Here is a 57671-nt window from a genome sequence, read left to right on the forward strand (position 1 = left end):
CCCACACCGCCTTTGCCCATGGTCATGATGAGCCCGTGCCCGTCGTCGGCAAATCCGCCTACGAGGTCGTGTACGTTTGGCAGGTCGACGTTCGGGGCGCGTTCAGGGCCTTCGGTGGTTGCTGCGGGCGTTGCATCATCATCGAGCAGCGTGCGCAGCGCATTCAGTCCGACCAGGTTGTGGCCTTTCAGCGGCACGATGTCGCGCGGAAGGTCGGAGAGGGCGTCGGGCATGGCGTCGAACGCGGCGTCGGCACGCTGCTGCATGGCAGCCGCCAGGGGATCGCTCGGGTCCTGCGCCTGAAAGACGCCGTTCACCACCAGCTGCTGGTTGGCAATGCCCAGGTCGCGCAGCTCGCTGCTTGAGCGGGCCGCCTCTTTGAGGGCCGAGCGCTCCGGACGCGCTACGAGCACCAGCGTGGTGCGGTCGCCGTCGTTGAGGGCATCCACCGCCTCGGTGTAGCGATCCTGCTGCGCCTCCAACCCGGACACCGGACCCAGGCACGACGCGCCTTCGGGATTATCCTCGATGAAGTTGCTCCACGCCGCTGGAAGCTCCAAGAGGCGCAGCGTGTGGCCGGTGGGCGCGGTGTCGAACACGATATGATCGTACGGAGCCGTGGCTTCCGAATCCGCCAGAAACTGCGTGAACTTGTCAAACGCGGCAATCTCGGTGGTACAGGCCCCGGAGAGCTGCTCCTCGACCTGCGCGACCGTTTCGTCGGGCAGCACACCCATCATGGGTTCGATGACGCGCTCGCGGTAGGCCGTGGCAGCCGCTTCCGGATCGATGTTGATGGCCGACAGATTCGGCACGGTGTCTACAGAGGCCACGTCGGGACCTACCGGCGCTTCGAGCACCTGCTCCAGGTTCGATGCCGGGTCGGTGCTAATGAGCAGCACATTGTGTCCGGCATCAGCCAGATGCACGGCAGAGGCACAGGCCAGCGACGTTTTGCCTACGCCGCCTTTGCCGGTAAAGAAGAGATGACGCGTAGGGGTGTTTAGGTAGGATAGCATATCAGCACAGGGGAGTAGGTTCAGGGAGATGCGACGCGTAACGGGGCGTCTGTAGAGGAGCGATCATGCAGGCGTAAGGCCAACAAGTTGGGTCAGCGCTTCCTTAGAAGGGTAATCACCCTTGTGGACGATCTCGCCGTCCAGAATGAGGAGTGGAAGCACGTCTTGTCCTTCGCTCATGAGGGCGTCGTACACGATCTGTGTATCCATGAACGCTTCGGGGGTGGTGCTCGGGTTGTAGCGCGTGACCTCTACGCCGTGGCGCCGCAGCCAGCGCAGGGCGCCGGAGAAGTTCACAAGCGTATCGTCGGTTTCGGGTCCGCACACGCCGGTAGAGCAGCACATGGGGGGATCGTATACGTTGAGTTCAGGCATATCGGGTTGCTCTTGGATTCGGGGAGTGGATGGTGATTTTGTGCCTTGCACAGTGATGCTGAAGAGTCCGCTTTCGGCAAACGCTGCGCGGTCGGTCTCCGAGAGATTATCGGGGAGGGCTTTGTCCGGAATATCAATGCGACGCCGCGTATGCATGGCTACGTCGTCGAACCCGGCGTTGGTGATGTGGGCGAGATAATCGGCTTCGTCGAGCGCCCCGGCTACGCATCCCGCATACAGTTCTGCCGAACGCTGAATGGGATCCGGGAGCGTCCCCTCCGATACGATATCAGACACGGTAAAGTGGCCGCCGGGCTTTAGGATGCGGTGGATCTCCGCGAAGGCACGCGCTTTGTCGGGCACCAGATTCAGCACGCAGTTGGAGAGCACCACATCGGCGGTTCCAGCCTCCAGCGGAATGTCCTCGATATCGCCTTCGAGGAACGATACGTTGTCGAATCCGAGCTGCTCGGCGTTTGCCGTGGCTTTGGCGACCATCTCAGGGGCAAAATCCACGCCGATGACGCGTCCCGTGTCGCCCACAATGCGGCGCGCCACGAACGCATCGAGTCCGGCCCCCGAGCCCAGATCCACGACGCTCTGCCCGGGTTGCAGCCCCGCGTGTTCGGTCGGTACGCCGCAGCCGAGCTGGAGATCGGCCTCGGCCACGTAGCCGTCAACGGTGTCGTAGGCATCGCCGATCATGTCGGTTATATCGCTATCGGAATCGCAGCACGATGTGCCGCATCCGCTGATGGTACCCTCGGCAAGCGACCCGTATTTAGCGCGCACGGCTTCACGGATCTCGTCGTTGGAGGTATTCATGGCTTGAGCGCATTTAATTTCGTTAATCGACGATATACGATATTAAAATATATAGTCTTTGGTTTCTCATCGCAAGTACATTCATAAACCATTCACCGCAATTATACGATGAATGGGGTGCAGGCTGTTCGACGTGTGTTTTACAGATTGCCAGTCAGGTACATAATCAGAATGACGACGATCACCAGCCCGAGGAGGCCGCCCACTCCGGCAATCCCACCGCTTCCGCGCCGGTAGCCAAGACCGCCTCCAATTACTACGAGAACCAGAAAAACGACGAGAATCAACACGAGCGGACTCATAGCCGTCTGCGTTTAGTGGATAGGTATGCGAAAGAAAACCGCTCCCCCGATTGCGAGGCCGGGGGAGCCATTCGTTAGAAGGTGTAGTCCGCCTTCTCGGCAAGCTCGTCCAACTGTTTCTGGACCGCTTCTCGCTTCTCTCCTGTTTGCTTCTGAAGGTACCCTTCGAGGCGTTCGCGTTTGCCCTCGAACTGATCCATCTCATCTCCGGTCAGGTCGCCCCATTTTTCCTGAACGTATCCCTTAAACTGCTTCCAGGTCCCTTCTGCCTGCTGCATCTGGGCGCTGTTTTTTCCTTTTGAGCGAGCCATGATATAATTCGTTGGTTGGTGCGTAGGTCATGTGGTGCGATCAGAGGAAAGAACCCGCGTAAGTGAGCTATCCCCTCGTTCTGCGATTCTTCCGACAGGGCGCAAATCTGAATAGTTGTCGTTCGGATGCAACCATATGTCGGCCCTCCCAATGTGCATCAAACAGCGCGTAGATGCCTCCCATGTATAGAGCGCTTGGCGGTAAGGGAATGGTATGATGTAGGGGTATGCAATGGAGGAGACGTGCTTAGTTAGGGACGGTCTCTCCCCGCAAATAGGGCGACAGATGGGACAGCTTCCTCTCACCCCACAAACGCCCCATCGTCGGTCGGGGTGAGGTGGCCCAGCGTGGCCAGGGTGTCGAGGAGGTCGCGGACATTGGCGCGGGGGGCGCGGTGGAAGTGCCGCGCCACTTGCTCGGGCGTGAGCGGGTCGCCGGTCTGTTCGACGACCTGACGCACCAGCTGCGCCCGCTCGGCCAGTGTGCCGGGCCACGGCAGCGGCTCGACGGGGGCGCCATCGCCGCTGAGCTCGATCTCCAGATCCAGCGCGGCCTGCGTGCTGGCGTCGGGGTCCTGGTAGGCGGGGCGCAGGTAGCGGATGTGCCCTTGCTCTTCTTCAGCACGCCGCTCGGCGTTCAGGTCCACCAGGCGCTGCAGGATCGCATCCTCCGACAGGTCGGCGGGCCAACCGTAGGCCTCGGCGACGGCGGCGTCGAGATCGTCGTGCAGTTCTTTGAGGAGGCCCACCAGCCCTTGTTCGTGGATCTGCCGCTCGTCCTCAGTCAGCGTGTCGCCGGCGCGCTCCTTTTCGAGCACGTTGTAGAGCCCGGTCATGGTGAGGCCGTCGTGCGCCGCCAGCCGCTCTTTGCGATGCCGATCCAACTGCTCGCCCAGTTCGCGGATGCGCGCTTTCTGCGCCTCGCTCGCCGCCGGAAAGGGGAAGGGATCGAAGCACTGGGTTTTTACATACACAGGATCGTTTCCAACTCCCAATCTTCCGCCAGCAGCCAACGACCAAAGAACATGGATACGACTGGATAGGACCCCAAGGTGGAAAGCGTCGCTGAGTGTGATTGCAACCAGCTTCTTATCTGGCAAAATCGCTGAGTCGAGGAACTGGAAGAAACGATGCTTAGCCACCTCAGGTGTGGCGATATATCTCTCTATATCTTCGAAAGCTGGTCGCAGTGTGCTAATAGGCTCGCCGAATATCCACCAGTTTTCTCGACGGGACTTTCTTCTATTCTGTTCGCGTTCAGGTTTCACATGCTCCTTGACATGCTGATATACAGCCGGAAAACGGTTCCGCACCTCCTCAGCCTCCAAACCATATAGATCAATTACCATCACATCACGGGACTCTTGTGCCAAGTCTCGGCCATTACGATAAGGTCTAATGTGGTTCTCCAAGCCATCAACCGCTCCCAGCCCAAGTGCATGCGCTTCTTCTTTTTCAACAATGAATCCTGATCCGGCAAGCATTACCCCAACACCGCTGATGTCTTCATTCGCCTCCAACGGCTCCGCCCCCGCGACATCCGCCCCAATCGTCAAGTCCGGCAGGATATTGCCGATGCGTTCATCCAGCTCCACATCCCAGTGAATGCCGGTGGACTGCTCCTCGCGCGTTACGGTTTGCAGCGTGCCTTTCTGGTCGGTTACCGCGCCCACGGTCATCGCAATGCGCACGTCCGACCCATCGGCGGAGGCGACCCACGGATGATCGGGGATCGCAAAGACCAGGCTCACCGGCGGACTGGCCTTGATCTCTTTCTCCATCACCTTCCGGTTAAAGGTCTGCCGGATGCTGTTGGTGGTAATCAGCCCGAAGCGCTCCGCACTCGCATCCCACCCATCCAGCTTGCCACGTACGGCTCTGGCGGCCTTGTACCACCAGAACATCACGAAATCGGCGCTTTGGCGTACTTTGCGATAATACGCATCGCGTAGCGCTTCGGTGTAGCCATCGCCCAGCGCCTCCCGCACATCTTTAGCGCCGATAAACGGCGGATTGCCCACAATAAAATCGACTTCAGGCCAGGGGGCGGGGCGCGGGTTGGTGTAGTCGTAGACCGGCTCCTGCGCGTCGGGATCGGGCACCATCTCGCCGGTGGTGGGGTCTTCCTTGTAGGTGCGGCGGTCCCACCGCGTCACGGGCGTGCCGTCGTCGGTGATGCGGGGCTCCTTTTCGTCGTAGGCGAGCACCGCATCCTGATGGCGGATGTTGTTGTAGCTTTTCAGGATGGGCGCGTCGAGGCGCTCGGCATCGCCATAGGTGCGAAAGTGCCACTGCAGATAGCCAATCCAGAGCACCACATCGGCAATGGCGGCAGCGCGGGGGTTCACCTCCAGCCCCAGGAGCTGCTCGGGCGAAACGCGGTAGCCGCCCGTCATGTCGAGCGATTGCTGTCCGGCATAGTCGTGCAGCACGTCGAGCACCTCAGCTTCGAGGCGTTTCAGATGCTCCAGCGTCACGTACAGAAAGTTGCCCGATCCGCAGGCGGGGTCCAGGATGCGCACCGAGCAGAGGCGGCGGTGAAACTGCACGATCTGATCGCGGGCCTTGGCTTCTTTGCCGTCGGCCTCCATGGCTACAGCAGCGGTTTGCGCAGCCTCGAACTCCGATCGCAGCGGCGCAATGACGGTGGGCACGACCAGCCGCTCCACGTAAGCCCGCGGCGTAAAGTGCGCGCCCAGCTTATGACGCTCGCGGGGATCGAGGGCACGTTCGAGGAGGGTGCCGAAGATGGCAGGCTCGACTTCGGACCAGTCGGCGAGGGCAGCGTCAATCAGGAGTTCGAGCTGGGCCTCCGAGACGGGCAGGGCCTCCGCATCCGCAAACAGTTGGCCGTTAAAGCGCCGGATGGTGGACTGGAAGCTGGGTTCGAATCCGCCCTCGTCCATGGTCATCCACAGATGCTCCAGCGCCTGCGGGAAGGTGTCGAGGTGGCCGCGGTACTGGTTCATCATGTCGTGGAAGCGGCGTTCGGGCAAGAGCCCCACGTCTTCAGCGAACATGGTAAAGAGGCAGCGCATCAAGAAGCCCGACACGCGGTCGGCGGCGTAGCCATCGGCTTCGAGCGAGGCAGCGACCTGTGCCAGGTTCTGTGCGAGGTTCACGGTGACTTCGGTGGCGCGGCGCGTGGGGTCGAGCGTGAGCGGCTCGGTAAAGATGCGCCGCAGCCGCTCCTGAATATCGGGGTCGGCCAGATCCTGCAGGTGGATGCGGTAGCGCTGCTGATCGGGAAACGGGACGTAGTTTTTGCCCTGCCGGGCGAAGTCGGAGTAGACGTCGATGCAGTGGCCCACGTCCACCGTCAGCAGAAACGGCGGCCAGCCGTCGCGGTCGGGCAGGCCCTTGGCATAGCGGAACGCCTGATTTTTGGCGCGGGTCATGGCGCGCTCCCAGTGGCGGGTGCCGCGGCGGGCGGTGCCCAGCTTGCGGATGGGCTCGCGCACGCCCAGTTGCTCGGCCTCGGTGGGCGTGGGAGCATCGCTGCCCTGCTTGGCTTCGAGTACAAAGCAGCCGCGCTTGTACAGGTCGATGAAGCCGTGCGAGCGGGTGCGGTCGTGGGCGTACTGCACGCGTCGCTCAAAGACATAGTCGTTGGTGCGCGTGGTGTCGGAGGCCGGGTCGGGGCGGGGCACCTCCAGCACATCGCACAGCTCGCTCAGGAAGAGCTGGTAGTTGGCCCGCTCGGAGCCGCCGGAGGCCAACCAGCGCTCGATGAATTGGGAGATGTCCATAGAGTAAACAAGCGACAGGCAACGAAAGAGTAGACAATTCTCCTATTCGATCGGGACGCAGGAGTTCGCCCGTGGGGATGCGTATCGGGAGACGGGGTGTGTGGTGAAACGTTCGTTTAAGTATCTACCCACCACGCCCATAATATAAAGCGTTGCAGACAGATGAATCCATTCCTATTCTGTCCCTACTGTTCTGTCAAAGGTCAAAGCTTGGGTTGCAACGCACCCTGTTTTAATGTTGTCATCTTGAGCGGAGCAACTGCGTCTAGCAGGTGCGGAGTCTGACACGAGCGCAGCGACTGACGAACGCAGTGAGTAACAATCTCCCTCGAAATGAGCAGGGCCGCTCGATCGTACAGCGTCTGCTGAGCCCCGAACAGCCCTGGAAGCGTCACAGCACGCTGTGACGTTACGAGACCTTTCACCTGAACCTACGCCTTCCTTGCGGTTAGGAGACGTACCATGACAGGTTTTGAGGGAGGTGGGGCGTAGAGTTTGACATGATCCTCCCGCCATAACATTCAGGTGTCACAGAGAACTACGGTACATGCACGGTGAGCCGTGCGCCTACGCCAACAACCATTGTATTAAACTCCGTTTCGACGCCCACCCGGCTGATGAGCGTAACGTGCAGCTGACTGTTCTCACCCCGGCTGATAACGGGCGTACGCACAAAGAGGCGTCCGCCTGCGGTGCGCTGCTGAAACGATTCGGCATTGGCATCGCCTACGTACTCGCCGAGCTGTAGGCGCAGCCGCTGCCAGTAGGCGCCCAGGCTCACGCCCCACCCGTGGTCGGCAGAAGGGTGCAGCAGACGGCGCTGCGCGATGAACTCGTAGTTTTTCGTGATCAGCGGAGTGTGGCTCGCTGTGAAGAAATAAGGACCGGCCACGCGCACCGTCGCATTCAGGTCGCCCAGCACGCCCCCTATGCCCAGCGAAAGCCGGTCGGACACGTCGGCCGCGAGCCCCACGCCTCCGCTCCACAGCCCGAGCGGATTGAACGCATCGGGGGTGCCCTCGTCTGACGCCTCGGCCCCGAAGACTTGCTGCACCACGTGCCGCTCGTAGCGACTGGAGGTCACGTAATGCGTGTTCAGGATCTCAACGTTATCAACGATCTCGCGCAAGGGCGGACGGGGGGACGCGCGACGCTCATCGGGGTTGACGGACGCGGTGCGCATCATAAGCTGCTCGCTGGTGGGCTCCGAGAGCGCGCAGCCGCCAAGCACGAGGCCGAGTCCCAGACAGAGGAGAGCGCTGCGTATCCCCCTGAATGGTTTCTGGATCAACAGTAACATACAGCGAGCGGGCATTGCAGATCGGACGTATGCAAATATCAAGACGCTGCCAATATAGCGCCGCGCCGCCTTCCACGCAACTTACCGTCCCGCCTCCGAAATAGGACGAGCTCGACTACAAACACCCGCCGATTGATTCGCAGCGGATTGTGCCGATGATGTTTGGCAATCCTATTCGTTAGGGATTAGGTAATCCAAAGCGTCTGTTTTATCTTCGTGTATTCTGTAATTTGGAGAGCATGCTCGTTCTATGAAGTAGAATTGATGGGATAACTGCTCGCCCAAATAGGTGTGATGGTCGGGCAACTCAGCTTTCGCTTCTGAAAACCGATCATCTTGATTTATGTCTGTGAGCCAGTCGATCAGGTTGAAAGCAGCCTGCTGCTCGCGGTCCAGGTCGCAAGTATGCTCGCTAGGCTGCAGTGCACGATCTTCCGAAAAGAGGTAGATGACAAGGGGCGCTGTTTCTGCTTCTTGAGTAGCATTCAGAAACTGGTGTGCCCAGGCTATACCAGAGCCCGATCCTGAATGGTCAGCAAACACGGGAATCCGCTCAAACGAAGAACCAGGCAGAGCCATTCTGAAATACTTTGTTTCGTATTGAGACGGCAGCGCAAATCTTCCGTACGGGTCCGTTTCTGTCTTTGGCTCTCCCGCCTCAAACCAGACCTGGGCACCGGCAACCGGCTCAAACGATTGTGCATCCAGCACTATCCCCTCCGCAGGAGGATTTTGATACACCTCGGTCCGGATCATGCACCCTGCTACGAACAGTGCTAAAATCAGGAAGGAGGATAGCTTAACGATTCGCGTATTCAAATGGGTGCTCCTCTCTGATCTATGATAAGTGGTAGGTATGTGTTTAGCGACTTGCTCCCAGATCGCCGGGGAGGCAAGCGGTCCCCGGCTATGGGTTTGACTCACGTCGTTCCGTTCCTTAGCCCGGGATCAGGAGCGAAGCGGATATCCCGGGCGGCCATCTATCACGGGCTACGCGCAAGATAAAGGGCCGGATCCGGGTTTTTGCGCATCAGCAGGGGCCTTGACGCGAGGAGAGGAGGAGCCGATGAGGCCAACCAAGCGGATTCTCACGTTTCACCCACCACCACCGGCACGGTCGTAAACGAGTACGTCTCCAGCCCTTCGCCCTCTTGCTCGTACTCTACGGTGAACTGCATGGCGGTGGGGACTGGCGGAACGTCGTTGAGAACAAAAAGCAGCACGTCAACCGGACGTGGAGTGCGTTCCAAAAAGTCGGTGAGGGGCTCCCGTTCGTAGGGCATCCCGGGCCCGTTTCGGCGCCCAGCGATGTCGAACAGGCCAGCAAGATTCTCGCCGGCCGGGTAGGCGTTACCAAGATCCGTATCGCTGTAGATCCGGATATCTTGGATCGTGGCGTCGTACTCCGGAATCGGTGGCGAGCAGGCGTGGGCGGCAGGAATCAGTTGAACTGACGGAATCTCTCGGGATTCAGGCGACGCGGCGGCGTACAGCTCGCCCTCCAATTGGAGCCGAAGCCCCAGTTCGCCAGCTGCCAGCGTATCATCCTCAATCTCATCCAGATCGAACTCGAATCCAAACGTAGCATCCGGGTCCACCTTGAACGCGGCGCCGGAAAAGCCCGTCGTTCGGACCTCGCTCTTGAACGGGCCACAGTCGTCTGTCATGTCGCATCCGCCAAGCACAACAAGAACGCTCAGCAGCAGAAGGGGAAGTAGGCGATTCATAGATATATGTTGCTGGATTGCGAAGACGGTCAGGTGAGGAGGCTTCTGTCAGAAGGTATTTGCTACAGCCTCAGGAGGCAGTGCTTTCCATAGAAGAGTTAAGAGTGCTGCCGCGTGCACGGTGCCAACGCATGTTACAGACCGATCTGATCCAACAGTGACGGCCAGAAATTGCGTGGCGACTCAGACAACGGAATGCGTGCCGTAATCTGCCAGTGTCCGAGGTCCTCAAAAAGGGGGGTATGTGCAGAGGCCGTCCACGACCGATTAAGCGTTACGTAGTAGAGGTCCACGCCCCATCCAAGTGTGGTGTACTGGCGTCCACCAAGCGCTTCGGATTCATGGAAGCGCCCGGCTTGCAGCGATAAGATATCGTAGACGTTGACCTGTGCCCCAAGATGGTGCGTAATCTGTTCGCCCAGAGAGGCCTGTTCATCGCTTGTAGCAGACGTCGTGAACGCGGGTTGTGCGCTCCAGGTTTGAATGAGCGAAGCGAAGGGGCCGTACAGATCCCCGTTTTCGTCATAGGCCTGCATGTCCTTAGAGAGTGCGCCAAAGACATCTACCGAGAGCGGCGAGCGATTGGCCCATCCGATCGGAAGGGCGTAGCCTACTGCAGCGCCTGTACGTAGCCGCGTGGGAAGCGGCTCTTCTGGCGGAGCTCCTGGAATGCCATCATCGGGCGTATTAGCATGCGGACCAAAATCAGTGAGCGATGCGCCCCAAGACGTGTGGAGCGTACCTTCTGCAACGGCGAACGAACGGGTGTAGTGCGCTCCCAGATCGACCGATACGCCGCGCCGTGAAGAGGCCGGCTCACCATCAACGTCAAGCCGTTGTCCAGAGATAGCCTCATACAAGATGTTTACGCCTGCGCCTACACGCCACCGATCTGAAAGATTGTACGCCGCAGACAGTGTGTGGGCCGTCTGGATGTTGTCTCTATCTTGGATCGATCCTGCGTCAAATCGGCGGTACTGGTAGGCGCCGGCCCACCGTCCATGCTGTGCCTCGATATACGGATTGGTGGTCCACGTCGACCCAAATGGCCAATCGGAACTAGGCAGGGGGCCGTTTCCACCCAGCGATACATTACTGCCTACTCGCACCTGATCGGGCGTCCCGAAAGTGGCCGGGTTGATGCGTGCTGCCCCGGGATATCCGTGTGCGGCAACGGTGGCCTCTCCCAACGCACGGAGCGCCGGATGAGGATGGATTTCCTGAGACTGGAACGCGGGCGTTAGGCGCTGAAACTCAGCGCCGGACACTTGCGCTGTTGTCTCCAGCGGAATAGCAATGAGAAGCCCGACAAAGAAGAGGAAAACTCGATAAGTAGAGATAGAAGAGTGTGAGCAATGATGTAAGAACCGGTTGTTTAAGAATGATTTATCTATACGACGCGAGACGCCCCAAGAAAGTAACGTGAAAGTTCTGGCTGTCTTGGTGGGGATGGCTCCGATGTGTTCTTATCCGGCTAAAAAGCAATTCCCATAACGACACTGAAGGCATTGTTGCGGACCGATCGAGACATATCGGAACCAAAGGAGTCCGTAAAGTCGATGTCGTAGCGGCTTTCGATGAACAGGCGTGTTGGGAGTTGATTCGTTTCCATTCCAATACCTATCGCTCCCCCAAATACCGTCGATTCGTAGAGACCAGCAATCTCGCTTTCAACAGTGCCCTCTGAGAACTCAAAGGCTCCACTGTTGCGACCCACCAAAATATCAAGTCGATGCCCGTACAGGGCATAGATAGAGAGTGGAGTTGTGTTGTATTTGAACTTAGCCAGGAGTGGCATCGTCAGGTAGTCAAGTCGCGTTGTAGCATCACGGCGGGCCACCTTGTTGCCGTCTGGATCTATTTCTGACGTAGACTCCACAAACCCCCGCTGTGTGTATCCAATCTCGCCCCGAACAGAGAGAAATGGAAGGATCCGTTTCTCGGCAAACGCGGATGCTTCCCACCCGGAGCGCCGGTCAAAATCGAAGTGGTTCATGTTATCGTCTGCGCTGGCTGCTGTGAGCCCTCCCTTCACGCCAACCCCATCGAGCCACTGTGCGTGGCTTGACAAAGGGAGGAGCAGCATCGCTAAAACGAACAGAAACGGGGTGATGTGTGGCATAGTCATGACGGGACAAGGGCTGAGGTGACAGGGCCGGAGCGGAAAGTTGCAGGCTGACGAGCAACGGTCAATATCCGTGCTGCTCCCTTCAATCGCAAGTTGCCGCCCCTTCACCCAGTCCAAAGTCCCGAATCACAAATCCCCGACCATCCTACGGATGCAACCGCCCAAGTGTACGTGGGAAGGGAATCGCCTCGCGCACATGCTCGCGGCCGCAGATCCACGACACCACGCGCTCCAGCCCCAGTCCAAATCCGCTGTGCGGCACCGCGCCGAACGTGCGCAGGTCCAGGTACCAGTCGAATGCTTCTTCCGGCAGCCCGTGCGCGTCGATCTGCTCGCGCAGGAAGTCCAGGTCGGTGGCCCGCTCGCCGCCGCCCACGATCTCGCCATAGCCCTCGGGGGCAAGCACATCCATGCCCAGCGCCAGGCGGTCGTCGTGCGGATCGCGCTTCATGTAGAAGGCCTTGATCTTCGCCGGAAAGCGATGCACGATAATCGGACGGTCGAAGTGCCACGTCAGCACCGTTTCGTCGCTCCCGCCAAAATCGGAACCCCACTCGAAGGTCTGCGCCGACTCTTTCCAGTCGGGCAGGTTGCGTAGCTCCTCTTCGATCTCGTTGATGCGCTTGTTGATCTCAATCTCGCGTGCGTCGATCTGGCGCTTGATGTGCTTCTTCGCCTGGCCGCGCCGCTTCTGATTTTCCTCGCGTTCCGTCTCCAACTCTGCCTGCTCCTCGTGCAGCCCGTCAATGCGCGCATCGATCAGCTCCGCCGTTGATTCGCTCCGCAACAGCTCTACTGCTTCATCATAGCTAATGCGCGGAAACGGTGTCTCAACGCGTTGCAGAGCCGTGGTATCCCGCTCCAGAGCCTCCAGTTCGCGCTCGCAGTGCTGCAGCACATCCTGCACAATATGAGTTACGAAGCGCTCAGCCAGCGTCATGTTCATGTCCAGATCGTAGAACGCCATCTCCGGCTCGATCATCCAGAACTCCGTAAGATGCCGACGCGTCTTGGACTTCTCGGCGCGGAAGGTCGGCCCAAACGTGTAGACCTTGCCGAACGCCATCGCCATCGCCTCGCCGTGCAGTTGGCCGCTCTGCGTGAGGTAGGCCGACTCGTCGTCGAAGTAATCCAGCTCAAACAGGGTGGAGGTGCCCTCTACCGCGTTGCCCGTCAGCACCGGCGCATCCGTCTGGATAAAGCCGCGCTCTTGAAAGAACCGGTGTACGGCCTGCTGAATCTGGTTGCGGATGCGCAGCACGGCCCACTGCGACTCGCTGCGCAGCCACAGATGGCGGCGGTTCATCAGGAAATCGATGCCGTGCTCTTTCGGCGTGATCGGGTAGTCATCCGAATCGCCGATCGTTTCCACCGCATCCACCTGAATTTCGTAGCCTCCCGGAGCCCGGTCGTCGGCCGACACCGTGCCTGTAATCGACAGCGCTGTCTCCTGGTTGGCCGCGTCCGCTGCGGCCCAGCTTTGCTCGTCCACATCGCCTTCGCTTACCACACATTGCACGTAGCCGGATCCATCGCGCAGGATCAAGAAGTACAGACTTTTAGATCCGCGTTTGTTGTGGAGCCATCCCTTCAGTGTAACGGTGTCGCCGTCGTGGTCGGGCAGGTTGTTGATGCGAACGTAGTCTTCAATGGGAGCTTCGGTTGGAGCAGCGTCGTCGGCCATGAACAGCAAAGTGAAACGTGAAACGGGCAAATGAACAGGTGGCATTACGCACCGGTGCCATGATACACGATGGAGTGTGGAGGTTCCAGGATCGGATTGGGATGAACCGATGGATTCTTGATGGCCTATTGGTTAGGTTTGGATAACGAATCTGAATGTATGAATACCCCTTCCTTTTGCTATGCGCATGCTGTTTGGTACTCGATTCGTGGTCTTGTTGCTCATATCCGGAGCAGTTCTGCTTCTCGGAGGATGCGACACGGTAGAGGGGCCTGAAGGACCCGAAGGGCCGCCCGGAAGTGTTGATGTTACCGTGATAAACCTTGTTTTGGATGGTGATGCCTTCACACGCGATGACAACAACGATACCTTCACGCTCCTTTTTCGTGAGTTCACCATTCCCGAGCTCACCCCGGCGATCGCGAATCAGGGCGTGGTGAATGCCTATCTACGTCTTGATGGATCGGACTTCTGGAACCCGCTTCCCATCAGCAATCCCATCCGATACTACGACTATATTTTTGCTCCCGAGATTTTTGACGTGGCTGTGCTCTTTGACGAGGTGCTCAGCGACGACGAAGAGGAGTTTGAGCGTTCGCTCATTGATAATGCGGATCTGCGTATTGTGCTTATTCCGAGCGAAACAGCCAGCACGTTCAATCTGACGCAATCCACTGTGCAAACGTTGTCGCTATCCGAGCTAGACGAGCACCTCGACGGTGCGCTGCAGGGGGCTGACGGGCTGTAATTATGCCTGTGCGGATGCCGTCCCTCCGAACCCTCACCACCGGTCGTTGTGGTGATCGGGGCGGAGGTGGCGGTAGGTGGGCGTAAAGCGCAGGCGGACGCCCGTAATCCCATCTGGGCCAACGCCCAGCGCTACGTCAAGATAGGTGACATCCCGAAACCGAGGGGCAATGCGCATGCCCACATGGGCGCTCAGTCGCAGGGGCACCGTGGTAGAGGGGGCCGGCGTGCGTTCGGTTGTTGCCTCCAGGGCAAACTGCTCCGTCACATCATTGTAGACCGCCCCAGCATGGCCGCCGATGTATGGCTCTACCGTAAGTAGATTGCCCGGCGTTGCTGCCAGCACGCGGTATCGCGCCCCCAGCAGGACCCGGTCGCGCGCCAGAAAGCGCCCGCGAGCTACACCCGGCATCCGAAAGGCATCCAAATCGGACAGGTAGGGTGGCGGGATGGGCGCATCGTTGGTGCTGCGTACCATGCGGGCATTGGCGGTCAGGTCTACAACGTGGCCCTCGGCAAGGGAGAGGTGCCCGGCCAAGTCCGCCTCGTAGCTCCAAAAGTTCGAACTGTTGCCCACATCCAGATAGTGCCCCACCATCACGTGGGCCAGCACGCCGCTGCGGGGTCCCTGCTCGCGTTCGCGGGTATCGAACGCGAGTCCAAGCTGCGGACGTACGCCCGTCATGCTGCGCGTTTGCATCGACCCGTCGGATGCTCGGCCAAACGACTGCAGATACGCCTGGCTTTGCGCATCCATGCGGTCAAACGCGTCGGTATCGTCATTGCGCTGGTCGTAGATGCGGTCGTGCACCACATGCAACTGGGCGTGCAGACGCAGCCGCGACGTGCCAAACGGAAGGTAGCGCCCGCGCATCCCCCCACGCAACTGAGTGCGATGCAGCGACAGGCGCGTGTCGGCTTCCGGAAACGGCCCAACGCCATAGAACCAGCCGCGCCGTGTGTGAAAAACGCGGCCCTCCAGCACGGTGAACCCCAGAATGCGATGGCCCCACTGCGGCGCCCATGCCACCGTACCCACCTGCTGATGCCAGTTCGGCACCGCGGTAACGAGTCCGCGACTGCGTGATGGACCCAGGTTATGCACCGACAGCCCCAGGCCCAGCCCGATGCCTGTGCGCGGGCCCCACACCGTGGCCGGATACGCACGCGGGTTTACCCAGGTCGGTCGATCGCGCTCGGTCCGTTGTTCAGGGGCGGCCCCCTGCTCCTGCTCTTGCGCAGCCGCCGGACCAACTGCTCCGATACAGGCCATCCAAAGAACACCGATCAATACACTTACGCCAAACGTCCAAACACGAGGCACAGGCATCACCATACTTATTCAAAAAACGGGGACCTCCGTGCAGCCCCGCAAAGAGGGCGCGACGCATGAGGCCGCCGCAAAATCTGACGCAGGGCCTGCACAAAAGGAGGCGCCTTCCTATACTACAGCACTGCACGTACAGTATCTGTGTTAATCCCATCAAAAGCGAACCGCCCATGCGTGTTCTACTTATCGGAAGCGGAGGCCGTGAACATGCGCTGGCCCGCGCCCTCTCGGCCCGTCCGTCATGCGAAGCCGTCTTTACCGCGCCCGGCAATCCGGGCACCGCTGCCTGTGGCACCAACCTGGACTGCGATCCCGCCGATCATGACGCCGTACAGGATGCTGTCGAAGCACACGGCATCGACTACACCATCATCGGACCCGAGGCACCGCTTGTGGCCGGACTTGCCGATCATCTGCGCGCACACGACCACCCCGTCATGGGGCCCAGCGCCGCCGCGGCTCGTCTTGAAGGCAGCAAAGCCTTTGCCAAAGCCTTCATGCAGGAGCACGGCATCCCCACCGCGGCCTTTCGCACGTTCAGTGCCGACGAATCCGACGCAGCACATGCCTACTTAAACGACCATCCCGTACCCGTTGTCGTGAAAGCCAGCGGACTGGCGGGCGGCAAAGGCGCACTCGTGTGCACCACCCGCGAAGAGGCCCACGACGCCCTCGACCGCATCGTGGACGACCGCGACTTCGGCGCTGCTGGCGACCAGGTTGTGATCGAAGCGTTCATGGAGGGCAAAGAAGCCAGCGTGTTCGTCCTTACCGATGGCGACCGCTACGTAGTCTGCCCCCCCTCACAAGACCACAAAGCCATTGGCGAAGGCGGCACCGGTCCCAACACCGGCGGCATGGGTGCCTATGCTCCCACCCCGCTTGTCGATGGCGGCACCCTCACCACCGTATGCCGCACCATCGTTGAGCCCACGCTCAAGGGCCTTTCCGATGTGGGCACTCCCTACCAGGGCGTGCTGTACGTGGGACTCATGCTCACCGACGAGGGCCCCAAAGTGGTGGAGTACAACTGCCGCTGGGGCGATCCCGAGGCGCAGGTGGTGCTGCCCCTGCTCGACACCGATCCCGTCGCTACGTTTCAAGCCGTGGCCGAAGGCACCCTCGCCGGCATCCAACTGCGTGCCCGTGCCGCCTCCTGCGTTGGCGTCGTGCTGGCCTCGCAGGGCTACCCCCACGACTACGACACCGGCGTTCCCATTGACGGCATTGGCCTGGCCGAGCAGATTCCCGGTGTACACGTCATCCACGCCGGCACCCGCCGCACCCCCAGCGGCACGCTCGTCACCGATGGCGGGCGCGTCCTCTGCGTAGTAGCCACCGCCCCGGATCTTGCCACCGCCGTGGAGCGTGCCTACGACGGGGCCGATGCCATCCAGTTCGAGGGCAAAACCCTGCGTCGAGACATCGCCCAGAGTGGCCTCCAACACCCCGCGTAACCGGACCGCACCCTCCCATGCATGTCGGCATAGTCCTGATTATTAGATGGATACGCAGCATATCCCTTCGTAGCAAGCAGGCTGCCCTATGGAGCCTGTTGCTGCTAACATGCACGGGGTTGTCGTCGCATGTAGGGGCATCGTCGCCTCCTACGGACCCCGCCCCGCCGGACACCCTGCACATCGATCCAGCCTCCGTTGACACGCTGGCGTCGTTTGAGGCACCTGCTGCCCTGCACCGCGATCCGCGGGGGCGTCTGTACGTGCTCGAATCGGATCGGCATCGCTTTCACGTTCTGAATCCACAGGGCGAGCCGCTGCACACTATCGGCGGACGCGGCAGCCGCACCGGACAGTTTGACCGTCCGCAGGGCCTCGACCCAACCAACGGTCAGGTGCTGCTTGTCGCTGATACCGGCAACGGACGTATCCAGCGGTTTGATGACACGGGGCGTCACCTCGAAACGCTACCCATCTCTCACCGCGATGAGTCGCTACGCAGCACCTTTCAAACCGGGCGTGACGAATGGGCCTCGCAGGGAACGGGGCGTCCGCATGCCGTACGCACGGGGACATCCGGCGGACTGGTGGTGCTCGAATCCGATGCCCGTGCGATCTGGTACCTCGACGACCGCCGCCGCACCATTCGCCGCCTGACGCCCTTCGACGTTCCCTTTGACGATTGGACCCCTCACGCGCTTGCCCGCAGTGCCGAGCGCGAGTTCTGGATCGTTGATGAAGCTGCCCCCCATCTGCTCATCACCGACGCTTTTGGTAGCCGTGTGGCGCAGCGCACCCTGACCGAAGACCACGCCCCGCACGATGTGTTTGCCACCGGACGCGCTGTGGGGCTGGTGTATGCGCACCATCTAGCACTATACGATGCGGCGCGGTATGCAAAGCAGCAACACATCACCTGGCCCGCCGCGCATCCTCCAGTGCGTGCGGCCACCGCTTCGCGCACCGGTCTCTACCTGCTCGTAGGCTCACACCTGCTCTACACCCCCCGCTCGCAATGACATTTTGGTAGTGGATAGACGCTACTACTGTGTCACACGTGCTTGTTAGGGTCCAAACTTGTCATCGCGAGGAGGGAGCCCTGCGACTGACGCGGCGATCTCATGCCCCCTTCGCTGCATAGCGGTGCAGCACGCTACGATGTTGCACTAACCGACTGTACGCAAATGCCTTCTGTACCCCCGCCTGGACTCGAACCAGGATTTCAAGCTTAGGAGGCTTGTGTTCTATCCACTTGAACTACAGGGGCTGTTGCAAAATTGCCACGGTATCAACGGAACGCCGGTCTGTAGGTTGCCCGTACTTTTAAATGCAGTCTCACGGTTCCTCATTGAAGCGTCCTATACCCTATGGCCTCCTCCACATCCTGGCTTCGCCGCGCCGGATTTGCCGCTGCCGGACTGGCCGGCGCCGCGCTAACGACTCGGCTCTACCATCGTCAGCTTCCGCCGCCCACGGCTCTCCCCCCGGCATTGAATGCGACATCTCGCATCATCGAAGGCGAAACTGGACGTATCCACCTGTACCATCGTCCGGGAACCGGGCGTCCGCTGGTGCTGCTTCACAGCCTTAACGCCGTAGCCTCGCCCATGGAGGTCCGACCGATCTTCGAGCGGTTTGCTACTGCTACGAATCGCCCCCTCTATGCGGTTGACTGGCCCGGATTTGGGCGCTCCGATCGGCCCAACTACCGGTATACGCCAGACATCTACCACGATGCGCTGTACGCAGTGCTCAATACGGTGGTGCGCGAGGAGCCCGCTGATCTGGTCGCCTGTTCCATTGGATGCGAGTTTGCGGCCTCCGTAGCGCTACAGGCTGCTCCGCTCGTGCACCGCTGCGTGTTCATTGCCCCCACCGGCCTCTCGGCTAATCGCGGTCCCTCGCCGTTTGGTCGCCTCGCCGTCAAAACGGCAGCCACCCTCGGCGCCTTCACTGCTCCCTACTTCTGGCTCACTCGTCCCCAGTCGCTACGCCGCTACCTGTCTACCCAGGTCTTTCTGGACGCTATCCCCGAGGCACTCATTCGATACGGAGCGCATACCGCGCGTATCCACGGAGCCCCATACGCGCCCCGCTATTTCGTGGATGGATCGCTCTTCCAGCGCAAGGTGGATACCGAAGTGTACGCGCGCTTGTACCGCCCCACGCTCCTGCTCACCCCGCAAACGCCCGACCCGACGGTACAGCGCTTCGACCGGCTGCCCGCGTTGCTCGACGCCAATCCCGATGCGCTAAGCCACGCCGAGGTACCCGGCGGCCTGCTGCCACAGTGGGAGCGCCCCACCTCCACCCTTAACGCGATCACGGCCTTCTTGAAACCATCCCCCCACGCATGATTGATATTGACCGCGTACGCGCCGACACGCCCGGATGTACCGACATTCTGCATTTCAACAATGCGGGTAGCGCGCTGCCACCAGAGTCGGTTCTTACCGCTCAAACCAATCACCTGAAGCAGGAAGCTCGGTTTGGCGGATACGAAGCTGCCGATCGGGCAGCCGACCGGCTCGATCAGACGTACACCGCCATCGCCCGCATGCTCGGGGCTGATCCCGAGGAAATTGCGATTGTTGAAAACGCCACGCGCGCCTGGGACATGGCGTTCTATGCGCTTGACCTAGAGCCGGGGGATCGCATTCTGACGACTGCTGCCTCGTATGCAAGCAACTACATTGCGATGCTACAGCGTGCCGAAGAGACCGGTGCAGTTGTCGAGGTGGTACCCAGCGACGCCTCCGGCCAAATCGCCACCGATGCCCTGCGCGAGCAGATCGACGACCGCACGGCGCTGATCGCTCTTACGCATATCCCCACGAACGGCGGACTCATCAATCCGGCTGCTGAGGTGGGCGCTATTGCGCAAGATGCTGGAGTGCCGTTTCTTCTGGATGCCTGTCAGTCGGCTGGGCAGTTGCCGCTGGATGTGGAGACGCTCGGCTGCACCATGCTATCGGCTACTGGACGCAAGTTCGTGCGGGGGCCGCGGGGCACGGGGTTTCTGTACGTGCAGCGCGACTGGATCGAGCGCCTCACGCCGCCGCTACTCGACCTACACGCCGCTACGCTCACTGGCCCCGACGCCTACCGTATCCGCTCGGATGCACGCCGCTTCGAAACGTGGGAGGGGTATGTCGCTGGTAAGATTGGGTTAGGGGTGGCGGTGGAGTATGCGCTGGATGTGGGGCTGGAGGCGATTGCCACGCGGGTGCAGCGGCTGGCGAAGCAACTGCGCACGGCGCTGGCAGAGGTGCATGGCGCCACGGTGTACGACCTGGGCGTACGCAAAAGCGGCATCGTGACGTTCAGCATTGACGGGTGGGCGCCCAACAAAGTCAAGCATCGATTGCGTACCGAGGGGATGCACGTTTCTGTGAGTCCGCGCACATCGACCCTGCTGGATGCCGACGCCCGCAACCTGCCCGATCTGGTGCGCGCCTCGGTGCACTATTACAACACTGAACAAGAAATCGAGCGCTTTGTGGCCACCCTCCAACAGCGCTTCCCAGCTCAGGTCAATCGATAAACTGGAGCATTCTGATTCCTGGGGGGATAAGCAAGTAGGGAGTCGATGGGCGCTAAGTGCTCTCGTGGCGATGCTCCGCGTCGCCACGCTTGACTGGACGCTCCAGCGTCCGCAACAACCCGCCTCCCCCACCAACGCCGCTGCTCCTTTCCGATAGGGTTATCGTGTAGTGGTAAAGCATCAAATGTCAGGGCGGCCATTCAACAAAGGCTAAAACGTAGCGGTGAGTTGCACCTGAAACGTGTGGATGGTCGGGGCATCGGCGGGGGCACGCCCGTTGTAACGGAGGGAGCCTTGCAGCAGTGATGAAAACACATATCGGCCCTGCAGCCCCCACAGATATGATGTGCCCGGACCGCGTCCGTCTGTGAGCTCGAACAGCGCAAGGCCCTGCGCCTCCCCTGTCAGATCCACATGGGCAAGCTCCGCATTGGCAGTAAGTTGCATCTGTCGGGCGCGGCTCCAGCCCACCTCGACGGGCATCCGCCATACCTGCGCCTGCCGGTTGGCCCGGCGGTCGGTTTTTTGCGCCCACGACGGACGCCCCTGCACGTGCCAGTGGTCGGTCAGGTCAACGCGTAGGCTGGGCCGCGTGCGCCATGTGCGAATGTTATATGTGCGGGACCCAAACGCTTCGCTATCGGCCCGGTCGCGCTCGGTGGAGCCGCGTAGCCGCACCTCCCATGCTCGGGTCGGACGCCAGCGTGCTTCGGCAGCAAATTCTTCCCGCTTTCGCTCTTCGCCGCCTGCGGCCCGCTCGTTAAGCTGCCGCTCTTGCGTCCACTCCAACTCACCTCCCGCACGGGAGCGTCGCGGAAACAGCTCCAGCGTTTGCTGAATCCGCAGGCGCCCGTCGACGGTTGTGCCGCGTTGCCGGTAGCGCGACGGATCGAGCAGGTACACGCGCAGCAGATCGGGCGATTCAGTTTTTTCCTGAATGCTGATCTCGGAGCGGCTCCGCATCGTTGCGAAGGCGCGGAGCAGGTGCGATTCGGCATCGGCCCATACCCGTTCGGGATCCAGCTGGAGGCGCCACCGCGTATCTACGCGGGCCACGGGGATCAGCGAGTCTGACGGCACAAACGAGCGAATGTATTCGCCTTCGCCGGGGGTGGTTTCGGGCACGAACTCGTCTAGCTGCGGCGTACGGTCCTCGCCTTGGCCGGTCCAGACGTATTCGCCCAGTTCAGGCCCTACACGGATAAACGTCTCCTGCAGCGTGGGGGTGCGCTCGGTGCGCCCCTCATAATCGACCTGTAGGTCCATCGCCCGGTCAAAGGCGGCGGTGTTCAGCACGCCGCTCACCAGAATCGTCTCGCTATCGGCGGCGTCGCGGTTGAGGCGAAAAAAGTCGCGCACGCTGCGGGTTCGGTAGGCGGCTCGCAACTGGCCCGATGTGCGTCTGGATCCGCTGTACGCGGCCTTGGCTTCGGCCTGCCATGCTCGGGCAGATGGAGCCAGGTCGCCTTCGGCGCCCTCTCGCTCTACACGCAGCCCCCCACTGGTTTGCAGGGTCCAGGCGCTGGTTTCGTAGTGCAGACGCGGCGTAAGCTCCCAGAGCTGAAACGAGGCATCGGCCAGCGAGTCGGTAGCGGTGGGGCGCTGCGAACGCCGTTCAAAACGCGCCTCAAGCTCGGGCTGCCACGCGGTGTCAGAGGCATAGGCGAGCCGTCCGGTTTGGCGGATCCAGCGGCCTCGCTCGGCTGCTCGTTCGCTCCGAATCCATTCGCCGCTGTAGCGTGCCTGCAGTCCATCGGTCGGACGATAGCGCCCGGTCGTTTCCCAGCGGGTGCTCTCGAACGCCTCTCCGATGGTGAGGCGTCCCCATCCGGCGCTGATTTCGCTGGAGGCGGTAGGCGACCATCCGGCGGTGATTTCATCGGCAGCCTCGCGGGCCTGTCCGCGTAGCTCCTGGGGCAGCGTGGTGCCGGTGCGATCCAGATTCCAGCGCCGGTTGAACTCGACCGAGCGCCCCCGTTCAAACGGCTCAAATGCCGCTGCCCGCACGTCGCGCTCCCAGGCGGCCTCAATCGTGCCCAGGTCGGTGGTGCCCACGCGAAGCGGCTGCGGGTCGGCGGTGATGTGGGCGCGGTAGGCATCGGCCTCGGTGCGCGTGCCGGGCTGGTCGGAGAAGCGGTTGACGTTTTCGGAGGATCGTGCCCAGTGGCCGCCGGCACGTAGCCCCGCGACCGGCTCCACCGTGCCTCGCAGATCCACAATGCGCCGCTCCTGTGGGCGTTGAAGCGGGCGTACGGGATCGAAGCGGCCCTGGCCCTCGCCCACATACTCGTACGCGATGCCGTTCAACTGCGTCTCGCCACGCTGATAGCGGCCCTGACCAGGCCCTACACGAGTGAACTGCACGCGAAAGACCGGTTCGTCGTCGGGCGGACGCTCGGTAACGGCCACAAAGATGGTGTCTTGCGTGCCCTCGGGCGTGTCGATGACGTCTTGCCGGTATTGCACAAACGGCGCCTCTGGGTCGAACTCGACGGGTTCAGCGCTTTGTCGAAATACCTCGTTCGGCCCCGCCTCTACCAGTGCGAGGGAGTCGGCTGTGGAGAGGCCCAGCGCTGCCGCAAAGTCGCCGCCGTCGGCTTCGCGCAACACGGTAGCGCCTACCTCTAGCCGGTTGGATCCGTCGGAGCGAGGCCACAGCGCCACATCCGCCTCGGTGCCCAGAAGCGAACGGGTGAACGGCGTGGTTGTGTACTGAAACTCGGCAGTGATGCGGCGGTCGCTGGTGATGATGCGGTCACTCGTAAAGGTGATTTCCCCGCGTGCATAGTCGATGACGTAGTCGTTGCTCTCGCCGCGCTCCAGGCGTTCGCCATCCAGAAAGATGCGTTCGGATCCGGCAGTTACTACAATAAACGGCTCGCCGTTGCTGCCTCGCAGGGGGTAGGGCCCTTGCAGACCGTCTTCGGGTTGGATGTCTTGCTGCCGAAAAGTGCCTCGCGATACAGCGCCTACGGCCTGCACATCACTTTGTATTGTTTCCGTTTCAAGGGAGGTGGTGTGCACCTGGACGCCCTGCAGTTGACGCTCGTATGAAGCAAACGGACTGGCCTGAAACGAGGCTTCCACATCCCCCAGTTGTGCGGTGCCCGGCGGAGCGTCGATTTCGATAAACACGCGGTCGAACTCACTTAGACGCTGCGTGGTGCCATCGGGCTGGATGGGCGTGTCTTCATCGGTGAGCGTGGCGCGCACAAACACATCATCGGTGAGCTCGCCTTCTAGATCCAGTCGCAACCCCGATTCGATGCGTGCGTCGCGTCGGGATCCGCCGGTAACGCCCCGACTGATGGAGCCACTTCGGCTGAGCTGCACGCCTTCAAACGGGTCATACGCGGAGGCAGACGGGTCCTCGTCCGCATCGGGCGGCGTGTCGATGGGCGTGTCGTCTGGATCGGGTGCACGCGTCATGTGCTCGGTGAGCGGCCACCGCCGGTAGCTGATGACCAGTTCATCATCGGGGTCAAGGTCGTCGTCAAATGCAAGAGTGCTCGCCGCCAGGTCGAGGGTGTAGTCGGATTCGGGGAGGGCGGTGCCGTTCAGCCACACGGTTACGCTTCCGGGAATGAGGTGCGTGGGGATGGGGTAGGGCTGCGGCTGAAACGCGTCGATGGTGTCGCGCTGCATGCCTACATCGTCGAACACAACGGTGCTATCGCGCTCCTGGGCGTGGAGCGTTCCGGCTCCCAAGAGTAGCCCCATTCCGATCCAGAGAACAACGCGTGTCATGAACAGCGAGAGAAGCCGATACAGCAGAGGGGGTACGTACTGCACATCCCGTCAGGCGTTCGCCGATCTCCGTTCCGCGATGCCAGCGAAACCTATAGCCGGGGGGCGCTTGCCCCCCCGGCTCTCTTTGAGGCTGAATTGCCATCTGTACCACGTCCGACCGTGAGTAAGTAGAGACAGGCATGAAGTTGGGGTTTTGTGCGTTTCAAATCGGTATCATGTGCGCCCCGACGTTGTTAATACACGCTCTCATTCGTACGGTGCTGCGTTTCGCATAAGTGACTAATATATTTGATTTGGCAGAATCCCTCCCCCTAAATCCCCCTCCTCTGAGGGGGACTTGATGAACGCCTTTCACGGTTCCTTCCTCCTCGGGGAGGAAGGGTAGGATGGAGGGGAACCCACCCGGCAATCCCCAAAACCATTGTTGAGGTCACTTAGTGCTGTGTCACACCTGAATGTTATGGTATGGGGACCGTGCCAACTTCTGTGTGTCAATCCCCTCCAAAAAAACTGTCATGGTGAGCACGCGACGGGCCCCCAGGGCCCGAAGCGCGTCGAACCATCTCCTCGGCGCTCAGCAGCTTAGGGTCGAATGGACAGCCTTCCTTATTTCGCTGTCATCCCGACGCCCTCGGCGGAGGGATCTCAACACCCGCCGTCCACCCATCTGACACTGCGCACAAGAAACCACCCGTTCTCCTTCAAAGAGAACATACAGAAGCAGAAGGACGCAGAGCGTCCGCATTTCGTCGCGACGCGGAGCATCGCGACGAGGGTTCAAGGGAGGCTCGGTACGTTAGGTGGCCATGTGCTACCCGAAGATTGACCTGTGACAAAGCAGTAGCACGTCGCTAAACACGTACTACAGCCCGCTGTGATGGCATGAGGCGATCGGTTGTTGGATGCTGGAAGGCCAGCCTATCGGGTCAAACACGCGCTTTGATAGCTTCCGTGAGCAGAATGCCGGTGGCCACCGACACGTTCAGGCTCTCGGCGGGGCCGCGCATGGGGATGTGAGCAAACGCGTCGCAGGCGGCAGCCACCTCCGACGAAAGCCCGCTGCCCTCACTGCCCATTACCAGCACAATCGGACGGTCCCAATCCGTGTCCCACATGGAAGTGGACTCCGGCTCTTGAGCACCGACGACCCAGTAGCTGCGTTCCTTCAGCGCCGTGAGCGTTTCCGCCAGGTTACTGCAGCGGGCCAGCGAGATGCGCAGCGCCGTACCCGCACTCGCTTTGATCGCCGGACCCGTAAGCGGGGCCATGCCACTGTTGGGCACAATCACGCCATCCACGCCCGCCGCAACGGCACAGCGCAGCATCGCCCCGAAGTTGCGGGGATCGGTCACGTGGTCAATGGCCAGCACGATCGGTTTGCGCGTTTGCACATCATCCCACGTAGGTGCCACCTCTTGCATGAGCGCGTTCACCGTCAGATACGACACCGGAGCGCCCCACGCAAGCACGCCCTGATGCGCCGCCCCCTGCGCCTCGTGATCCAGCCGGTTGTACGGCACATACTGCACCGGCACCGACGCCTCCTCGGCCAGCGCACGGATGGTATCGGCTTCGGGCCCTGAAAGCGCATTGCGCATCATCACTTTGTCAATCGACGCCGGATCCCGTTCCAACGCCTCAATAACCGGTTGGCGTCCGAGAATGCGTGTGCGGGCAGCGTCTGAAGAACGGCTCATACAAGAAAATCCATTAAGAGAAACAAAATTGGGCGGATGCGCACCTACTCATACCGTCGCCGGTTGATTCTTTGGCTTAACGGTGTTAACTTCTTTGCGAACTGGTTTTTCACCAAGCACACGCACTGCTATGGCTGATACGTCCGAGGCACGCACCCCCGTATTCATTGATGGGGGCCGCATCCCGTTTCAACGCTCCGGTACGGCATATGTCGATCTGATGGCCTACGACATGGGCCGCATGGCGCTAAAAGGGCTGCTGACCCGAACGGATCTGTCGCCGGCCTCCATAGATCGGGTCATCATGGGAACGGTGGTGCAGGACGTGGAGACGAGCAACGTAGCGCGCGAGGCTGCGCTGGCTGCGGGCATCCCCAACACGGTGCCAGCCCATACGGTTACGCAAGCGTGCATCTCCAGCAACCAGGCGGTGACGTCGGGGATGGAGTTGATTCGTGCCGGGCAAAGCAATGTTGTTGTAGCCAGCGGTACGGAAACGCTTTCAGATCCGCCCATACGCGTGCGACGCCCTCTGCGCAAAAAGCTCTTTGAGGCGCGCAAGTACAAATCGCCCCAGGAGTTCTTGTCGATTCTGAAAGACCTGAGTCCGTCGGATCTGCTGCCGGAGTCGCCGTCGATTGCGGAGTTCTCTACCGGTGAGGTGATGGGCGAAAGTGCCGACAAGCTTGCCGCCATGTTCGGCGTCTCGCGCGAGGAGCAGGATGAATATGCGCTGCTTACGCATCACCGCGCTGCTGCAGCCCAGGAGGACGGACGCATGCAGAAAGAGCTCTTCCCGGCGAGTGTGCCGCCGGACTTCGAGCCGATCACCAAAGACAATGTGGTGCGTCCGGATACGACACTGGAGAAGCTGTCGGGCCTCAGTCCGGCCTTCGTGAAACCGTTTGGCACGGTCACCGCAGGCAACAGCTCGGCCCTCACCGATGGCGCTTCGGCCTCGCTTCTTATGAGTCATGAATATGCTACTGCAGAAGGCTACACGCCTCGTGCTGCCCTGCGTGAGTACACGTATGTGGCGCAGGATCCGGGCGCTGAATTGCTGCTTGGTCCGGCCTATGCCATTCCGAAGGTGCTCGACGCGGCGGATATGACGCTCGACAATATCGATGTGGTGGAGTTGCATGAGGCGTTTGCCGGACAGGTGCTGGCGGTGTTAGAGGCGCTGGCGTCGGATCGCTTTGCCGAGGAGTCGCTCAACCGCACCGAGGCAGTGGGCCGCATTGATATGGACATCCTGAACACGCGAGGCGGATCGGTCTCACTCGGCCATCCGTTTGGCGCGACCGGCGTACGTCTCGTCACTACCGCGGTAAATCGCCTCTACGAAGAAGATGGTCAGTGGGCCCTTGTGAGCGCCTGCGCAGCCGGTGGGCAGGGCCATGCCATGCTGATCGAACGAATGGGATAAACCGGCCTCCTGTCTCCTCGCCTCCTTATTTTTGACTTACGCTCGACCTGATATGCCTGTGACCCTCGACACCGACCTGCTTCGCACCGACCTTGACGACGGGGTACTAACCGTTTGGATTGATCAGCCCGATGCGTCGGTCAATACCATCGATGAATCGATGATCGACGCATTTGAGTCGGCCATCGAGCGTGCGGAAACCGACGCCGACGTTAAAGCGCTGGTGTTCATCAGTGCCAAGACGGATTCCTTCATTGCTGGCGCGGATCTCGACATGCTCAAATCGTTCGAGCAACCTGCCGATGTGCGGGCACTCTCGCGGCGGGCCCATGCGCTTCTGGAGCGTCTCCAGAATCTTGATGCGCCGTCGGTGGCGGCCATCCACGGCCCGGCCATGGGCGGCGGCCTCGAAATGACGCTGGGCTGCACGTATCGCATCGCCACCACCAGCTCCAAAACGCAGATGGCCTTTCCCGAGGTGAAACTCGGACTCTTGCCCGGAGGCGGAGGCACGCAGTATCTGCCACGCCTCATCGGACTGCAGCAGAGCCTGCCGCTTCTGCTCACCGGCAAAACGACATATCCCAAGAAGGCCAAACGCATCGGACTGGTAGATGCACTCACACATCCGCCCGGATTGCACCAGGCCGCCAAGAAGGCCGCCCGGCAACTGGCCGATGGCACCCTCTCCCCCGATCGCCCGTCGGACTGGACCGACCGGCTGTTGGAGAGCAATCCCCTTACGCGGCGCGGTGTATACTGGAAAGCGGCGCAAGACACAAAGAAAGAAACACGAGGCAACTACCCCGCTCCGCCGCGCATCATCGAATGCGTGAAAACGGGCCTCGAACAGGGCCTCGAAGCAGGCAAGGAGACGGAGATACGCCACTTTTCGGAGCTTGTATTCACGCCGGAATCGAGGGCGCTGGTGGGCCTGTTCTTCGCCAAGCGTCAGGCTGACACCAACGACCACGCCGACCAGGCCCTTCCGGTGGAGCGCATTGCTGTGCTGGGAGCGGGACTCATGGGCGCGGGTATCGCCGACGTGAGTGCGCGCGACGGGCTGGATGTGTACATGAAAGACATTGACCTGAAGCAGGCCACCATGGCCCGCAAGCACGTCTACGACACCGCCACCAAACGCTATAAGAAAGGGATCATCTCCTCCTTCGAGCGTGATACGCTTATCGAGCGCATCCAGCCGGTGGATTCGTATGAAGCGCTTGCCCCCGCTGATCTGATTATCGAAGCGGTGCCCGAAGACATCGATCTGAAGCAAAATGTACTGGCGGATGTGGAGGCCGTCGTCTCCGATGACTGCGTGATTGCCAGCAACACGTCATCGATTCCTATTGCAGATATCGCAGCCAACGCGGAGCGTCCGGAGCGCGTGCTGGGGATGCACTACTTCTCGCCGGTGCATCAGATGCCGCTGCTTGAGATCATTGTCACGGACGACACCAGCGAAGCCGCACTCGCCACCGCGTATGACGTCGGTCTGCGGCAGGGAAAGTCGGTGATCGTCGTGAACGACGGTCCGGGCTTCTACACCACGCGCATCCTGGCGCTCTATATGAACGAGGCGCTGCTGCTGCTCGAAGAAGGCGCCGACGCGCAGCAAATCGACACGGCCATGAAGGACTTTGGCTTTCCGATGGGCCCCTACGAGCTGTTCGACCTGGTAGGGATCGATGTCGCCGCCAAGATTACGGAGGTGATGGGACGCTACCTCGAAGGCGATCGCTATCGCATCAGCGAGGCGGCCTCACCGCTCGCTAAGGCCGGACTGCACGGGCAGAAGACGAAAAGCGGCTTCTACACGTACAGCGGCAATCCCAAAGATCCCGATCGCGAGGACTTCAATACGGGCATCTATCGGTTCTTTGGAGGTTCAGAACGATCCGATATCGATGTGCAGACGGTCCAGCACCGGCTGGCACTTTCGATGGTGAACGAGGCCATCCGCTGCCTGGATGAAGACATTTTGCTGAATCCGGTGGATGGCGACATTGGCGCGGTGTTCGGACTCGGCTTTCCGCCGTTCCGGGGCGGCCCCTTCCGGTACGCCGATACCGAAGGTCCGGCACGTCTGCGTCAGCTGCTGCAGCGTCTCGTGATGGAGCACGGCCCCCGCTTCACTCCGGCTGACTCGCTCGTCCGCCATGCCGACAAGGGCACAACGTATCATAGCGCGGCATAACCAACACGGTGCTGGTGCGGCAGTAGATTCGTAGCCGTAGAGCTCACCGAACCATTTCCTTTACGTTCAGCAGGTGCTGACGACTGGATGCCCAAAACAAAAAACGCCGCCTCCGAACGAATCGGGGGCGGCGTTTTTTGTTGGCGGTCCGGACGGGACTCGAACCCGCGACCTCTGCCGTGACAGGGCAGCATTCTAACCAACTGAACTACCGGACCTTATGTACAGTGCCACATCCGCGCATACACACAGCGCGAAATGGTGGCCAGGGGCGGATTCGAACCGCCGACACACGGCTTTTCAGGCCGTTGCTCTACCACCTGAGCTACCTGGCCAAGTCGGAGTCTCATGTAAAGGACTAAGCGGTTAATAGTCAACCGTATACGGATAGTTTCATGTCGAGTTCAACCAGACGCAAATTGCGCTGGATGAACGGCTATGCCAACATGTCAAGCCTCCATGCTAAGCGTCATCGGTTGATGCACGCGCACCCCACATGAGCTTGCGGCGCAACGTGCCAAAAAAGTGCTGGCCGTCGAGCTTCACAAGGTTCACCGAATGTGCGGCCCGTCGTACCGTAAATGGGATATCGGGTTCCTTGAACTCTGTGCTGACTCCGTCCACGGCAAAAACATACGGTCGGTCGGCGTTGCACACGTGCAAGCGGATGGTGGCCCGTCCAGGAAGCACCACGGGACGAACCGACAGCGTGTGTGCAGCAATGGGGGTTAGAATCAGTACATCGGTTTCGGGTACCACAATGGGGCCACCACTGGATAGAGAGTACGCGGTGGAGCCTGTGGGCGTTGACAGGATGAGTCCATCGGCCCAGTAGGTGTTGAGCGGTTCGTCATCCACCGTAACGGCAATGCGCAGGAGTCCGGAAGCGCCACTGCGATTGATCACGCATTCGTTGAGCGCCCAGTTGCGCCCCAGATCGCGTGACGGGGCATCTACTTCAAGCACCATGCGCGAGCTAATGCGATACTTTCCAGCCTCTAGCGCATCAATCGTTTCGGCCACATGTCCTTCCTCCACATCGGCCAAGAACCCAAGCCGACCGATGTTTACCCCCACCAGCGGCGTATCCGATGGGCTCACCGCGTGGGCCGTGCGCAACAGCGTACCATCTCCACCAAACGAGAGCACCACATTGGCCTGCCGCCCCAGGTCCGATACGCTTGGTGCCACCGATCCGTCGTTGACCGATTGGTCGCGGGTGCTGCGGCCTTCCGCCAGGTCAGGGGCCAGCCGGTACGGTAGGCCGCGCTCTGAAAGGACGCGAATCACCGTATCCAATAGCGGCCACAGCTCAGATTTGTAGGGATTACCGGTAAGGCCATATATCATAGACAGGGAGTGCGGAAGCAGGCGCTTGGCAAATGAAAGTCAGCAACGGGTGTAACGATCACCCCTGTGTTGCGTACACAGATCATCCCGAAACAGTTTTCCAGATCGTGCTCCCCCGCTTCTATGATTGGTGCCCTTCGCCGCTACGCCGACTGGCTTCACATGCAATGGCCCGATGGCGACGTTTCGCGGCTCCCTCGGGTCGACGAAAACTACCAGACCAATGTAGATGGCGTCTATGTGGTTGGCGACTTAGCAGGTGTGCCCCTGCTCAAGTTCTCGCTGGACAGCGGCACGAAGGCGGTGCGACACATCGCCAACGATGCGTCGTTTTCTCCGGGCGCTCAGGAGGATGCGTATGATGTCGTCATTCTTGGCGCGGGGGCGTCGGGCATGGCGGCGGCGCGTGAAGCGGAAAATCAGGGGCTCTCGTATGTGGTGCTCGAAGCCACGAAGCGGTTTGCCACCATCAAAGATTTCCAGATGGGCAAACCCATTTACACCTATCCGAAAAGCATGACTCCTGCGGGCGACATCCAGGTGTCGGCTCCGGTGAAAGAAGCGCTGGTTGACGAGCTTGAATCCCAGACGGGAGACATTCCGGTGCAGACGGGTGAAGCACAGCGTATTGACCGTCAGAATGGACGCCTGGAGGTAGTCTGTGGCGACGACTCACGCATCGCCGCGCAGCGCGTTGTTGTGGCGATTGGGCGCAGCGGCGCGTTTCGCGAACTGGGAGCGCCCGGCGAAGACCTCGATCATGTCCACCACCGGTTGCATGACCCGAGCAAATGCGACGGAAAATCGGTTACCGTGGTGGGCGGTGGCGACTCGGCCCTGGAGGCGGCCATTGCACTCACCGAAGCAGGAGCCAACGTCACGCTCTCCTATCGCCGCGATGCCTTTTTCCGTCCAAAGGAAGAAAATATCGACCGGGTGTACGAGCTTGCCGCATACAGCAGCACCGGCTCGCTTACGCTCAAGATGAACACCGAGGTGGAGCGCATCGAGGAGGAGGCCGTGGGGCTACGCCATGATGAGGGCGGCACCGAGCGCATTCCCGCTCGAAAGGTGTTCGCCATGATTGGACGCGAGGCGCCGCTCGACTTCTTTCGGCGCTCTGGTATCGAAATCCGCAACGACTGGGGCACCTGGCCAAAGCCCGACATTCGAAAAGCCTGGACGGAACGCTCCACCGAGCCCCTCGAACTGCACAAGCTGCCCCAGATGAACTGGTCGCGCATCGGGGCGATGCTTGCCTTCACCGTGTTTATGGTGGTGGTGTATAGCTGGCAAGAAGGCGGGGGATGGCTGAACCAACTGGCCGAATCAGCCAATGCATTTCCGTTTTGGCTGGGCGATGTCATATCCGGCATAGAGCCGTCGAGCCTGGTGGGCGTAACGCTCACGTCCATGCAAACGCCGTCATTCTACTTCACGATGGCCTATTCGATTATCGTCGTGGTATATGGCTACCGGCGGATCCAACGGCGCAAGACGCCCTACATTACGTGGCAAACTACCACGCTGGCCGCGATCCAGGTGGTACCGCTGTTCTTGCTTCCTGAGATTTTTCTACCGTACCTGGGCGGCAATGAGCTCCTGCCAGCCGGTCTGCTCGATGGGCTGTTCCCCGAGAGCGATTGGGCCACGCACGGACGCGAATACTGGCGGGCGTATGGCTTTATCCTGGCGTGGCCGCTGCTCGTGTACAACGTGTTCACGCACGATCCGCTCTTTTGGTGGCTGGCCATCTGCTTTGTACAGACGTTCGTGCTCATCCCCGGCATGATCTATTTCTGGGGCAAAGGGGCCTACTGCGGATGGATCTGCACCTGCGGCGCACTGGCTGAAACGCTGGGCGACGAGCACCGCGATAAGATGCCCCATGGCGAGTGGAGTAATAAGCTCAACTTTGCCGGACAGATTATCATGGTGATTGCATTTTTGATGCTGTTCTGGCGCATCGGCGGGTGGATCTGGCCCGGCGGCTGGATGGAATCTACCTTTAACACCATGCTCTCAGGCGGCCTGTTTGGATTCGGTATCCTGAGCTACGCCTGGTTTGTAGATGTGCTGCTGGCTGGCATGATCGCGCTGGGCGTGTACTTCTGGCTGAGTGGACGCGTGTGGTGCCGCTTTTTCTGCCCACTGGCTGCGCTGATGCACATCTACCATCGCTTCAGCCGCTTCCGTATCCTGGCCGACAAAGACAAGTGCATCTCCTGCAACGTGTGCACAAGCGTATGCCACCAGGGCATTGACGTGATGAGCTTTGCGCAGCAGGGCAAGCCGATGGAGGACCCGCAGTGCGTGCGCTGCTCTGCTTGCGTGCAAAGCTGCCCCACCGGCGTGCTCTCCTTTGGTCAGGTGGATACGAACACGGGACAGGTCATCAGCCGCGATTCGCTGGAGGCGTCGCTGGCACGCATTCAGGAAGAGGCCGCCCTTGAAAACGGACAGCGTCAGCAGGCACAGGGCAGCTAAGTGGCCCCACGATGAGGTATTGCGATGGGTCCAGCACCCCCTAACAAGGAGCCACTCTATCTTTTGCAAGACCATGGGCACACGCGAAAACAAAAAGACGCAGAGCGTCCACCGCTCCGTCGCGACGCAGAGCATCGCGACGAGTGCTTGGTAGGTGGAATTATGGGCTTTCTAATCCAAACCCAGACATTCCACTATCGACTCGCTCTACACCTTAGTGGAATCCCGGTAAATCGGCGAACGGTGCACCGTCCGTGTGATACAAGTACCCTGCATCCCCCTCTGAACCAATGCCGCATCCACCATGAGCGATTCCAAAGAACGGGTTGAACGCCTGCGCGAGGAGCCCCGGACCGATATCTCAATGGCTCACCGTATGCAACGATTTGTCGAGGCGCTGCAACTGCGTATTATAAAGCGCCTGCAAGGGTATGAGTCTGAGGCACGCTTTCAGGTGGATACATGGGAACGTCCGGGCGGGGGCGGCGGCCGCACAGCTGTGATTGAGGGTGGCGAAGTCTTTGAGAAGGGAGGCGTGAACACCTCCGCGGTGCATGGCGAGTTGCCGCCCCGAATGGCTAAGGCGTTGGAAGTGGACCAGGCGCCCTTTTTTGCTACAGGTCTTTCATTGGTGGTACATCCCCGCTCGCCGTACGTACCCACGGTGCACGCCAACTTTCGGTACTTTGCGTTGGGCGACGACCTGACGAACCCTGACGACCAATGGTTCGGGGGCGGTGCCGACCTGACGCCGTACTACCCCACGCTACACGACGCCAAGCACTTTCACCGCGTGTGGAAAACGGTGTGCGACAACCACGATAGCGTAGCTGATTACGCGGCGTTCAAAAAGAAGTGCGATGAGTACTTCTACCTGTCACACCGTAACGAGGCGCGCGGTATTGGTGGGATCTTTTACGACTATCTGCGAGATGAGCCGGAGCGCACCTTCCATTTCAGCCGCGACGCCGGACGCGCGTTTCTGCGATCGTACCTGCCGATCCTGGAGCGCCACAACGACCGTCCGTACGGCGAACGGGAGCGTCGTTATCAGACGCACCGACGGGGCCGCTATGTGGAGTTCAATCTGCTGTTTGACCGTGGCACCAAGTTCGGCATCGAAACAGACGGACGCACGGAAAGCATCCTGATGAGTTTGCCTCCAGAAGTGAATTGGAGCTACGACTGGTCGCCCGAGTCCGATACGCCCGAGGCGCGGGCGCAGTGGTTCTTCACGGCACGCGACTGGCTAACGCTGGACGATGAGGCGGCTCCGCGTGTCATCGAAACGGCATAGCACTCGCTACCGACCGAGGTGCCTCATGTGACGATCATCCTCATTCTGAGGGCTTCTCGTCGTCAAGTACAATCTCCTTGCGCAGGCGAGCTACCGGGATACCGAGTTGCTTACGGTACTTCGACACGGTGCGTCGTGCAATTTTGAACCCTCGCTCTTCCAGCTTATCGGCCAAGGCTTGGTCCGACATTGGATCGGTCTTGTCTTCGTTGTCAACGATTTGTGCCAGGATGGCTTTGACCTCTTTGTTCGATACCTCTTCCCCGTCTACTGTCTCCAAGCCCTCCGAAAAGAAGTACTTGAGCTCATAGACACCAAACTCTGTTTGCACGTACTTACCGTTTACCACACGGCTTACTGTAGAGATGTCCATGTCAATGATATCGGCCACATCCTGCAAAATCATGGGCTTGAGATGCCCTTCGCCGTAGCGGAAAAAATCCTCTTGTAGTTGCACAATGGCATCCATGACGAGTGTCATGGTGTGGCGTCGTTGATTGATGGAGTTGATGAACCAGCGGGCCGACTCGAACTTGTTTTTAAGAAAGTCTTTCGCATCCTCATCGACGTTGGAGTCCGACTCATCACTTTTCTTGTCAGCACGCATCTTTTCAAGCATGCGGCGGTAGTGGCGTGAGATGCGCAGATCCGGGGCGTTCTGCCCGTTGAGGGTGATGATGAACTCACGATCTACATATCGGACGGTAAAGTCGGGTGTAATGTAGTTGGTCTCCTCGGAGAAAGTGCCTTCGCCAGGCTTGGGGTCGAGGCGCTGTTGGATCAGGTCGAACGCGGTTTTGAGGCGTCGATCATCGACCTCCATCCGGTTCTTGAGCTTCTTAAAGTGCTTCATGGTGAACGCCTTGTAGTGCGACTCCAGCATTTCAATAGCCAGGTCACGCCCTTCCACATCGGGGTTCATACGGCGAAGCTGGATGAGCAAGCACTCTTGCAAGTCGCGTGCAGCAATACCCGCCGGATCCAGCGACTGCACCTGTTGAAGTACATCTTCAACCTCTGCTTCGGTGACTTCGGTGTTGTGATTAAAGAGAATGTCGTCGATAATCGAAGCCACCTCGCGACGCAAATACCCGTCCTCATCAATCGACCCTACGATCTGGTCGGCAATGAGTTGGTCCTTTTTATCAAGGTTCAGAAGCGACAATTGCTCGTTCAACTCCTCGGCCAAGGATGTAGACGCCCGCATCTGACGGCGGTACTCGTCATCTTCATCGCTGTGTCCGGGGCCGGCCTTGTACCCATAAAGGTCGTCGGGGCTATTCAGCAGCTCATCAAGATCGAACTCGTCCTCATCATCTGTTTCGAGCTCGTTTTCCATTTCCTGCTCAGTCTCGGCGTCCTCCCGCTGTTCAAGCGCTTCGTCATCAACGCCTTCCTCAAGCAAGGGATTTTCCGAGAGCTCGTCTTTGATGCGTTGCTCCAAATCGAGCGTGTTCAGCTGCAGCAGCTTGATGTATTGGATTTGCTGCGGCGATAGCTTTTGCTGGAGCTCTTGTTTCTGATGAAGTTCAAGCATGGCAATACAGCGGCTAAACAACAGTCAGTGCGCCCCTATAGCGATGAACGACGCACGCAAAAATCATTCCTTCGGGTGCATACCATTATAAGGAATGTAACGGCCAAGGTCAACGTAGAGCATGACGCGCGATGCACTTTATTTCAGTCCTGTCACAGCTCAGCCTTCGCTCAGCATAACATATCTTTTGAAGGGGGCAGAGCTTGACATGAGCCATGGGCCTATCATTATCATTCAGGTGGGATATGGCATTGCGTGTACAATAACGCCCCTGCAACACCTCTTTTTACGTGTCTTGGACTCATAAGATCGATGTTAGAATCGCTGCATCACTGAAACTATGTGCCCCTTTTTGCCTTTGGAGCATGAACCATGTATCAAAAAAACACATGTCCTATGGCATTTGTTGGCATTGACCTCGGTACGACCACATCTGAAATTGCAATCTTCGATAAAAAAGAGGGGCCGCGTCTCCTCAAAGATGCACGCGGCCACGCCATCGTCGATTCCTACTTTGGCTTCGACCGCAAAACAAACCAACCGATTGTTGGAGAGGGGGTTAAGTCTATTGCGCAGTCTGACCCCGAACTGGTGGTTGAGCAAGTCAAGCGACACATGCGTAAGGATATTGAGTTTACTCTGGGGGACTATCAATTTACGCCTGCTGAGATTTCGGCGCAGATCCTAACCCATCTAAAAGAGAGTGCTGAGCAGCAACTCGATGAACCCGTGGACCGGTGTGTCATTACCGTGCCAGCCAATTTTCCGGATCCTGCGCGACGCGCTACAAAACAAGCGGGAGAAATTGCTGGCATGCGCGTAGAGCGCATTATCAACGAACCTACGGCAGCGGCCTTGGCCTACGGGTTCAATGAAAACATTGATGACGAAACCATCCTCGTCTACGATTTTGGGGGTGGCACCTTCGATGTGTCCATTGTGGAGTATCAGGGCACGGTGGTGGATGTAAAAGCGTCATCGGGTGATACAGAGCTTGGGGGCAAAGATCTTGACCGAGTGCTTATGGAGCATGTCACCCTGCAGTTCGAGGATGAGCATGGGGTCGAGATTGTGAAAGACTCCAGCAACTACTACCGCCTTCTTTTTGCGTGCGAGGCAGTGAAGAAAGACTTGAGCGTAAGCAAGCATGCGACAGTCAATATTCCGTATTTCATGGTGCAAGATGGCGAGCCCATTAATCTACAGGTAGATGTGCGGCGTAGCACCTTCGAATCCCTCATTCGTCCGATTGTCGAGCAAACGGAAACGGCTATTCACAAAGCGCTTGACGATGCGCAAATGACGCCGAATGACATTGACCGCGTGCTGATGGTGGGCGGTACCAGTCGGATTCCATACGTTCAGCAGTTTGTGGAGCGTATCATGGGAATCCCACCGCATAAGCAGATCGACCCGGATAAGGTCATTGCGCTTGGCGCTGCGGTGCAAACCGCAATGATTGATGGTCTGACCGATCATACAATCCAAGATGTATGTCCGCTTTCGCTGGGCACCGTGGTCGTTCGAAATCACTATGGCGAATATGTGGACGGACAATACTCGGAAATTATTCCCACAAACAGTAAGGTGTCAGAAGAGCACACCCGTGTGTATACACCCGCTGCACGGGGACAGTCTTCGGTAACCCTTCGTGTGTACCAGCGCGACTCGCAGTCTGGTTCGGTACAGGCAGAAGTCGATGAGGAGCCAAACACCGAGGAGGGGTTTACACGCTTGGCAGAGCAGACCATTGATCTTCCCGAATCAGCCTCCTCGAACGATATCGAGGTAGGCTATGTCTACAATCCAAACGGAATGCTTGATATCTCGGTGCGCTTTCCGGATGCCGATACCGAGCACACGTTTCAGGCGCATGCTGGGCTGGATGATGAAGCCATTGCCCGGTCGCGTCGCAAGGTGCAAACCAGTCGTGGGGCGCGGTCAGAAAAAAACGATCGCAACCAGCGATCGGGATGGCCTTACTCCAATGATTCTGATACCAATAGCAGCCCATTTGCAGGAAATGGGAATGACGACGAGGTGGATTGGGACAACTACTTTAAAGATTGAAGATTATAGTCTGACCAGGCTGTTGCTGACGTGTGTGTCTGGCGAAACGGTTCGGAGCACCCCGATCGGAGGAAGAAGTGCTTCTGAAATGCCAAAATTAGAAAATCGAAACAGCCTCTAACACCAATCTTCGCACGTAGATTGCAGGAACCACCGTTCGCACAGAAACAACCCTCAAAAGGGGACGTTACGATCTCCTACCGGGTCGTAGTGCATGCCTGGTTCTCAACGTGTTACTGAACACTTTGGGGTGGCTGCAGAGCCGCCCTTTTTTCTTGCCCGGTTGCCTCGTAGGGCCGCCGCAAAGCCAATAGCATACAGGCTTTGCCCTCTGAAATTGCTTGCGAACGTGCGTTTACACTCATGCCAACGTCCTCTTCTACCTTAGAGCAAACCATCCGCGAGGTGGTGAATGCCGTAGTGCGCTCGACCGACTACTTTCTCGTTGATGTAGATATTCGGGGGCATGAAGGCACCCGTGTGATTGAAATCTTCGTAGATGGAGACGATGGGATTGGGCACGACGATCTTGCCGCAATCAGTCGCGATGTAGGATTTGAACTTGAGGTCAACGACCTTGTGAAAGGCGGCTACACGCTTGATGTGTCTTCGCCAGGCATAAAGCGCCCGCTTACGTCGCCACGCCAGTATCGAAAGAACGTAGGACGGTCGTTGCGCATTAAGTACGAAGACCCCGACGACGGATCCACACAGTATGAGGTGGTAACGCTTGTAGAGGCTACCGACACGGACGCGCGTATCGAATTGCCTTCAGGCGAGACATGCACACTGCCGTACGAGTCGATCGAACGCGCTAAAATTGAGCTCCCCTGGTAACCGCTCCCTCCTCACGCAACCGCACAACCATTTATGCGAAGCGCCGATCTCGTTTCTTCATTTGGAGAAATTGCTCGCGTCAAAGACATTGACCGGGCCACATTGCAGATTATCGTCGAAGATGTAATCAAGGCGATGATTCGGAAGCGGTATGGGGCCGATGAAGCCTTCGAGATCATCTTTAACCCCAATCAGGGGGATATCCAGGTGCTCCACATCCAAGAGGTGGTAGACAACTGGTCGCTTGTCGATCCGGTGACTGAAATTGAAATCAATGATGCCCACGAGATCGATCCTGACCTGGAGGTGGGCGACGAAGTGGCCAGCGAAATGGAGATTGCTGACTTTGGCCGCCGCGCTGTGATGACGGCTCGCCAAACATTTCAGCAGCGCATTCGCGATATTGAAAAAGACCAGATCTACAACGATTATTCGAAACGGATCGGCGAAATTGTGGTGGGTGAGATTCGCCAGGTGCGTGGCTACGAAACACTCCTCGTTCATGAGGACGAAGTTGAGATGTCGCTGCCCCGTCAAGAACAGATTCCTGAAGACCATTACCGCAAGGGCGACATGTTGCGCGCTGTGGTGAAAGAGGTGCGCCGCGATACCGGGAGCGATCCACAAGTTATTGTGAGCCGCACCGATCCCACGTTCATGGAGCGGCTTTTTGAGCTAGAGGTGCCTGAAGTGTACGACGGCATCGTTGAGATCAAAAAAATTGCTCGGATTCCGGGCGATCGCGCCAAAGTGGCCGTTGCCAGTCACGACGAACGAGTGGACCCTGTGGGCGCATGCGTTGGGGTGAAAGGCGTTCGTATCCATGCGGTAGTGCGCGAGCTGGCCGATGAAAACATTGATGTGCTCGAATGGTCTGACGACCCCCAAACGTTCATTAAGCGCGCCCTCTCGCCTGCCGAGCCTGTCAGCGTGAAAATTAATGAAGATGCCGATCCGCCACGGGCCCGAGCCGAGGTGGCCGCCGATGAGGTCAGCCAGGCCATTGGGCGGAAGGGCGTCAATATTAAGTTGGCCGTGAAGCTAACGGGGTACGAGATTGATGTGTACCGCGAGATTCCTGCTGATGAAGAGGATATCGAGATTGAGGAGTTCGCTGACGAACTTGATGGCGAGGTGGTCAAGCAGCTCCGTGAGATCGGATGCGACACCGGAAAAGCCGTACTGGAGCTCTCCTCTGCGGCCTTGGCCCGGCGCACCGGCATGGATCGTGATACCGCTGCCCATGTTATCGATGTGATTCGCACCGAGTTTGAGCGCGGACCCACCGTATCCGACTTTCTTGCTGAAGGAGCCTTTGAAGTGGAAGCCATGGGGCCCGGGCCTTCCGAGCGTAGCGCGCCTCCCGAGACGGCTACCGATGAGGACGCCGACGAAGCAGAAGGCGCTCCATCTGACGAGGAAGCAGAAGGTTCTGGCAAAGCAGAAGGTTCTGGCGAAGCAGAAGAGGAACCTGCGAACCAGGACCACGATGCCAGTGAATCCGTTGCCTCTACTAAGCCGCCCTCCGAATCAGACGTCTAAACCGATACCCATGCACTCTACATAACCTGTCCAGCGTTCGGCTCCGCCATGAGCGGGGCACCGAGTAACTGACCACCGTTTTATGCCGACGACTGAAAAAAAAGAGTTTAAAAAGAAAAAAGTATTCCAGGTAGCACGGGAGCTCAATATCTCTACCGATCGTGTAGAGGAGTTTCTGCAGGAAGAGGGATACGCCGATGCATTGTCAGGATCTGGCTTTAATGCGAAGATTGTTGACGAAGAGGCGTATCTTGTGCTGCGTGAAGAATACGACGACGATGCACAGGCTGCGGAGCGCATCCGAGAATTGCGCGCGAGCGACGCCAAAGACGCCAAAGCTGATGAGGCCGAGGACGCGTCGCAAGAACCGCAACAAGAAGACGTCGAGCCGACCCCCGAGGCGGAAGAAGACGCGCAAGAGGAAGACGCGCAAGAGGAAGGCGAGGCGGTGTCATCGCAAGAGCAGCCCGATGCTACTGTGTCGGTTGCTGAAACAGCTGATGACGATGCGGTTGCTGAAACGTCGCCCAAAGATGAGCAGCCCGAGTCATCCGAACAGGCTGCTCCCGTGGACGATGCCGACCCTGTATCCGATGAATCAGCTTCTGAGGCGGCTGAAGATGATGCCGTTGCAGAAGGCGCAGCGACCGATGCACAGGTCGATACTGTTGAACAAACTGATGATCCATCGCCTGAAACTGAGGATGTCATTTCGGAAGAAGAGGAAGAACCCTCTACTACGAGTGCTGATGCCGACGTTGATGCGGAACAGGTAGTAGCTGATCAAGAGGCTGTCGAAGATGACGCTTCTGCGGATAAAGAAGAGACGTCTAGCGAAACGGCTTCTGAAACTGCAGAAATCGATGCTCAGGCAGGAGCCTCCGAAGAAACGTCTAAAGGCGTCTCTGAAGAGGACTCCGACGAAGTGTCTACAGACGATGCCGAAGATGCAACTGCAGAAGACGACTCCGTCGAGACGCCGTCTGATCCGGCGGAAGACGATGCTGTAGCGGAGGAAGAAGAGCCTACCGCCACAGCCTCGGATGAGCCCGTTGCTGAATCTACTGACACATCTACTGACGATGTAGAAGATGTGAAAGCAGAAGGCACTGACGCCGACGAGAGCGGTACTTCAGAGGCCAAAGCCGACGCTACCGACGCCGACGCCGACACTTCCAAAGCGTCAGGAGAAGCTGATGGCCAGGAAGCCGGTGATCAGGAAGATGCTGACGATGCTGAGAAGGCAGAAGATGGGACGCTAAAAGCGAACCGTTATCGGCTTACAGGCACTCAGGTTGTTGGTAAGGTAGACCTGGGCAAAATGCGTCGCCGCAAGCGCAAGCGCAAGCGTAAGAAAAAAGAGAAGAAAGAGCAAAAGAAGAGAGAGAAGCAGAAAAAGAAGGAGCAACAGAAAAAACAGAAACAGCGCAAGCAGCGCAAAAAGAAAAAGAAGCGACGTCGTCGCGGCAAGCCGAAAGAAGAAGACGTCGAAAAGACGATTCAGGAGACGCTGCAAGAGTTAGAACAAGGCGCAAGCCGTGCCCGCCAGCGTCGCCGCCGCCGTCGTCGCAAGCGTCACGAAGAAGAACGCAAGCGCGAACGTGAGCGCAAAGCGGAAGAAGAAAGTGTGCTGCGCGTCACCGAGTATGTGTCAACCGGCGAGCTTGCCAACTTGATGGGTGAGCCTGTCAAAGAGGTTATTGCTTCGCTCTTTGACGCCGGAATGATGGTTTCGATCAACCAGCGTCTTGACCGCGATACCATTGAGTTCATCGCGGCTGAGTACGGCATGGAGGTTGAGTTCATTGACGAATTCAGCACCGATGCCCTTGAGGTGCCCGATGATGATCCGGAAGACATGGAGCCTCGCGCTCCGGTTGTAACCGTGATGGGCCACGTTGATCACGGAAAAACGTCGCTGCTCGATTACATCCGTAGTGCCAATGTGGTTGCAGGTGAGGAGGGAGGCATCACGCAGCACATTGGTGCGCACCAAGTGAACATATCGGACCAAGAAGGGACGATCACATTCCTGGATACGCCCGGTCACGAAGCCTTTACGGCGATGCGTGCTCGTGGCGCAAAAGCAACCGATATCGTCATTCTGGTGGTAGCAGCCGATGATGCAGTGATGCCGCAGACCATTGAGGCTATTAACCACTCGCAAGCTGCCAACGTGCCGATTGTGGTGGCCATCAACAAGATGGATAAGCCTGAAGCCGATGCGCAGCGCGTAAAAGCCGAACTTGCTGAGCACAATGTGCTCGTTGAGGAGTACGGCGGAGACGTGCAGTCGTCTGAAGTGTCGGCTGAAACCGGCCAAGGCATTGACGACCTGCTCGAAAAAGTGCTGTTGCAGTCCGAGCTGCTAGAGTTGAAAGCCAACCCCGACCGCGAAGCCGATGGCGTTATAATTGAGAGCCGCCTTGAAAAAGGCCGCGGAAACGTGATTACGGTGCTTGTGCAAAACGGAACGCTCGAAGTGGGCGACCCTTTTGTGGCAGGTATGTACAGCGGGCGCGTACGTGCTATGTTTGATGAGCGGGATAACCGCATTGAAGAAGTCGGGCCCTCGCAGCCCGCCCTTGTGCTGGGCTGTAATGGCTCTCCTGAAGTGGGCGACCAGTTTGTCGTGCTTGAAGACGAGAGCGAAGCCCGCGACATTGCCCAGAACCGTCAGCGGATCCACCGCGAGCAAGAGCTGCGCCGTAAGAGTCAGCTTTCACTTGACGAGATTGGCCGTCGCCTGTCTACCGGCGAGTTCAGCGAACTGAACCTCATCGTGAAAGCTGATGTAGGAGGCTCGGTCGAAGCCCTGGCCGATGCCCTGCTCAAGCTCAAGACCGACGAGGTGGCTGTACGTATCATCCACAGCGGTGTGGGGGCCATCAATGAAAGCGATGTGATGCTTGCACGGGCCTCTGAAGCCGTCATTATCGGATTCCAGGTGCGCCCAACGTCTGGTGCCCGCGACACAGCCAAGCGCGAGGACGTAGACATCCGCACCTACTCCATCATCTATGATGCGATTGAAGATGTGCACGATGCGCTCGAAGGTATGCTTAGCCCGGAGAAGCGCGAAGACGTGAAAGGACGCGCCGAGGTCCGAGAAATCTTCAAGGTGCCTGGCGTCGGAACGGTTGCCGGTACCTACGTGACCGATGGCACGATCAGCCGCGATCACCGCGTGCGTGTGCTTCGGGAAGGAGTCGTCGTGTACGAAGGTGAAATCGGATCGCTCAAACGCTTCCAAGACGACGTCAAAGAAGTCAAGAAAGGCTTTGAGTGCGGTATGTCTATCGAAAACTTCGACGATGTAAAAGTCGGCGATGAGTTCGAAACCTACGTTATTGTCGAAGAGCGTCGTACCCTTGAGGTCTAGTGCGCTCGATCGAGTGATTTGCAAAGAAACGGTATGCAGGCAGGAGCTCTTTTGAAAGGGCACCTGCCTGTGCCGCGTATCTGCCCTGTTCTTCTTTCTCGTCTTGTTTGTATGTACCCCTATGAGTATTCGAACTGAACGCGTGGCCAAACTCATTCAGCGTGAGGTGGCGAAGATTCTTCAGGAAGACTACGCCGAACGCCTCACGCCCATGGTTACCATCACTGATGCGCGCATCACGAAAGACTTGTCGGTTGCCTATGTGTACGCCAGCGTAATGGGCGATACTGAGGCCGAACGAAAAGCAACCTTCAAACAGCTTGAAGGGCTTACAGACGCTGTACGCTCCACGCTTGCAAATCGCATTCGCCACCAACTGCGTACAGTACCGGAGTTGCGGTTTTTTCTCGACGAGTCGCTGCAACGGGCTAAGCGAATGGAAACGCTCTTCGACCGGATTCGCGCTGAGCGCGAACGCCGCCTGTCCTCCGATTCAGAGACCGAAGCGTAGCATCGTCGCTTGCCTCTTCGCCTCCCCCAATAGAATACCAATGAATAGCTGGTTACATGGTCACAGCAGCTTCTCAGCGCCACATTCCCCCCGAGGTAGTGGTGCAGGCAGGCACGTGCCCGGATGTGTCGAAAGCGGCTCTTCTGGTGGATAAACCCGAAGGGCCAACCTCGCATGACATTGTACACCAAATCCGGCGGCATTTTAACGGATGCAAGACCGGTCATGCAGGCACGCTTGATCCTCTTGCAACCGGATTGCTCATCGTCTTAACGGGGGCAGCCACGAAGCTGCAAGACGCGTTTATGCACCTCGGTAAGACCTACGAGGGAACGATGCGCCTGGGCGCCACCACGCCTACGTACGACCGCGAGCAACCCCCAGACGAAACGTTTCCGTGGGCGCATATCAGCGATGAAGATCTGGAAGCCGCGACTGAGGAATTCATGGGTACGATTGTGCAGCGCCCACCGATGTACTCAGCGGTAAAGGTACGTGGGGAACGGCTCTACAAGAAAGCGCGGCGCGGGGAAACTGCCGTTCGTCCGCCCCGGCAGGTAACCGTGTCATCGTTTGACATCGTCGACCGGGCCGGGCCCGATGTGACGTTTAAGGTGACGTGCTCAAAAGGCACCTACATCCGTTCGCTTGCGCATGACCTGGGCAATGCATTAGATTCGGGCGCTTACCTTACCTCACTCCGCCGCACCCACATTGGCTCGTACGATGTGGCAAACGCCTGGGCGGTTTCTGATCTACTTAATACGTGTCCATCGCCCTCCTCCGACGCTACACCATGAAACGTGAGATTGGCTGGGATCAGATCGAGCGCGATCCATCTACGGTGCTTACCGTGGGCACGTTTGATGGCGTACACCGTGGCCATCAAGCAATTCTGTCGTTCCTGATAGAACGTGCGCAGGCGATGGATGGCATTCCCACGGTGCTTACGTTCGACCCCCACCCGCGCGAGGTGGTGCGCAATCAGGAAGTGCCGCTGCTTACCACCGTTGATGAGCGGGCCCGTGCACTTGAATCGTTTGGCGTGGGCCGCATGGTCGTGCTGCCCTTTACCCACGACCTGGCACAGTACGATCCGCGTGCCTATGTGCAAGAGATCCTGTGGGAAACGATCGGACTGCAGGCTATTGCGGTGGGCTATGACCATCGATTTGGGCGCAACCGCACCGGCAATGTAACGCTACTGCGCGAAATGGGAGCCCAACGCGGGTTCGCCGTGGAGCAAATTCCTCCGCAATCCGACGACAACGAGGTCATTTCATCCACGCGCATCCGCACACTTCTGGCTGAAGAGGGCGCCGTGAAACAGGCCGCACGGTTGCTTGGGCGTCCGTATTCGCTGAGTGGCACCGTCGTACGCGGAGAGCAGCGTGGGCGCACGATTGGGTTTCCGACGGCCAACATCGCACTGAACGATAGCCGTTCCTGTCTGCCTCAAAAGGGGGTGTATGCAACCCGTGTGTATGGCCCGCCACTCGAGACCGCGCATGTAGGAATGTGCAACATTGGGGTGCGCCCTACCTTCGGTGGCACCACCCCGACCATCGAAGTCCACCTACTTAATTATGACGGTTCGTTGTATGACAAATCGTTGTGTGTAGAGTTTGTGCAAAGACTGCGAGACGAGCAGAAATTTGATTCTGTGGAGGCATTACAGGCGCAACTTTCAGAAGATCGAGCCCATTGCATACGTGTTATGGAAGGCGCAAATGCATCGTCGTTGATCGCCAATGACGGTTGCGCATAAATGCTGACGTACCGATCTGCATGTACATTGACCGCAGGCTGCGCTCAGTATCTTCTTTAGCATGGTATAATCTAAAGAGGAACCAACCAACCCCCCTATGATAACGAAGGAACGCAAGCAAGAACTCGTTGAGGAATACGGAAGTAGCCCTAATGACACGGGTACTGCCGAGGTGCAAATAGCCATTTTCACCGAGCGGATTAGCCGGCTCACCGATCACCTCAAGGAGCACAAAAAAGACCACGCCACGCGTCATGGGCTGCTTAAGCTCGTGGGTAAACGCAGACGACTGCTCAACTACCTGAAAAGTCGCGATATTGAGCGCTACCGTGCGCTCATCCAAGACCTGGGGCTTCGCAAGTAAGCGAAACGAGCGGCATCCTGTTTGGCAGGGTGCCGCTTTTCGTTGGAGGTGCCCCGCTGTTGTTCACTCCCTCCAGCGTATTGTCTCGCACAGCCATCTGATGTGGGTGTGCGAATCACCAGTTGTTGATTGACCGAAGATTGAATACATGCCAGACGCAACCATCCAAACCATCAAATTTGCACCGGGGCGCACGCTCTCGATTGAGACGGGCCGCCTTGCCAAGCAAGCCAACGGATCTACCGTGGTTCGATTGGGCGACACTATGGTGCTCTCTACCGCCACGTTGTCCGACTCGGTGCGCGAAGGAACCAATTTCTTCCCGCTCACCGTGGACTACCGCGAGAAGTTTGCTGCCGGCGGAAAGGTGCCCGGCGGATTCATTAAACGCGAAGGCCGTCCTACCGACAAAGAAACCCTGACCGCCCGTCTTGTGGATCGGGCCGTCCGTCCCCTCTTTCCCGACGGGTTCTACCATAACGTTCACCTCGTGAACTACGTCATTTCGGCGGGCGATGACTACGATGCCGATATTCTCGCAGGCGTCGGTTCCTCTGCCGCACTGATGCTTTCGGGCGCTCCTTTCCAAGGCCCCATTGCTGAAGTGCGTGTCGGCCGCGTTGATGGTGAGTATATCATCAACCCCACCATCCAGCAGCTCGCCGACAGCGACATGAACCTCATTGTGGCGGGCAAAAAGGATGCGCTCGTTATGGTCGAGGGCGAAGCCGACGAAATCAGCGAGGATGAGATGATCGATGCGCTCGACGTAGCGCACGAGTCCATCCAAAAGCTGTGCGTGGGACAAGAGAAGCTGGCGCGCGCCTTTGGCACCGCCGATGACTTTGAGTGGACGCCCCACGTCGTTGATGACGCCGTTGTTCAGCGCGTACGCGAGCAATTTGGTCGCCGCGTGGCAGATCATGTGCGGGCTCCGTATCAGAAAGAAAAATTCTACACGGGCCTGAGCGACATCAAAGACGAAGCCGTTGAGTCGCTGGCCTCTGGCGATGAAGAGGAACTCGATGCCGGTGAAGTCCGCGATGCTGTGGGCGTGGTCGAAAAAGAGGCCATGCGCGAGATGATTCTTGCAGATGGCCGCCGCATCGACGGGCGCGATATGACCGAGGTGCGCGACCTGTGGATGGAGACCAGCTACCTGCCGCGTGTGCACGGTTCGGCGATCTTCAGCCGAGGCGAAACGCAAGTACTGGGCTCCGTTACGCTGGGGACGTCGAAAGACGTTCAGCCTGTTGATGAAGTGTTCGACGACACCGACAAGTCGTTCTACCTGCATTACCGCTTCCCCCCATTCTGCGTGGGCGAAGCAAGCTACCTTCGCGGTCCGAAACGCCGTGAGATTGGACACGGGATGCTTGCAGAGCGTGCCTTGAGTCCAGTCATTCCAAGCCAAGACGTGTTTCCGTACGTGATCCGCGTTAACGCAGAGGTGCTGGAGTCGAACGGCTCGTCGTCGATGGCCAGCGTTTGTGCGGGCTCTCTGGCCTTGATGGACGCGGGCGTGCCGATTGAGAAGCCGGTTGCCGGTATCGCAATGGGACTCGTCACCGATGGCGAGCGTACCCAGATCCTGACTGACATTCTCGGTCATGAGGATCATCTTGGTGACATGGACTTCAAGATCACCGGTACGCGCGATGGCATTACTGCCTGTCAGATGGACATTAAGGTGGATGGCCTGTCGCGTGACGTGCTGGCGCGTGCGCTGAAGCAATCAAGCGCTGCCCGTAGCGAGATCCTTGATGCGATGGAAGCTGAACTGCCCGAGTCGCGCGGTGAGCTGTCGGAGTATGCGCCGCGTCTTACCAAACTGACGATTGATCCCGAGCACATCGGTGCCGTGATTGGACCGGGTGGTAAGGTCGTGAAGAGCATCCAGAAAGAGACCAACACCGATGTAACCATTGAAGAAGATGGCGGCGTTGGGCTTGTTACGATTGCTGCCAAGAACCAGCAAGATGCCGAAGCCGCCATTGAGCGGGTGAAGCAGATTGTGGCCGTTCCGGAAGAAGGCGAGGACTACATTGGTACGGTGAAAACTATCCGTGACTTTGGCGCCTTTATCGAGATTATGCCCGAGAAGACCGGGCTGCTACACGTATCCGAGATTGCACATGGATACGTCGAGAATATAGAGGACCACATGAAGGTGGGCGACAAGGTGAAAGTCCACCTCCTTGAAGTGCGCGACGATGGCAAGATGCGTCTGACGCGCAAGCCGTTCCTCGAAGAAAACGGCCAATAAATGTGCTGTAGTGCACATCGCAAGTAAAACCCTGTAGCGGTGGGGGCAATTCGTACTGGATTGCCCCCACGTTACTTTCAAGGGGACTTACAACCTACTTATACTCCGTTATTGCAATGAAAATTGTTTGTACAGGAGGTGCCGGATTTATCGGCTCTCACGTAAGCAAAGCACTTCTCGAAGATGGACACACCGTCCATATCATCGATAACCTTTCCGCAGGAAAGCGAGAAAACGTGCCAGAAGGGGCTGTCTTCCATCCGATTGACATCCGCAGCGACGCCGCCGCTGAGCTGATGCGTACCGAGAACTACGACCTGCTCTCGCATCATGCAGCCCAGATGAACGTCCGTGAGTCGGTTGCGAATCCCCGTGCCGATGCTTCCACCAACATTGATGGATTGTTGAATCTGATGGAAGCTGGGCATGGCCATGGCCTGAAACGTGTCATTTTTGCCTCTACCGGTGGGGCGATCTACGGAGACCCAGTGTACGTACCTCAAGACGAACCGCACCCGCTGTGTCCGGTGTCGCCGTACGGGGTAAGCAAACTTGCCTCCGAAAAGTATCTCGACTTCTACCGCGAAGAATACGGTATTCCGTACGTGTCGCTGCGTTACGCCAATGTGTATGGTCCACGGCAGAATCCGGATGGCGAAGCGGGCGTGGTGGCCATCTTTATCGAGCAGATGCTCCGTGGCGAACAGCCCACTATCTACGGTGATGGCACCCAGACACGCGATTATGTCTACATTGACGATGTGGTGGCGATGAACCGTGCCGTGATGGAGTACAAAGACACAGCTATCTTCAACGTGGGCACCGGCCAGGAAACGAGTCTAAATGATCTGTTTGGGCACATTCAGACGCACACCGATCCGTCCATGGACTGCGCGTATGGCCCTGCTCAGCCTGGTGAGCAGATGCGTAGTGTGCTCGATATTCAGCGCGCTCAAGATGAGTTAGGCTGGACACCAGAAACGGATATGCTGTATGGGATAGGCGAGACGGTAAAGTGGTTCGAGCAAAAGCTGACTACAGCGTAAGTATAATACTCCGTTATTGCAAAATAAAATGTATCGAGTTGAGCTCCAACAGTTTGAGGGTCCGATGGACCTGCTCCTATTTTTTATCAAGCGCGACGAAGTCGACATCTACAACATCCCAATCGCAAAAATCGCGGATGAGTATCTTGCCTACGTTCGCGTGATGGAAGAAATCGACCTTGATGGCGTGGCCGACTTTATCTACATGGCCGCGCTCCTCATTAACATCAAGGCACAAATGCTCCTGCCTAGCCCCTCAACTGATGAGGACGGCGAGGAAATCGATCCGCGTCGCGAGTTAGTCGAGCGTCTGCTTGAGTACGTTCGCTTTAAAGAGGGAGCCGACCAGTTGGCGCTCCGCAAGGAAGACCGGGATCGACACGCCACACGAGGCGGCTCACTCGATGTTCGTGAGCAGTATGAGGGTCAGCCTGCCCGTGCGGTTGATCACACGGTATACGACCTCATGAACGCACTGGCGCACATGCTACAGGAGTCGCCCGACGAGGAGCCGACAACGCACGAGATCGAGCCGCTCCAGTATTCAGTCGATGAGCAGCAGACTTATGTGATGGACCGCCTGCGCCGTGCAACTGAGCTTTCGTTCCGATCGGTCGTAAAGAACCAAAACAAGGCCTTTATCATCGCTACGTTTCTTGCTGTTTTGGAGTTGGCGCGCCAACAACACCTGCACATTCACGTAGAAGAGTCCCACACTGATTTCATGCTGCGCTGGCATACAGGGGGAGATGGACAGGCGAATACGCCTCCCGAAGCTCCCGCCTAATGCTTTCTTCCCACCCGGTTTTGCTACGATGTCCGCCGATCAACTGCCCTTAGAGTTTCGTGAGAGTCGCCTACCCGAAGCCACCGAGGCGCTCTTGTTTGCTGCCGATGCCCCCATGCAGGCCGACCAGATGGCCTCTATTGTAGCGGATGTGACCGGCAACGACATTGTGGCCGCCCAGCATATTGAGGAGGCGATTCGGTCGCTCGAAGCCACGTACGAAGAGCACGGGCGCGCTTTTCAAATCGTGCAGTGGGCCGGTGGATATCGGCTTGTGACGCGCGAGTCGGTGGCCCCGTTCGTAAAAGCCATGGTACAAGACGAACAACGGCAAACCCTGTCGCGATCACTCTTAGAAACCGTTGCCGTTGTCGCGTACAAGCAGCCTGTAACGCGACCCGAAGTAGACTTCGTTCGAGGCGTGAATTCCGATTACGCGCTGCGCAAGCTCATGGAATTGGGTCTGGTAGATGTAAAAGGGCGCAGCGACTCGCTCGGGCGTCCACTCCTCTACGGAACCACCGATGCATTTTTAGAGCAGTTTGGGCTTAACACGCTCGATGACCTTCCCACTATTCGCGAAGTGGAAGACCTTCTCGAAGATCCCAACTTCGACGATGAACGGGCGCAGCTGCTGCAGTTGAAAACAGAAGCCGAGGCCACAAACGGCGATGTGGCTTCCGCTATCCCTGACCTTCCCGATGAATCGTAGTATAGCATGGCTGCTTCCTCCCCTGCGGTGCCTGCAGACGGCATGCGCATCAACAAATATCTGAGCCGAGCAGGCGTGTGTTCGCGCCGAAATGCCGACAAGATGGTGACTGCAGGGCGTATCACGCTGAACGACGAGACCGTATCGGAGCATGGGACGCGCGTGTATCCGGGGGATACAGTGGCGGTGGATGGGACGCCGGTTGGGTTGCAAAAGCGCCAGTACTTGCTCTTGAACAAGCCCGAGGGGATAATCACGACTGTGCGCGACGACCGCGGTCGCCAAACGGTGATGGATGTGGCCGGGCTCGGCACCAGCAATCCCGCCGGCCTTGCGCCTGTGGGGCGTCTCGATCGGGATAGCACCGGCATATTGCTTCTCACCAATGATGGTGACTTGGCCCACCGGCTCATGCATCCACGCTACCCCCTTGATAAAGTGTATTTTGTCGAGACCAAACAATCCGTTAAGCCGCACGAATTAGACCACCTGCAACGCGGCGTTGATATTGGGGACGATCGCCCTGCCGCCGCTGCGGATGCAGCCTACATTCAACCGCCCCGAAAAGACTGGATCGCCCTGAAGCTCCACGAAGGACGCAATCGTCAAATTCGCCGTATGCTTAGCGCCCTGAACCACACCGTGCGCACGCTCGATCGCGTGCAGTTTGGAGGGATTACGCTGCAGGGGTTGGAACGTGGAGCCGTGCGCCCGCTTACCGAACAAGAAGTCGCTGACCTTCGGAACCGTGTATCCTAACTCCCCCATGTCTACAAACTCGACCGTAGCGCCCGCGCTTGACAAGGCCCTGAATCGAAAGATACGCACCGAAGGGCTCACATACGACGATGTACTTTTGGTGCCACGCCGCTCACAGGTGATGCCCCGCACGGTGTCTACGCAATCGCGAGTCACGCGCGATATTCCCCTGAACGTTCCTATTCTGTCCTCGGCCATGGACACGGTAACCGAAGCCAATATGGCCATTGCAATGGCACGAGAGGGTGGTGTGGGCGTGCTCCATAAAAACATGTCGATTGAGGACCAGGCTGCCGAGGTGCGCCGCGTGAAGCGTTCCGAAAGTGGAATGATTCTCGACCCCATCACCATCTCGCCACACGATACCGTGGGCGATGCGCGCCGGATGATGTCGCACTATTCCATCGGGGGGATTCCCGTTGTAGACCAAGACAATAAGCTGGTGGGTATTGTAACTAACCGCGATGTGCGGTTTGAGCTGCAAAATGAAACCCCCATCCACGAGATGATGACGGCCAAGAACTTGGTTACGGCTTCGGTGGGCACCACGCTTGATGAAGCCGTGCAGATCTTGCAGCGGCACAAAATCGAAAAATTGCCCGTCATCGACGACGAAGGATACCTGAAGGGGCTCATCACTTTCAAAGACATCCGGAAGCGCCGCAAGCACCCCAATGCTTGCAAGGATGAGCATGGGCGGCTACGTGTGGGAGCGGCCGTAGGGGTAACGCCAGACGTGCTGGATCGCGTATCGGCCCTCGTGAATGTAGGGGTTGATTTCGTGACGATCGATACCGCACATGGGCACTCTGAAGGGGTGCTCGAAACAGTGGCGGATGTGAGTGCACGCTTTAATGATCAGGTGCAAATTATGGCGGGCAATGTGGCTACCGCCAAGGGCACACGCGATTTGATCGAAGCAGGCGCCGATGCAGTAAAGGTGGGTATTGGCCCCGGATCCATTTGTACAACACGTGTAGTGGCCGGCGTTGGGGTACCGCAACTTACGGCAGTGTTAGAGTGTGCCGAGGCTGCTTCTGAGCATGATGTACCCGTTATTGCAGATGGAGGTATTAAACAAACAGGTGATATTGCCAAAGCACTTGCTGCAGGAGCCGGTACTGTAATGATCGGTAGCCTCTTTGCCAGTGTCGAAGAAAGTCCCGGCGAAACAATCATCTACGAGGGACGAAAGTACAAAAGTTACCGCGGGATGGGCTCTGTAGGAGCCATGCAATCTGGAAGTAAAGACCGGTACTTTCAGGATGCAGAAGACGATCTCAAAAAGCTGGTGCCCGAGGGTATCGAGGGGCGCGTTCCGTACAGCGGCACCCTCTCTGAGGTGATTCACCAGATGGTTGGAGGACTCCGCGCTGCAATGGGGTACTGCGGATGCGCCACGGTTCAAGACCTGTATGAACACGCTGAGTTCACACGCATCACTGCTGCGGGCATGCGCGAAAGCCATCCCCACGACGTTGAAATTACGCAAGAGTCGCCTAACTACTACTCCGGGCGGCATAAGTCGGCTTAACGCAGTTGCCTGCCCCCGTTTCGGTTCTCTTTCTCGAATTGATGCCTATATGTCCACCCCCACCGCCGTGCGTTCAATGCACGATACGCTTCTCGACATTGCTCACCACCATGATGCCGATGCCTGTGTAATTACCGCCCTACCCGACATTCGATGGGCATGTGGGTTTACCGGATCAAACGGCATCCTGGTTGCACTTCCTGATCGCTATATCTTTCTATCCGATGGCCGATACACCGAGCAGGCCGCGCGTGAAGTGCAGGACGCTGAAGTGCACACACCGGGCTATAATCTGTGGGAGTATGTTAGCGAAGAAGGCCTGCTTAGCGACATAGACACGGTGCTTATCCAATCGGATACGGTGACACTTGACACGCTCTCCGCCTGGAAAGAGCGCTTTCCGCATATTGACTGGAAACAGGGCGCTGGCCTCCTTACCGAACGCCGTGGCTCCAAATCAACAGAAGAAGTCAACAAGATTCGGGCTGCCCAACGCATTACGGATGCCGTGTTTGCCGAGCTGTGCGACTGGATTGAGCCGGGCATGACGGAACGGGAGGTGGGCGCTGAAATCGTATATCGGCATCTCAAGCGCGGTGCTGAACGCATGTCGTTTGATCCGATTGTAGCTGCAGGCCCCAACGGAGCCCTGCCCCACGCCCGTCCGTCGGATCGGGTTTTGCAGAAGGGCGACATGGTGGTTATCGACATGGGCTGTTTTCTCAATGGCTATGCCTCAGATATGACGCGGACCATTGCCATTGGTGAGCCCTCCGACGAAGCCCGCAGGGTGTATCAGTTGGTGTGGGAGGCGCAAGAGACCGCTATCGCCGCGGCGCGAAGCGGCATCACGGGCACTGACATCGATGCAGTAGCGCGGGAAATCATCGAAGATGCAGGGTATGGCGAGTACTTCGGTCACGGGTTGGGCCACGGCGTGGGGCTGGAGGTGCACGAATGGCCGCGCCTGTCATATCACGTAACACACGACCTTCCCGATGGGGCTGCGGTAACGGTGGAACCCGGCATCTATCTGCCTGACAAGTTTGGCGTACGCATCGAGGATATCATCATTCTACACCCTGATGGCTGCGAGAACCTGACCGAGAGCCCCAAAGAACTGCAGGTTATTTAGGCACTGCCGAATATCGCGCACATAGAAACGTAGAGAGGGCGCGTCTCGTACAGGGAGCATATGGTGGAAGTCGGAGCCAAGCTGTAATGTCGGTAACAACCCGCTTCCATACACTGCTTTTCGACGTACTCCGTTCGCCTGATGACGCCATTTCGCCTCCTCGTCTGTACAAGTCTCCTCCTGCTGGGGGGAAGTCTCGGCATGAGCGCCCACGCGCAGGCCGACGATGATGACGCCCCGCGTGAGCTGATTATCCGCCTGGCCGATGATGCTCCCGATGCATTACAGCAATCCCTGGAAGCGCCCGATGCCCCGCGTCCGGCTGCGGTTGACCCGCTGTTCTCCTCTATCCTGGAGGTCGAGCCGACGTTTCCTGATGTGCAGGCTGCCGCACAGGGGGAGGCTGCGGAGTGGCCTGTCTACACACTCCGTTTCACCAATGCGGATGACGCAGAGACCGCCAAAAGACAGTGGGCCGAAACCGAAGGCGTGCTGTATGTGGATGAGAACGATAAATTTTATCTCGACATCGTAGATCAACAGGATGCGGTGCCTGATGCTAACGGTCTGCCGATTTCGCTTGACCCCGACACCATCGATCAGAAGCTGAATCACCTCGATGTAATCAATGCCCGTGCTGCCCACAACATCACACGCGGCGATCCATCGGTAACCATTGGTGTCATCGACTCGGGCGTGTTTTACGACCACCCAGATCTCGAAAATCAGGTGTGGGTGAACGAGCCCGAAGATGTAGCGAATGCAGGTACCTTCGTGCCCGAAAATCGCATCGGCACCGATGAAGATGGCAATGGCTGGGTGGACGATGTGATTGGATACAGCTTTGTAGATCGACTGCTTCCGCCTGCGGAAGGGCGGTTTGGTCCGCGCGATCCCGACCCGCGTGCCGACTCGCTGGGGTCGTTTGGTTGGCACGGCACGGCTGTCAGTGGTGTAGCCGTTGCACAGGATGACAACGACTCGGGTATGCAGGGGGTAGCCCCCCGCTCGAGTATTGCCTTGCTGCGCGCCTTTGGGCATGACGGAGCTGGGCTAACCCGCGACATTGCCGAGGCTATCATTTACGGCGCCGATATGGGCTTCGATGTGCTCAATATGTCGTTTGGGCGTGATGTGGCCTCGCCGCTCATGCACGATGCCATTCAATATGCGCACAGCCAGGGCACGGTGCTGGTCGGCTCCGCAGGCAACACCGCAGGGGATGATCCAAACTACCCATCCGATTATCCAGAAGTTATTTCAGTGATATGGTTAGCCGAAGACGGCGAGGGCCTTCCTCCGCTTAGCACTAGTTCGTATGGCATTGGCACCGACCTTGGGGCGCCCGGATCGAATGTATTCACTACAGACTTTCCGGGGACTACCCCTTCAGATGAGATTACGCCCGAATACCTCTACCGCTCGGCCAGCGGATCGTCCTTCTCAGCGCCGCAGGTAAGTGGAGCCGTGGCGCTGTTGCGTGCCCTCGACGACTCCCTCACCCCTGAGGACATCCGCTCTATCCTCACTAGTTCTACCGTCGATATTGGATTGCCGGGTTGGGACCAGCGCACCGCTGCCGGACTCCTCGATGTCCGCGAGGCGTTGCTCCGCGCGCTGCCCGGCTCCACAACCATCACCCGTCCTGCTCACGATAGCGGCTGGAGCGAGGACGAAATCCATGTCGTAGGGTCGTCCATTCACCCCAAGCACGACTCGTACCAACTGTTCTACACTGAAGGAACCACCGATCTGGATGATGCCGAGTGGATCCCCATTCACGATGCGGTGTCACAGCGCGTTCTTGACGACACCTTGGCTACGTGGTCCACAGAAGCGCTTGAAGACGGCGAATACACGCTACGGCTTGTCACTAATCTGACTGACAACCGCACCGTCGAAGATCGGCGTCGGGTGCGCATCCAACGCGAACCGCCGGAGCTTACCGTTCATGCTGCAACGGGCGGACTCGTGGGCTCTCATTTTGGGGTGATTACGGATGTGCAGACCGACCAGCGTAGCACCATCACGCTGGACATTGAACTGAGCGGACAAACGCATACCGTTGAAAGCGAAAATGCACGCCAACGCCACGGCACCTACTGGTCAAATACCAGCGGCAGTGGAGGTGAGGCTGCCCTGCGCATCCACGCAACGAACGATGCTGGACTCACTACCACCCGTGATACAACCGTCCAGGTGCCCGAACGCCAGTTCCGTTCCCAATGGCTCGAACGGCACGAAACCAATGTGCCCCGTGGGTTTGTCCTCCCCACGTTTACCGACTTCGACAATGATTCGCTGCCCGAATTGGTTGTCAACCCGTTCTCGGAGGGCGGCGGGCTGGGCGACTCAATCTTTCTGTACGAATGGACTGGCGATGATTTCGCCAAGGCCGATTCGCTTCAAGCCAATGTCATTCCGCGCGACGTGGCCGATACCGATGGCTCCGGCACCCCCGAACTGCTCACGCAGGTGGGAAACGCTACGCTCATGCTCCGCCAAGAGGGGGATGACTGGCTCCCGAAATCTGAAGCGTTCATTGACACGACCGGGACCGAAGCCGGGCCATTTATTGGTGCTCGCCTTGTAGACCTTACGCATACCGGCACCGCTCAAATGCTGGGCCATACCCGCAATGTGTGGAAGGGGCGCGCCTGGGATGGAAACGAGTACCCCATCCAGTACACGCTCGATCCTGAAAAAGCTGTTG

The 57671-nt window shown here is 58.6% G+C and carries 41 protein-coding genes and 3 tRNA genes (2 of these 44 running past the window's edge); 25 read left to right on the forward strand and 19 right to left on the reverse strand.

What is annotated here, in order from left to right; translation table 11 throughout:
- The 11 genes from arsA to ACZ5AL_RS06840 form a co-directional block, all read right to left on the reverse strand.
- A protein-coding gene (arsA, locus tag ACZ5AL_RS06790; protein WP_464513059.1) for an arsenical pump-driving ATPase crosses the window boundary here: on the reverse strand, positions 1–1019 show its 5' portion. It extends 769 nt beyond the left edge of the window; only the first 1019 of its 1788 coding nucleotides appear in the window; its start codon is at positions 1017–1019; the stop codon falls past the left edge of the window.
- Positions 1020–1082: 63 nt separating this feature from the next.
- Complete coding sequence (arsD, locus tag ACZ5AL_RS06795; RefSeq protein ID WP_464513061.1) at positions 1083–2219, reverse strand: arsenite efflux transporter metallochaperone ArsD; 1137 nt, start codon at positions 2217–2219, stop codon at positions 1083–1085.
- Between the two features lie 140 nt (positions 2220–2359).
- Entirely contained in the window at positions 2360–2521 is a 162-nt protein-coding gene (locus tag ACZ5AL_RS06800) for a DUF3309 family protein (protein ID WP_464513062.1), read from the reverse strand.
- Between the two features lie 74 nt (positions 2522–2595).
- Positions 2596–2832, reverse strand: coding sequence for a CsbD family protein (locus tag ACZ5AL_RS06805; RefSeq protein ID WP_464513063.1), 237 nt, complete (start codon positions 2830–2832; stop codon positions 2596–2598).
- Positions 2833–3134: 302 nt separating this feature from the next.
- The gene (locus ACZ5AL_RS06810; protein ID WP_464513065.1) at positions 3135–6581 is read right to left on the reverse strand and encodes a class I SAM-dependent DNA methyltransferase; all 3447 of its coding nucleotides are present in this window, start codon (positions 6579–6581) and stop codon (positions 3135–3137) included.
- 538 nt (positions 6582–7119) lie between these two features.
- The gene (locus tag ACZ5AL_RS06815; protein WP_464513066.1) at positions 7120–7881 is read right to left on the reverse strand and encodes a hypothetical protein; all 762 of its coding nucleotides are present in this window, start codon (positions 7879–7881) and stop codon (positions 7120–7122) included.
- Positions 7882–8052: 171 nt separating this feature from the next.
- A complete protein-coding gene (locus ACZ5AL_RS06820; protein ID WP_464513067.1) occupies positions 8053–8700 on the reverse strand; it encodes a peptidase associated/transthyretin-like domain-containing protein in 648 nt (215 codons plus the stop codon).
- A gap of 269 nt (positions 8701–8969) precedes the next feature.
- Positions 8970–9608 (reverse strand): hypothetical protein, encoded by a 639-nt coding sequence (locus tag ACZ5AL_RS06825; protein ID WP_464513068.1) that lies wholly within the window; start codon positions 9606–9608, stop codon positions 8970–8972.
- Between the two features lie 134 nt (positions 9609–9742).
- Positions 9743–10876: a PorV/PorQ family protein gene (locus ACZ5AL_RS06830; protein WP_464513069.1), complete on the reverse strand. Its 1134-nt coding sequence runs from the start codon at positions 10874–10876 to the stop codon at positions 9743–9745.
- Positions 10877–11082: 206 nt separating this feature from the next.
- Entirely contained in the window at positions 11083–11730 is a 648-nt protein-coding gene (locus tag ACZ5AL_RS06835) for a porin family protein (RefSeq protein ID WP_464513071.1), read from the reverse strand.
- A gap of 151 nt (positions 11731–11881) precedes the next feature.
- Positions 11882–13420 (reverse strand): asparagine--tRNA ligase, encoded by a 1539-nt coding sequence (locus tag ACZ5AL_RS06840; protein WP_464513072.1) that lies wholly within the window; start codon positions 13418–13420, stop codon positions 11882–11884.
- Positions 13421–13601: 181 nt separating this feature from the next.
- Here ACZ5AL_RS06840 and ACZ5AL_RS06845 point away from each other — a divergent pair, with 181 nt between their 5' ends.
- Positions 13602–14168, forward strand: coding sequence for a hypothetical protein (locus ACZ5AL_RS06845; protein ID WP_464513073.1), 567 nt, complete (start codon positions 13602–13604; stop codon positions 14166–14168).
- 33 nt (positions 14169–14201) lie between these two features.
- Here ACZ5AL_RS06845 and ACZ5AL_RS06850 read toward each other — a convergent pair whose 3' ends face one another.
- Complete coding sequence (locus tag ACZ5AL_RS06850) at positions 14202–15491, reverse strand: hypothetical protein (RefSeq protein ID WP_464513075.1); 1290 nt, start codon at positions 15489–15491, stop codon at positions 14202–14204.
- Positions 15492–15667: 176 nt separating this feature from the next.
- On the opposite strand from ACZ5AL_RS06850, the gene purD reads away from it, so the two are divergent.
- Positions 15668–16954, forward strand: a complete 1287-nt coding sequence (purD, locus tag ACZ5AL_RS06855; protein ID WP_464513076.1) for a phosphoribosylamine--glycine ligase — start codon at positions 15668–15670, stop codon at positions 16952–16954.
- 119 nt (positions 16955–17073) lie between these two features.
- Positions 17074–17973, forward strand: a complete 900-nt coding sequence (locus ACZ5AL_RS06860; protein ID WP_464513078.1) for an NHL repeat-containing protein — start codon at positions 17074–17076, stop codon at positions 17971–17973.
- 175 nt (positions 17974–18148) lie between these two features.
- Here the strand turns inward: ACZ5AL_RS06860 and ACZ5AL_RS06865 are convergent.
- Positions 18149–18221 (reverse strand) — tRNA-Arg (locus ACZ5AL_RS06865).
- 100 nt (positions 18222–18321) lie between these two features.
- Between ACZ5AL_RS06865 and ACZ5AL_RS06870 the strand changes: the two genes are divergently transcribed.
- Both ACZ5AL_RS06870 and ACZ5AL_RS06875 read left to right on the forward strand, forming a co-directional pair.
- Complete coding sequence (locus ACZ5AL_RS06870) at positions 18322–19311, forward strand: alpha/beta fold hydrolase (RefSeq protein WP_464513079.1); 990 nt, start codon at positions 18322–18324, stop codon at positions 19309–19311.
- The gene (locus tag ACZ5AL_RS06875) at positions 19308–20498 is read left to right on the forward strand and encodes an aminotransferase class V-fold PLP-dependent enzyme (protein ID WP_464513081.1); all 1191 of its coding nucleotides are present in this window, start codon (positions 19308–19310) and stop codon (positions 20496–20498) included. Before ACZ5AL_RS06870 ends, ACZ5AL_RS06875 begins: the two co-directional genes overlap by 4 nt.
- A 210-nt stretch (positions 20499–20708) precedes the next feature.
- Here ACZ5AL_RS06875 and ACZ5AL_RS06880 read toward each other — a convergent pair whose 3' ends face one another.
- Together ACZ5AL_RS06880 and rlmB are read right to left on the reverse strand one after the other, a co-directional pair.
- On the reverse strand, positions 20709–24245 hold the full coding sequence (locus tag ACZ5AL_RS06880; RefSeq protein WP_464513082.1) for a hypothetical protein: 3537 nt from the start codon (positions 24243–24245) through the stop codon (positions 20709–20711).
- A 929-nt stretch (positions 24246–25174) separates the two neighbouring features.
- The gene (gene rlmB, locus ACZ5AL_RS06885; RefSeq protein WP_464513084.1) at positions 25175–25945 is read right to left on the reverse strand and encodes a 23S rRNA (guanosine(2251)-2'-O)-methyltransferase RlmB; all 771 of its coding nucleotides are present in this window, start codon (positions 25943–25945) and stop codon (positions 25175–25177) included.
- Between the two features lie 130 nt (positions 25946–26075).
- Between rlmB and ACZ5AL_RS06890 the strand changes: the two genes are divergently transcribed.
- On the forward strand, positions 26076–27374 hold the full coding sequence (locus ACZ5AL_RS06890; RefSeq protein ID WP_464513086.1) for an acetyl-CoA C-acyltransferase: 1299 nt from the start codon (positions 26076–26078) through the stop codon (positions 27372–27374).
- A 52-nt stretch (positions 27375–27426) separates the two neighbouring features.
- Positions 27427–29574, forward strand: a complete 2148-nt coding sequence (locus ACZ5AL_RS06895) for a 3-hydroxyacyl-CoA dehydrogenase NAD-binding domain-containing protein (protein WP_464513087.1) — start codon at positions 27427–27429, stop codon at positions 29572–29574.
- Positions 29575–29715: 141 nt separating this feature from the next.
- Here the strand turns inward: ACZ5AL_RS06895 and ACZ5AL_RS06900 are convergent.
- The 3 genes from ACZ5AL_RS06900 to ACZ5AL_RS06910 all read right to left on the reverse strand — a co-directional run bounded on the left by ACZ5AL_RS06900 (position 29716) and on the right by ACZ5AL_RS06910 (position 30924).
- Positions 29716–29792: transfer RNA gene (locus ACZ5AL_RS06900), tRNA-Asp, on the reverse strand.
- 41 nt (positions 29793–29833) lie between these two features.
- Positions 29834–29909: transfer RNA gene (locus ACZ5AL_RS06905), tRNA-Phe, on the reverse strand.
- 127 nt (positions 29910–30036) lie between these two features.
- Positions 30037–30924, reverse strand: coding sequence for an NAD(+)/NADH kinase (locus ACZ5AL_RS06910; RefSeq protein WP_464513089.1), 888 nt, complete (start codon positions 30922–30924; stop codon positions 30037–30039).
- 123 nt (positions 30925–31047) lie between these two features.
- Between ACZ5AL_RS06910 and ACZ5AL_RS06915 the strand changes: the two genes are divergently transcribed.
- Complete coding sequence (locus tag ACZ5AL_RS06915; protein WP_464513091.1) at positions 31048–33411, forward strand: FAD-dependent oxidoreductase; 2364 nt, start codon at positions 31048–31050, stop codon at positions 33409–33411.
- Between the two features lie 304 nt (positions 33412–33715).
- Positions 33716–34708, forward strand: a complete 993-nt coding sequence (hemF, locus tag ACZ5AL_RS06920; RefSeq protein WP_464513092.1) for an oxygen-dependent coproporphyrinogen oxidase — start codon at positions 33716–33718, stop codon at positions 34706–34708.
- Between the two features lie 40 nt (positions 34709–34748).
- On the opposite strand, the gene rpoN is transcribed toward hemF, so the two are convergent.
- Entirely contained in the window at positions 34749–36245 is a 1497-nt protein-coding gene (gene rpoN, locus ACZ5AL_RS06925; protein WP_464513094.1) for an RNA polymerase factor sigma-54, read from the reverse strand.
- A gap of 396 nt (positions 36246–36641) precedes the next feature.
- Here rpoN and ACZ5AL_RS06930 point away from each other — a divergent pair, with 396 nt between their 5' ends.
- The 16 genes from ACZ5AL_RS06930 to ACZ5AL_RS07005 all read left to right on the forward strand — a co-directional run.
- A complete protein-coding gene (locus ACZ5AL_RS06930; protein WP_464513095.1) occupies positions 36642–38315 on the forward strand; it encodes an Hsp70 family protein in 1674 nt (557 codons plus the stop codon).
- A 363-nt stretch (positions 38316–38678) separates the two neighbouring features.
- Positions 38679–39152, forward strand: coding sequence for a ribosome maturation factor RimP (locus ACZ5AL_RS06935; protein ID WP_464513096.1), 474 nt, complete (start codon positions 38679–38681; stop codon positions 39150–39152).
- Between the two features lie 33 nt (positions 39153–39185).
- On the forward strand, positions 39186–40694 hold the full coding sequence (gene nusA / locus ACZ5AL_RS06940; RefSeq protein ID WP_464513098.1) for a transcription termination factor NusA: 1509 nt from the start codon (positions 39186–39188) through the stop codon (positions 40692–40694).
- Positions 40695–40776: 82 nt separating this feature from the next.
- Complete coding sequence (gene infB, locus ACZ5AL_RS06945) at positions 40777–44076, forward strand: translation initiation factor IF-2 (protein ID WP_464513099.1); 3300 nt, start codon at positions 40777–40779, stop codon at positions 44074–44076.
- Positions 44077–44197: 121 nt separating this feature from the next.
- A complete protein-coding gene (rbfA, locus tag ACZ5AL_RS06950) occupies positions 44198–44587 on the forward strand; it encodes a 30S ribosome-binding factor RbfA (RefSeq protein WP_464513100.1) in 390 nt (129 codons plus the stop codon).
- Between the two features lie 56 nt (positions 44588–44643).
- Positions 44644–45387, forward strand: coding sequence for a tRNA pseudouridine(55) synthase TruB (gene truB / locus ACZ5AL_RS06955; RefSeq protein ID WP_464513102.1), 744 nt, complete (start codon positions 44644–44646; stop codon positions 45385–45387).
- A complete protein-coding gene (locus ACZ5AL_RS06960) occupies positions 45384–46355 on the forward strand; it encodes a bifunctional riboflavin kinase/FAD synthetase (RefSeq protein WP_464513103.1) in 972 nt (323 codons plus the stop codon). Before truB ends, ACZ5AL_RS06960 begins: the two co-directional genes overlap by 4 nt.
- 97 nt (positions 46356–46452) lie before the next feature.
- The gene (gene rpsO / locus ACZ5AL_RS06965; protein WP_464513104.1) at positions 46453–46719 is read left to right on the forward strand and encodes a 30S ribosomal protein S15; all 267 of its coding nucleotides are present in this window, start codon (positions 46453–46455) and stop codon (positions 46717–46719) included.
- 148 nt (positions 46720–46867) lie between these two features.
- Positions 46868–48985 carry a polyribonucleotide nucleotidyltransferase gene (gene pnp / locus ACZ5AL_RS06970; RefSeq protein ID WP_464513106.1) on the forward strand — a complete coding sequence of 706 codons (2118 nt, stop codon included), beginning with the start codon at positions 46868–46870 and terminating at the stop codon, positions 48983–48985.
- A gap of 116 nt (positions 48986–49101) precedes the next feature.
- Positions 49102–50031: an NAD-dependent epimerase/dehydratase family protein gene (locus tag ACZ5AL_RS06975; RefSeq protein ID WP_464513107.1), complete on the forward strand. Its 930-nt coding sequence runs from the start codon at positions 49102–49104 to the stop codon at positions 50029–50031.
- A gap of 28 nt (positions 50032–50059) precedes the next feature.
- Positions 50060–50818: a segregation and condensation protein A gene (locus tag ACZ5AL_RS06980; RefSeq protein ID WP_464513108.1), complete on the forward strand. Its 759-nt coding sequence runs from the start codon at positions 50060–50062 to the stop codon at positions 50816–50818.
- A gap of 28 nt (positions 50819–50846) precedes the next feature.
- Positions 50847–51530, forward strand: a complete 684-nt coding sequence (scpB, locus tag ACZ5AL_RS06985) for an SMC-Scp complex subunit ScpB (protein ID WP_464513110.1) — start codon at positions 50847–50849, stop codon at positions 51528–51530.
- A 6-nt stretch (positions 51531–51536) separates the two neighbouring features.
- Positions 51537–52289 carry a pseudouridine synthase gene (locus ACZ5AL_RS06990; protein ID WP_464513111.1) on the forward strand — a complete coding sequence of 251 codons (753 nt, stop codon included), beginning with the start codon at positions 51537–51539 and terminating at the stop codon, positions 52287–52289.
- Between the two features lie 7 nt (positions 52290–52296).
- Complete coding sequence (gene guaB, locus ACZ5AL_RS06995; protein ID WP_464513113.1) at positions 52297–53823, forward strand: IMP dehydrogenase; 1527 nt, start codon at positions 52297–52299, stop codon at positions 53821–53823.
- A 49-nt stretch (positions 53824–53872) separates the two neighbouring features.
- Positions 53873–54958 (forward strand): M24 family metallopeptidase, encoded by a 1086-nt coding sequence (locus ACZ5AL_RS07000; protein WP_464513114.1) that lies wholly within the window; start codon positions 53873–53875, stop codon positions 54956–54958.
- A 141-nt stretch (positions 54959–55099) separates the two neighbouring features.
- Positions 55100–57671, forward strand: partial view of a S8 family serine peptidase gene (locus ACZ5AL_RS07005; RefSeq protein ID WP_464513116.1) — the 5' portion only. 1757 nt of this gene lie beyond the right edge of the window; 2572 of the gene's 4329 nt are visible here — the first part of the coding sequence; it begins with the start codon at positions 55100–55102; its stop codon lies beyond the right edge, outside the window.

It is taken from the genome of Natronotalea proteinilytica, assembly GCF_055379935.1.

Bases quoted from the DNA above. Each gene is read 5' to 3' on its own strand.
- ACZ5AL_RS06980 (WP_464513108.1), top strand. From the start codon at position 50,060: ATGTATCGAGTTGAGCTCCAACAGTTTGAGGGTCCGATGGACCTGCTC.
- ACZ5AL_RS06805 (WP_464513063.1), bottom strand. From the start codon at position 2,832: ATGGCTCGCTCAAAAGGAAAAAACAGCGCCCAGATGCAGCAGGCAGAA.
- hemF (WP_464513092.1), top strand. From the start codon at position 33,716: ATGAGCGATTCCAAAGAACGGGTTGAACGCCTGCGCGAGGAGCCCCGG.
- ACZ5AL_RS06960 (WP_464513103.1), top strand. From the start codon at position 45,384: ATGAAACGTGAGATTGGCTGGGATCAGATCGAGCGCGATCCATCTACG.
- ACZ5AL_RS06845 (WP_464513073.1), top strand. From the start codon at position 13,602: ATGCGCATGCTGTTTGGTACTCGATTCGTGGTCTTGTTGCTCATATCC.
- infB (WP_464513099.1), top strand. From the start codon at position 40,777: ATGCCGACGACTGAAAAAAAAGAGTTTAAAAAGAAAAAAGTATTCCAG.
- ACZ5AL_RS06895 (WP_464513087.1), top strand. From the start codon at position 27,427: ATGCCTGTGACCCTCGACACCGACCTGCTTCGCACCGACCTTGACGAC.
- purD (WP_464513076.1), top strand. From the start codon at position 15,668: ATGCGTGTTCTACTTATCGGAAGCGGAGGCCGTGAACATGCGCTGGCC.
- pnp (WP_464513106.1), top strand. From the start codon at position 46,868: ATGCCAGACGCAACCATCCAAACCATCAAATTTGCACCGGGGCGCACG.
- ACZ5AL_RS06935 (WP_464513096.1), top strand. From the start codon at position 38,679: ATGCCAACGTCCTCTTCTACCTTAGAGCAAACCATCCGCGAGGTGGTG.
- ACZ5AL_RS06915 (WP_464513091.1), top strand. From the start codon at position 31,048: ATGATTGGTGCCCTTCGCCGCTACGCCGACTGGCTTCACATGCAATGG.
- ACZ5AL_RS06875 (WP_464513081.1), top strand. From the start codon at position 19,308: ATGATTGATATTGACCGCGTACGCGCCGACACGCCCGGATGTACCGAC.
- ACZ5AL_RS06990 (WP_464513111.1), top strand. From the start codon at position 51,537: ATGGCTGCTTCCTCCCCTGCGGTGCCTGCAGACGGCATGCGCATCAAC.
- ACZ5AL_RS06880 (WP_464513082.1), bottom strand. From the start codon at position 24,245: ATGACACGCGTTGTTCTCTGGATCGGAATGGGGCTACTCTTGGGAGCC.
- ACZ5AL_RS06815 (WP_464513066.1), bottom strand. From the start codon at position 7,881: ATGTTACTGTTGATCCAGAAACCATTCAGGGGGATACGCAGCGCTCTC.
- ACZ5AL_RS06910 (WP_464513089.1), bottom strand. From the start codon at position 30,924: ATGATATATGGCCTTACCGGTAATCCCTACAAATCTGAGCTGTGGCCG.
- rlmB (WP_464513084.1), bottom strand. From the start codon at position 25,945: ATGAGCCGTTCTTCAGACGCTGCCCGCACACGCATTCTCGGACGCCAA.
- ACZ5AL_RS07000 (WP_464513114.1), top strand. From the start codon at position 53,873: ATGTCCACCCCCACCGCCGTGCGTTCAATGCACGATACGCTTCTCGAC.
- ACZ5AL_RS06840 (WP_464513072.1), bottom strand. From the start codon at position 13,420: ATGGCCGACGACGCTGCTCCAACCGAAGCTCCCATTGAAGACTACGTT.
- ACZ5AL_RS06930 (WP_464513095.1), top strand. From the start codon at position 36,642: ATGGCATTTGTTGGCATTGACCTCGGTACGACCACATCTGAAATTGCA.
- ACZ5AL_RS06975 (WP_464513107.1), top strand. From the start codon at position 49,102: ATGAAAATTGTTTGTACAGGAGGTGCCGGATTTATCGGCTCTCACGTA.
- ACZ5AL_RS06800 (WP_464513062.1), bottom strand. From the start codon at position 2,521: ATGAGTCCGCTCGTGTTGATTCTCGTCGTTTTTCTGGTTCTCGTAGTA.
- ACZ5AL_RS06825 (WP_464513068.1), bottom strand. From the start codon at position 9,608: ATGAATCGCCTACTTCCCCTTCTGCTGCTGAGCGTTCTTGTTGTGCTT.
- rbfA (WP_464513100.1), top strand. From the start codon at position 44,198: ATGAGTATTCGAACTGAACGCGTGGCCAAACTCATTCAGCGTGAGGTG.
- rpsO (WP_464513104.1), top strand. From the start codon at position 46,453: ATGATAACGAAGGAACGCAAGCAAGAACTCGTTGAGGAATACGGAAGT.
- guaB (WP_464513113.1), top strand. From the start codon at position 52,297: ATGTCTACAAACTCGACCGTAGCGCCCGCGCTTGACAAGGCCCTGAAT.
- ACZ5AL_RS06870 (WP_464513079.1), top strand. From the start codon at position 18,322: ATGGCCTCCTCCACATCCTGGCTTCGCCGCGCCGGATTTGCCGCTGCC.
- arsD (WP_464513061.1), bottom strand. From the start codon at position 2,219: ATGAATACCTCCAACGACGAGATCCGTGAAGCCGTGCGCGCTAAATAC.
- ACZ5AL_RS06835 (WP_464513071.1), bottom strand. From the start codon at position 11,730: ATGCCACACATCACCCCGTTTCTGTTCGTTTTAGCGATGCTGCTCCTC.
- ACZ5AL_RS06810 (WP_464513065.1), bottom strand. From the start codon at position 6,581: ATGGACATCTCCCAATTCATCGAGCGCTGGTTGGCCTCCGGCGGCTCC.
- rpoN (WP_464513094.1), bottom strand. From the start codon at position 36,245: ATGCTTGAACTTCATCAGAAACAAGAGCTCCAGCAAAAGCTATCGCCG.
- nusA (WP_464513098.1), top strand. From the start codon at position 39,186: ATGCGAAGCGCCGATCTCGTTTCTTCATTTGGAGAAATTGCTCGCGTC.
- scpB (WP_464513110.1), top strand. From the start codon at position 50,847: ATGTCCGCCGATCAACTGCCCTTAGAGTTTCGTGAGAGTCGCCTACCC.
- ACZ5AL_RS06890 (WP_464513086.1), top strand. From the start codon at position 26,076: ATGGCTGATACGTCCGAGGCACGCACCCCCGTATTCATTGATGGGGGC.
- truB (WP_464513102.1), top strand. From the start codon at position 44,644: ATGGTCACAGCAGCTTCTCAGCGCCACATTCCCCCCGAGGTAGTGGTG.